This window comes from Mesorhizobium sp., from assembly GCF_017306585.1.
Classification (GTDB): Bacteria; Pseudomonadota; Alphaproteobacteria; order Rhizobiales; family Rhizobiaceae; genus Mesorhizobium.
This window is the reverse complement of record NZ_JAFKIC010000106.1, coordinates 1-56122: the sequence shown is the minus strand read 5'-3', so window position 1 is coordinate 56122 and position 56122 is coordinate 1. Positions and strand designations below refer to the sequence as shown.

The window sequence follows — 56122 nt, the reverse complement described above, 5'->3', positions numbered from 1 at the left end:
GAACATGCGATCGACCTTGCCGGCGCGCCCGGTCATGGGGCGCCGGATCACCGTCAGATAAAGCTCGTTGACGAACATCGTCCGGTGCTGGAGGCCGTCCATGTAGCGGGCGTTCAGCTCGTCCGCGAAGGGATTGTCGAAATCGCCATCGATGGCAGGTGCGATCTTGCGCCGGATAATGGTGGCATAGAGCGCGAAACGCGACGAGCCGAGCGAACGGACCGTCATGTTGCGATTGGCAAGACGCGCATTGATCTCCGCCTGGTCCATGGTCTGGTAGGGCAGGCCTGACAGCCGGATCACCTGCAGCAGCAACCCGGACTTGGTGACGATCGTCTCCTCGTCGACATGGCGAAGGTAGGGAACATGCGTGCCGATCCCCAGATCGCGGGCACGCTCCCGCCCGAACTTCAGATCGTGATTGACGATGTTCATGGGGCATAGCTCCCCGCTTTCCAGAAGCGCCGGTTACGGATCGCCCGGCGCATCGACAGAAAGACCTGCGCCACGCGGACGATGTGGATGTCGCGCTGGCAGAGGTAGAGCCCGATGAAATGAACCGGCAGGACGACCAGTGGCGCGAGAAAGCTCGACGATGCGATGAAGATGACGATCCCGAAGATGCCGTTCACCACGAACACGATGATGTCGACCCCGAAATATGTCGGCGGCCGGGTCAGCGGCTGGATGAGCGGTTCGACATCGGGTGCATCATCACGCATGTCAGACACCCCCTGCCGCCTTCATGGCGTCGACCAGTTCGGCGGCGCCGAAGATGATGGCGATGCCGATGACGATGGAGATCGCGCCCTGCCAGGCCATGCGGCCGGTTAGGAACAGGAAGCCGAGGAAGCAGACGGCTATGATGGCGAGCGAGCGGGCGACACTGCCCTGGAGGACACCGACGAACCATTCGAGGATGCCTTCGACGGGCGCTGCCGACTGCGCATAGGCGAGTTCGGGGACCAGCGCGATCGTGGTCGCGAGCAGCGCCAGCGACAGGACGGCCTTGCCGCGCCGGCGCGGCGTAATCGGGGAAATGCTCATGCGAAGTCCTTCATGTCTTGGGAGGATGATCGGGGGGCCGGCGCTATTCGGCGGTCCAGACGTGCTGGTCGCGCCAGGGCGAGGGCGCCAGCGCAACGGTCTCTTTTCGGGGGAGGCGGTTTCCGGCGCGCTTTTCCTGCGCCACTGACGCCTTGGCGTTCAGCGTCCAGCGGTTCATCACCTTGACGATGTACTGGGCGGTCTCGTTGAATTCGGGAATGCCGCCTTGTCTGTAGACGCGCTCAGGGCCGGCGTTGTAGGCGGCGAGCATCAGCAGCGGATCGTCGAATTCCCCGTAGAGCTTTTTGAGGTAGCGGACACCGGCGCGGATGTTTTCTTCGGGGTCGCAACGGTCCGTGACGCCATAGTCGGAGGCGGTCTCCGGCATCAGCTGCATGATGCCGACGGCACCCGCCTCGGAGACCTGGTGCTGGCCGCCCGCGCTCTCGACGTCAACCACAGCGAGCGCCAGATCGGGATCCAGGTCTTCTTCGGTGGCGATGGTCCGCACCATCTCCAGAACGCGGTTCGTATCGACCGGATCGCAGGCTTGCGCCGCGATCGGCGAGGTCGAGACGAGGAGGAAAAGCAGGGTGGTTTTCAATTCGAATGTCCGGGTTGCCGCGTTTGCGAATAAACTATAGTTAATTCGCGAAGGATTCCTCTGTCAATTCAGAAATGGCTTTTTCTGCAATGCACAAACAACTCAAGGTTCTCGAGATGGCCGCTTGGCTCCTCGTCGGAGGCGCTGGATTCGCCGTTGCGGAGGGTGAAGATCCCTATGGTGAGCCGTCGCCAAACTACCTTCGTCAGTTCCGGGATGAGGGGGCGAAGACGTTCGTACTGGAGCGCTTCGACGCCGAAGGAAGACTTGCGGCGCGGTCTGTGGAAAAGCTCGATGGGGAGGTCGAAATCGGCGGCCCGGTCGAGCGGATGATCGCCGGCCGGCGGTTTACCCTGCGCGGCCTGAACGCCTGCCCGACGGAGAAGGTCGTCTATAACCGGGTGCAGTCCTGGAGCTGCACCGACGCGGCGCGCGACTACGCCGGGGCGGTCTATCACAGGCGCGCCAGCGTCATCCTCTGCAAGACCCTGGTGCTGACGCCGGCCGCTGGCGAGACCACTCCGGCCTCATGTTTCGTCCTCGTCGGCGGCAAGGGCGAACCGTTCAAGACCGTCAACGATGACGACAGCATGGTCTTCCTCGGCCTTGCCGCAATCGGGCGGACAGCTGAGGGCCGATCCCGTCGGCCGGACCTCGAAGCATCGCAATCGCTTTCTCGATCGATGGGGTTCCAGAATGCGGATTGAGCTTTCCATTGCCGTGGCCTTAGTGCTGGCGACGACGGCGCGTGCGCAAGAGGAGACGATCTCGTTTCCTGCGGCCGTGAGTTTTGAAACGGGCGATAGCTGGCAGTACGAAGGCCGGAAATTCAGGCTGTTCGCCGTGCAAGCGTGCATTCGAGGCACGATCTATCGTGCCCCTGACGGCGCGGAAAGCGATTGCGGCATGCAGTCGATTGCGTCTCTTGCGGCACTGTTTTCGACGGGTATGGTCGGGTGCCAGCCGGTCGGCCGGGCGAAGGACGATGCGACCTTCGTCGTCTGTGCCGCCCAGCTCGACAACACCACCGTCGATGTCGGGACCGCGCTGATCTCTTCCGGCGCAGCCTTCGCCGCAGTGTTTCCGTCCGGTGCCCCGGTGTCCGCGGCCTATGCAGTCGCCGAATCATCCGCCAGGGATAAGGCCAGCGGCTTATGGTCGGGGACGTTCGCCCATCCCGTTTCCGTGCTTCTGAACAAGTGACCAGATCGCGGTGAAATCGACATGCAGGCACTCGGCGATCGCGCCGATCTCCTTGACCGTCAGGCGATGCCAGGCGCCGGCCTGAAGGTATTCCAGCCGCTCTTCCGAAATACCCGTCATCTCCGAAAATTCATGGAGCTTCGTCCCGCGCTGTCGAAGCTCCTCCGCGAGGAATTGCACAAGGTCGGCAGCACTCTCAATGGCCATTTGCGGTCATCCTTTCCTTGTCCCGTCGCACGGCGTCCGAGGGGCGGGAACCGCTGGCTCTGATCGCGAAGTATGGCGGAGGATCGTCGATAAGCTGATGGCGGAGCGGGCGGATACGGTACCGCCAGCCTCCAGTTTTGTCGCGCAACCTCTACACGAGCAAAAAGCGGCGTTTTCGCGGCGGCTCGGCTTTTTGGTTGGTCTACAAGTAAAATATAATTACTGTCGTGACTCGCTTCATAAGCAATCGAGCGGTGGAGGTGCCATGCCGTAGACAAAATAAAACCCGCCTCGGAGAGACGGGTCGAGTGACACACGAAGATGTGCGCAAAAGTCTTATAGCCACTGATTTTTTCGCACATTGACGCCGCCGCTGCAAGCTAATTCTTGCCACGGATACGTGTGTCCTGCGCGCCGGTCCCTCCGTTGTCATCATTGAATATGGAGAGATCATGCCTGCCACGATCCGAACGGCCTATGGGCCGAGCCTATTGGCGCGCCTGCTTGCAGCCGGTACGCAGCAACAAGTCGATGAATGCGCGAAAGCTGCCTGGATACTAAACGGCGAAGGACTGATCGCCGACGAGGAGATGGAATATCTTGCTCCTGTGATCGAGCACCGGCGGCTGTCGATCAGCGCAATGATGCGAACGGTTCGGGCGAAGGGATGCACCCGTCATTGCCGTCCGGCGATTCCTTTGCAGAAGCGCGCTGCTTGCTGGCTTCGCCGGCGGGGGCTCGCCAAGGACTGCATCATTCCAACGTGCCTGGCTCAGGCCTTCACCGTCAGCAAGCTGGCGGTGCTCTCCGTCATCGCGCGGGCGGTCATGGAGCGAGGCCAATCGACGATGTCATTGCCCGAAATCGCTGCGCGTGCGGGTGTCGGATGCACGACAGCGCGTTATGCGATTCGCGATGCTGCAAAGATGGGTCTCATCAGCGTGTCTGAAAACCGCATCAATGGATTTTGGAACCGCCCCAACACGATAAGGATCGTCTGCGGCCGCTGGCTACGATGGCTGAAGGTGTGCGCGGCATCCCGCGCACAAAAATCTGCGCGACCGGCGGGTCGGGGCGATCTCAGCACCCCCCTCAGAAATCTGATCCCCACGATTGAAATAGTAAGATTCTCCCTGCGAGGTGCGATAAGGCAAGGGACGAGTAGACCCGTATTGCCGCCCTGCTGGCGAGTTTGCCTTGGATCGAGTGAGGAAGGGTGGCCCTTGTAGCAACGATCCGGCTGGCGGCTCGACCTATATCGCAGGCATATCCGTAGTCGTTCGGCTAATTGCGATGCCGCAACGCGTCGACAATGACCTTGAACGCCGGAAGGTTCTGGCGGCGGCTGGGATAGTAGAGGAAATAGCCGTCGAAAAACGGCGACCAGTCGTCCAGCACCTGCACCAGCGCCCCTGAAGCGATATGCGGCTCGACAATATTCTCCGGCACATAGGCGATGCCGTAGCCACTCACCGCAGCGTCGATCATGGCATAGGAGTTGTTGAAGGTGAGCTGGCCGCTGACGCGTACGCGCAGTTCCTGTCCGTCTTTCTCGAATTCCCATGCGTAAAGGCCGCCGGCAGTCTCGTGGCGCATGTTGATGCAGGCATGCCCGACCAGGTCCTGCGGATGGTCCGGCAAGCCATGTTCGTCGAGATAGCCGGGCGAAGCGACCGCGACCAGCCGCCAGTCCGGCCCGATGCGCATCGCGATCATATCCTTCTCGACGCTTTCGCCGAGCCGCACGCCCGCGTCGAAACCGTCCTCGACGATATTGCGGAAGGTGCTGTCGAGGATCAGTTCGACGTTGATATCGGGATAGGCCTTGAGCACCGGCTTCAGCTTCGGCCAGACGACGCTTTCGAGCGCGTGGTCGGAGAGCGTCAGCCGGATCGTGCCCGTCGGCGTGTCGCGGAACGTCGATAGTGCAGCAATCTCATCCTCGATCTCCGCCATGCGCGGCGTGATCGTCTGCAGAAGCCGCTCGCCCGCCGGCGTCGTGGCGACGTTGCGCGTCGTGCGCGTCAGAAGGCGAATGCCCATGTTCGTCTCAAGCTGCCGGATGGCGTAGCTGAGGGTGGACTGCGCCACGCCGATCCTCGCCGCCGCCTTGGTGAAGCTCTTCTCCTCGGCGACGATCCGGAACCAGGTGAGTTGGTTGAAGTCCGTCTTCTCCATGTTCCCTCGCGATGTTCGATGAGCGGAGATTAATCGATGACATCGATTGATCCAATCAAATTGCGACGGCTAATCGCCTCAGTGTCGACGAGCTATATCCGCATCGAACCCGATGGACAGGAGAATGCGGACAATGGTTTCCGCCGTGGAAAATGCCGGCAGCAAGCCTGCCGCCTGGGGCGCCGTCCTTTCGATGGCGCTTTGCGTGGCGATGCTGATCGCCTCGGAATTCATGCCAGTCAGCCTGTTGACGCCGATGGCCGAGGGGCTGAACGCGACCGAGGGGCAGACGGGGCAGGCGATCTCGATCAGCGGGCTGTTCGCCGTTGCGGCCAGCATGCTCGTCACCACCGCTGCCGGACGGCTGAACCGGAAATGGGTGCTGATCGCGATGACGGCCTTCATGCTGCTTTCGCTGGCCCTGGTCGCCGCCGCGCCGAACTTCCTCGTGCTGATGGCCGGTCGCGCGTTGCTTGGCATCTGCATCGGCGGTTTCTGGGCACTGGCGACCGCCGTCATCATGCGGCTGGTTCCGGCCGAAGACGTGCCCCGCGCGCTCGCCCTGATGTATGGCGGGCAGGCGATTGCCGCCGCCTTTGCGACTCCCGTCGGCAGCTATCTCGGAGGCCTGTTCGGCTGGCGTGAGGTGTTCTGGGCGCTAACGCCGATCGTCGCCGTCAACCTCGTCTGGCATGCGGTCGCGCTGCCGTCGCTGCCCGCGCACCGGAAGCAGGATTTCCGGGCGATGCTCGGCCTGCTGAGGCGTCCGTACTTCATGCGGGGTCTGATCGCCTGCATGCTGTCCTGGGGTTCGGCCTTCACCATGTTCACCTATCTGCGGCCGTTTCTGGAGCAGGTGACAGGCGTGGATGTGACGACGCTGTCGGTCCTGCTGCTGCTTCTCGGCTGCGCGGGGTTCATCGGCACATGGGCTGCTGGCCGTTTCCTCAAAGGTAACGTCGCTCCCTTCCTGAAGCTGCCGGCGCTCGTCATGGGCGGAGCCACCGTCGGGCTGCTTCTTTTCGGTTTCTCGGTCGCCGCCATTGGCTTCTTCATGATGATCTGGGGTGCGATGAACACCATGTTCTCGGTGATCTGGATGACGTGGATGTCGCAGAACGCCGACGATGCGCCCGAGGCCGCAGGCAGCCTGATGGTCGCGGCGATCCAGGCCTCGATCCTGCTCGGCGCGCTCGTCGGCGGGCTGCTGCTGGACGGCATTTCCATCGAGGCGACATTCATCGGCAGCGTCGTGCTGGCGGTGCTCGCAATCGCCCTGATCGGCGATGGCCAGCGCCTGCTGAAGCCGGAGGCAATCTGACATGGGCTCGTCCGTACCGATCTCCCGGCGTCGATTGCTGGCAACAGGCGTCGCCGGCCTTGCCCTGCCGATCTTTCTGCCCTCGACCACCCAAGCCCAGGAAGGAGCGATCATGCGCCTCAAACTGACCTTCGCTGACCAGGATTTCTCGGCAACGCTGGAAGACAATGCCGCGGCGCGCGAGCTGTTCGCGATGCTGCCGCAGGATCTCACGATCGACGACTATTCGACCAACGAGAAGATCGCCTACCTGCCGCGCAAGCTGAGCGATGACGGTAGCGCACGCTTCGAGAACGAGGCGGTGGGCGACCTCTGCTACTACGCGCCCTGGGGCAATCTCGCGATGTTCCATGGCCCCTACCGCTGGTCGCGCGGGCTGGTTCGGATCGGCCGGCTGGATCAGGGCGCAAAACCTCTGCTGGTGCGCGGCGAATTTCCGCTCCGCATCGAAGCGCTGACCTGACGCGCGGCGCGCGCCCCCTTTCTCACAACTGCAAGGAGAACCTGCCATGAACCGGAACACCGACTCTGGAATCGAACTCCATCATCTGGACGCGCCCAATGCCGGCCGCCGCAACCTGCTCAAGCTGACCGGCGCGGGTGTTGCTGCCTTCGGTGCAGCGTCATTTCTCAAAACTCCCAACGCAAAGGCTCAGAACATGTCACAGGAATGGGACAAAGTTTTCCCCAAAAGCGAAAAGGTCGACCATCAGAAAGTCACCTTCAGGAACCGCTACGGCATCACCCTTGCGGGCGATCTCTACCTGCCGAAGGACCGGGCGAATGACCGCCTGCCCGCCATCGTCGTCAGCGGTCCGTTCGGCGCCGTCAAGGAACAGTCGTCGGGTCTCTATGCGCAGACCATGGCGGAGCGCGGCTTCGTCACGCTGGCGTTCGATCCGTCCTATACCGGCGAAAGCGGCGGCGAGCCGCGCAACGTCGCCTCGCCCGACATCAACACAGAGGATTTCATGGCAGGGGTGGATTATCTCGGCCTGCACGCCTCCGTCGACCGCGAACGCATCGGCGTCATCGGCATCTGCGGCTGGGGCGGCATGGCGTTGAATGCCGTCGCCGCCGACAAGCGTGTCAAGGCCGTCGTCGCCAGCACCATGTACGACATGACCCGCGTCATGTCGAAGGGCTACAACGACAGCGTAACCCCCGAACAGCGCACGCAGGCGCTGGAGCAGATGAGCCGGCAGCGCTGGGACGATGCCGAGAAGGGCACTCCGGCCTACCAGCCGCCGTACAATGAGCTGAAGGGCGGCGAGGCGCAGTTCCTGGTCGATTACCACGACTATTACATGACGCCGCGCGGCTACCATAAGCGTGCGGTCAACTCAGGCAACGCCTGGACGATCACGACGCCGATGGCGTTCATGAACATGCCGATCCTCAGCTACATCAAGGAAATCTCGCCGCGACCGCTGCTGCTGATCCATGGTGAAAAGGCGCATTCGCGCTACTTCAGCGAAACCGCCTATGCAAATGCCGCTGAGCCGAAAGAACTGATGATCATCCCCGGTGCCAGCCACGTCGATCTCTACGACAAGGTGGACGTAATCCCGTTCGACAAGATCGCCAGCTTCTTCGAACAGCATCTCGCTGCCTGACGCGCTGGCGGCACCCGTGTGAAAGGACATGGGTGCCGCCCTAAGCCGCCAACATTGCTCGCTTCCTTGTTGTTGGCCATGGCTAGTGAAAATTCCGGGCTTTCACCTTCAGCGTATCGATATGCAAGTCTTTTACGATCATGTCGCGTGGGCGCACGGCCGGCGCCTGGCGATCGCGCGGGTCCGGCCCGCCACCATGGGCGAACTCGTCGCCGCGCCCGGCCGGTAGCCGAAATTCGGTATCGCGCTCCGACAGGCTCGACAGATCGACGGAGAGATCGAACAGCTGCTGGGCGATGAGATGCACGACCTCGCCTTCGCGCTGAATCCTGCCGTTGATCGCCATCATGGATGAGCCGAGCACGACGCGCCGGCGCCGCTCGAACAACTTTGGCCACACCACGACATTCGCGGGGCCGGTCTCGTCCTCGATGGTGATGAACATCACCCCCTTGGCGCTGCCCGGCTTTTGCCGGACCAGCACCAGGCCGGCGGTCATCAGCCATCGCCCGTCTCGCGCCGCCATCGCCTCCTGGCAGGTCACAATGCGCCGCTCGGCAAGATCTCGGCGGAGGAAGGAAAGGGGGTGCTCGCGCAGCGTCAATCCCGTGTGGCTGTAGTCCTCGATGACATTGTGGCCCTCGGTCATCTGGCGCAATTCGACATCCGGCTCCTGCTGCTCGGCAATGGTGCGCGCTTCGCGCTCGGCCGCGGCGGCAAAGAGGGGGAGGGGCTCGTCGCGCAGGGCCTTGATTGCCCAGATCGCGTCGCGCCGTTCAAGCCCAAGGGAAGGCAGAAAGGCGTCGGCCTCGGCGAGCTCCACGAGCGAAGCGGCCGGCACGCCGGAGCGACGCCACATATCGTCGACGCTGTCGAACGGCTGGTCGGCGCGCGCCGCAGTGATTTTGGCGGCATCGGCGGTCGCCAGCCCGCGCACCATGCGCATTCCAAGACGCACGGCGTGCCGCTCGCCATCCCCGACCGGCTCGAGCGTGCAGTCCCAGCGGGAGCGGTTGATGCAGACCGGACGCACCTCGACACCATGCCGGCGGCAATCGCCAACGATCTGGGCGGGAGCGTAAAAACCCATGGGCTGGGAATTCAAGAGGGCGGCGCAGAAAGCATCCGGATAGTGGCATTTGATGAAGCTGCTCGCATAGGCGATCAATGCGAATGACGCGGCGTGCGACTCGGGGAAACCATAGGATCCAAAACCTTCGAGCTGGCCGAAGGTCTTGTCGGCGAATTCCGCCGAATAGCCGTTGTCGATCATTCCGTTCACAAGCTTGTCCTTGAAACGCGAGACGCCGCCAGTGAACTTGAAGGTCGCCATGCTTTTCCGGAGCTGGTCCGCCTCTCCCCCCGAAAATCCGGCGCAGACCATTGCCACCCGCATCGCGGATTCCTGAAACAGCGGCACGCCGAGCGTCTTGCTCAGCACCGCCTCGAGCTCCGGCGTCGGATATTCCGGCTGTTCCTTGCCTTCGCGCCGCCTGAGATACGGATGGACCATATCCCCCTGGATTGGACCCGGCCGCACGATAGCCACCTGAATGACGAGATCGTAAAATGTCCTGGGTTTCATGCGGGGCAGCATCGACATCTGCGCGCGGCTCTCGATCTGGAAGGTGCCCAGCGTGTCGGCCCGACGGATCATCTCATAGGTCCGCGCGTCCTCCGGCTCGATCTTCGCCAGATCGAGATCGCGGCCCTTGTGCTCGCGGATCAGGTCGAAGGCTTTGCTCATGCAGGTCAACATGCCGAGGGCGAGCACATCGACCTTCATGATCTTGAGCGCCTCGACGTCGTCCTTGTCCCATTCGACAATCCGCCGATCCTTCATCGTCGCCGGCTCGATGGGAACGAGATCGTCGAGGCGGTCGTTGGTCAAGACGAAGCCGCCGGGATGCTGACCGAGATGGCGAGGCGCCCCCATCAGCTGTTGGGCAAGCTTCAGCGTCAGGACGAGACGCCGATCCTCCGGGTTTAGGTTGAGTTCGCGGACGTTGCGATCGCTGACTTCTTCCGACCACGACCACATGCCCGACGACAGCGCCTTGATCACGTCCTCCGGCAAGCCGAGCGCCTTGCCCACATCCCGGATGGCGCCTTTGGCGCGGTAACGGGTGACGGTCGCGCACAGGGCCGCCTTGTCATGCCCGTAGGTTTTGTAAATCCACTGGATGACCTCTTCGCGCCTGGCATGTTCAAAATCCACATCGATGTCCGGCGGCTCGTCGCGCTCGCGAGAAACAAACCGCTCGAACAGCAGGTCGTTGGTCTCGGGATCGATGGAGGTGATGCCGAGAATATAGCATACGGCGGAATTGGCGGCCGATCCGCGCCCCTGGCAAAGGATGCCTTGCGAGCGCGCGAACCGCACGATGGAGAACACCGTCAGGAAATAGGGCGCGTACTTCATCGCCTTGATCAGGTCGAGTTCGTGCCGGACGATCTGCAGCGTCTTGGGCGGCAGGCCCTCCGGATATCGGTCGGGAACGCATTGCCAGACATAATGCTCGAGCGAAGCCTGCGCGTCCTTGCCGGGAACGATAGCCTCCTCGGGATACTGATAGGTCAGCTCTTCGAGGCTGAACTTGCAACGCGCGACGATCTCCATCGTCCGCGCCAGCGCTTCCCTGTATCGGGGAAAGAGCCGTTCCATTTCCTCCGGCGGTTTCAGATAGCGGTCGGCATGGCGCTCGCGTTCGAAGCCGACATCGTCGATGGTGGTGTTGGTCCGGATGCAGCTGACGACATCCTGCAGCTGGCGGCGCTCCGGATCATGAAACAGCACGTCGTTCGTCACCACCGGGCGGACCCCGACGCGGGTGGCGAGGTTCGACAGATTGTGCAGCCGCAACTGGTCGCGCGGCCGGCGGCGCAAGGTCAGAGCCATATAGGCGCGGCCCCCGAAAATCTCCGCCATCTTGCGGAGCTGCACCGCGCAGGTCTCGTCCGCCAGATCTGGGACGAGAACGCCGATCAGCCCTTCCGCATACTGGGCGACGTCATCGAGGTGCAGGATGCAATTAGCCTTGCCGCCTCTAGATTTGCCGAGCGTCAGTAGCCGGGTCAGCCGGGAATAGGCGGCGCGATCGGTCGGATAGACGAGGATCGACATGCCGCCCTGAAGGTCGAGCCGACAGCCGACGACCAGCCGGATCTTCATCTCGCGTGACGCTTCCAGCGCCCGGACGATGCCGGCGAGCGAATTGCGGTCGACCACGCCGAGCGCCGAGATGCCGAGCGCCTTGGCCGTCTGGAATAGCTCGTGCGCCGACGATGCCCCGCGCAGAAACGAGAAATGGGTGGTCACCTGAAGCTCGGCGTAGCTCATGCGAAAATCCCATGCACGAACCAGCGATGCGAGCCGGTCGCCGGATCGACGCCGTCGCCGCTGCGGAAGATCCACAGGCGCTCGCCGGTTTCGTCCTCGACGACGAAATAGTCGCGCACCGCCTCATATTCCGCGTCGCGTGTCCACCATTCCCCGAATATACGCTCCGGGCCGTCGGCGCGCTTGACGCGCCGGCGCTTGCCCCGCCAGGTGACGGATACGGGAGGGTGGTCGGGCATGAGCGCGATCACCTCGATCAGCTCCGGCCGGGAAAGCAGGCGGACCGGCCGCGGCCAATGCTGGGTCCACGTCGCGCCGGCGGCGACCGCCGCAGGATCGATCCGCCGCACGCTGCGCTCCGGAACGTCGCTTGCCACCGGCATCACGCGATAGACCCGCTGGCCGCGATTGGCGAAGACGTCGATGAGGGGGACGACGTCCGTCATCTGGTCTTCGACCAGCGAGGACGCCCTCTGAACTTCTTCCAGCGGCTCGGTCATGACGGCGACCAGCGTCAGCCGCTCGATGCCGAAGCCGGGCTCGATCTTCTCCGTCCTATCTCGAAACAGCTTGGTGAGCCATGTGACGTCGCGCGAGGGCTTGGCCGTGCCGGCGCGAATGGCCTGTCGTGTGCCGTCGACCTTTTCGACGATGAGGTCGGTGCGGCGAACGCCGTGCCCCCGGCGCTGCAGCTTTTCGACGAGCTGCGTCACCAGGCCGGCGACATAGCGGTTGATGGTCTCGGCCGCGCCGATGGGCTCGGCGAAGGCCTTGCTGACCTCGACAATATCCGGGGTGCGGATGGGATCGATGGGCTCGGCCATGCGCCCATACATCTGATCGAGCCGACGGCCGATTTCCGGCCCGAAGCGGAGGGCGAGGGGCGCGCGCGGCGTCGCGGAAAGCTGGCCGATCGTTCGGAAGCCAAGAGTTCTGAGATCGCCGACGATTTGCTCGGGCAGGCGCAGCAGGGAAATTGGAAGACGCTCGACCGCGCGCGCCGTTTCGCCCGGCGGCACGATGACGGTTTCGCGGGCGATGACACGGGCGCAGGCATGCGCCGCGCCCCAGGTGTCGGCGATGGCGACGCGGGCCGTCAGGGATTTGCCCCGGAACCGGTTGGCGGTCGCGGTCAACATGAGCTGCTCGCCGCCCTGCAGATGGTCGGCGCCTTCGGTGTCCATCACGATCCCGTCTGGCGCATCCATCGCGACGATCGGCGAATATTGCGTCAGCGCCCAGAGCGTGATGCGTTCCAATGCAGCGGCGTCGGCCGCCGGATCGGCATCGATCAGCATAAGATCGCGAAACAGCGCCTGCGCTTTTGCCGCCGGCATCCCGACCGTCACGCCGACCTTCCGCGCGGCGGCGTCGGCCGCGGCCACCCAGCGCCGGGAACCGCTGCGCGCGATGACGGCGATGGGCTGCTCAGCCGGCAGCGAAGGATCGGCCCGCCTGATCCTGTCGGTGGGCAGGTCCGGTAGATAGATCGATACGACCCGAGGCATCACAGGCTCCAACGATAAACTCAGCGCACTCGCCCGCTTTCACGCGCATAATTTCCACAAGCCAGTTCGGCCGTCCGACGCAAGGGACCGGTAACTCCTCGGATGGAAGTACGCTCACCCGCCATCGTGTGGTCGAGGCGGTCGGCTGGCCGTAGTCCGATGCCTCCGTCGGCCGCCGCCAGCGCCGGACAACCAGCGCCATCGCCCCGGTCTTTTCGGCGGCAAGCTGCAGCCGCCGGCTCGCCACCATCGGCAGACGCACCAGCTCGGCGACGACGGCGCCGAGCCCGCCATAGGCAAGCGCCTCCTCGGCATTGGCCAGGACATCTTCCTCCTTGTCGCTCTCGACGAAATAGACGCGGTCGGGATGCAGTCCCACCTGAGCCAGCGCCGGAAAAAACAGGTCCGGCCGTGTCAGGCACCAGACAATCGGTCCCGTCGTTCGAGCCGCGATGCCGGCGGCGAACAGCGCGGCCGCCGCGCCATCGACCGCGCCGGCCCCGCCACCCGAGACCTCATGAAGCGCGCCGTAGGCAAGACCGCCGCCGGGCAGGGCGGCATCGACCTCCGCCACTTGAAACGGCAACGCACCGGCTTTGCGCGAGGCAGGGCTCTCCATCGAGGCGATGCGCTCTCTCAGCTCGGTTATCACCCTGTTTCGGGCAGCATTCATCGTTCACGGACTCCAGCGGGTTCGTGTTGGCAGGCGACATCATGTCGTACAGGTCTATTTGTTCTGTATCTGTTCCTCACGGCAAAAAGAGTCAAGCCACCCGAAAATAGGAAAATTGTCTCACATTTTTGCCCGCGCGGGATTCTTGCTTGCGAATCATTGACATGAGGTCGGAGGCGACGCGCTTGCCGACTTCAAAAAAACTTATGCGGTTCGCCGTCGCGAGGGCCGACAATTGTTCCTCGTATGTTCCCATGATAGTTTGGGGAACCAAACTGGATCGGAGGCCGAAATTGTCGCGCCTGTTTTCTATATCTCGGCCGATTGAGGAAATCGTCGAGCATTTCGGCGTCAATCTTTCCTCGGTAGCGAGCGTTCCTTCCGAGACCGTCGAGGGCACCCCTGGCCTGATCGTGCTCGAAAAGGATGGCCTGCGCCTCCTGAAATCCCCAACCTGGGGCTTTCCCCGGCAGACCAGCGAGATGCGCCATAAAGGCGAGCCGCCGGGGCGCATTGGCCTCGTTGCCGACCTCACCAATCCGCTGTGGGATCGGCTTGTCGTCGACGCCAAGTATCGATGCCTGATAGCGCTAACACACTTTGCCAATCCTGACGGGTCAAAGGGTCGAAGACGAGGACGTGGTTCTCGCTTCATCGCCAGCCGCTGGTCGCCTGGGCCGGCTTCTGCCGCAACACGCCGGAGTTCGGACCCGTCTTCGCAGGCATGACGATGAAGGCGAACGAGAAGATCAGGCCCCTGAACGATCGGATGCCGGTCCTGCTGAAGCCGGACGAATACGAGCGTTGGCTTCATGGATCGATCGAGGATGTCATTGCGTTCCAATACCGCGAGCCGCCGCCGTCCGAAAAGTTCGAGGTCCTGCGAACACGGGATCGATGGCAAAGCGGCACACCGCCGTCCAAGGCTTCACGGCGCCGGGATGACGTGCTTAAGAAAGGCAAGATGACGAGAACCTGGTTCAGTGTTCGCGAGGAACCGATCTTCGCTTGGCGGGCCTCTGGCGCGTCAGCGATGAGTGGGGGCCGGTCTATTCCGGCGTCGTGACCGATGCCAACGAGGCGGTCGCGCCGGTTCACGAGCGTATGCCGGTGCTGCTCCATCGCGACGAATACCGGCAGTGGCTTCAGGGCAGCTTTGATGACCTGCTGGCATTTCAGAAGCGGGTCTTCCCGGCCGACCGCGTCTTGGTGGAGAGGACCTCGGAACTTTGGCTAAAAAGATGAGTGCCGGTTCCGCAGATGCAGCGCCTGTTTTCTGAGGCTCGAGTGCTATATCTGTCGGCTTGTAGGTCAAACCGCGAATCCTGACATTTAGAAAGTTTGGCGTTCCTGCTCTCCTGATCGGAGATGGCTATGCCGAGCGAAACGCCATTTCGTGGGGGAGTTCGAACAGGTGGGGCTACACCTCTGGCTTGTGTCGTTGGGGCGGGCACTGTAATGAGCATACTCTCCGGAGGACTTTTTTGACAGACCAACTCAAGCCCGTTGACATTCCGACCAAGTGGCCCGGCGCGAATGCTAGGCTTCTGGGTGTCGGCGTCGGATACGGACTACCGGTGAAACCCTTAGATCGCTTGGGTTTGTTCAGCGCCGATGACTTCGAGCGGTTCGTTCTCGAATGGGCTCATGGCTACCTCAAGGAGAAGCTGCCCGGCGTGACCGATGTCCAGCAACGTGGAGGGGCGGGGGACAAAGGACGTGACATCGTCGTTTGGTTTGGTAAGCCCGGGGCTCCCGACCGATTTTGGCATCTCTACCAGTGCAAGCGCTACGCCAACAAAATCGGTAAAGGGGTCGCGTTCGAGGAGATAGGGAAGGTACTCTATTTCGCATCCATCGGAAAATACACGCTGCCGAAAGAATACTGGTTTGTGACGCGGAAGGGCGTAACCGGTGACTTGCAGGACCTAGTCGATGATCCCAAGAAGTTGAAAGATGAGCTGATCGCGAATTGGGACGAATATTGTGCAGAAGGAATCGCCAAGAAAACCAAGATCAAGCTTGAAGGCAAGTTGCTGGATTTCGTAAAGAAGGCAGACCTCTCGATTGTCAAGGTGAAGCAACCCCTGGATATACTCGAAGAGCATGCTCAGACCAATTTTCATGACATCGTGTTCGGCAAGCCATTGATCGAGCGACCGCCCGCTCCCGCACCGCCGTCGTCCATAACAGAAGAGGAGCGGACCTACGTTCAGCAGCTCTTCGAAGTGATCAGCGAAATGATCTCCGCTCCCGTGAGGGCAGAGGCAGATTTCGCGGGCCATTCAAAATCGGCCACGTTGTTCGAGCGGTCGCGCATCACGTTCTATAGCGCTGAGGGCCTAAAGCGTCTCGCCCACGATCAAATGCAGCAAGTCGAGTTTTTCCACGATCTGGTGTCGCAATTTGGCGACGGCCTCTATCATACCTATAACGGTCCCGCTTCCAGCGGACACGAACGCCTTCGTTTGACGATCAATGCCGCGCAGGCGCAGGTTGTTAGCGGTCATGTCCTCGACCCTCACCTCAAGCCATTGGATCGCGAAGGTATATGCCATCATCTTGCCAATGACGGCATCGCCAAGTGGTGCCAGAATGAGTGAGGCGGCAAAGCTTGCGCCGAGACCGCAACCGCCGCGCTTGTTCAATACGCCAGTCGAATGTGGTTTCAGGCTCCTGTTCATTCTATCGGCGTCTCGCCCGGCCTTATTCGACGTGCAAAGGCTGATAAGTTACGACTATCTGCTCGTCCACTCAGGCGACGTCGACACGTCCTACCCAAGCCTTCATCCCGCGGTGCCTAACCGCGGGGCGGAATGGGTGATCAAGCGCCAGGTCGTCGACACGGGTCTGTCGCTCATGTGCGCTCGCGAGCTGGTAATCAGAAACATGACCGATCTGGGAATCTACTATTCGGGCTCGGACCTCACGTCTGCTTTTGTAGGCCTTCTCAAAACGTCATACGCCGAAGGACTTCGCGATCGGGCAAAATGGCTCGCCGAGCGGTTCGATTCCTATACCGACGAACGCTTGCAGTCGTACATGGCCGCACAAGTTGGAGAATGGGGCGCAGAATTCGACACACTCTCAGCATTGAAGGACGTTGATCTGTAATGTCTCGTATTGCCGAGATAAGGATGACTGGGCGAGGACAGATTGACGCGGTGATCCGCTTTGATCCTGGCCCCAACGTTGTGTCCGGCGATTCCGACACCGGAAAGAGCTATCTCCTGAGACTGGTCGACTATGTCTTGGGTGCCGATCAGCTGACCAAGACGATAGACGAAGCCGCCGCATACGAGACTGTATGGCTCGAGTTCAGGAACGAAGCGGACGATGTCCTTACCTTGGAGCGGAGCCTTCAGGGTGGCGAAGTCATTGCCTACTCCCAGCCCATTGGCGACTTGATCAGCGACGACTATTTCGAACTCCCCCGATCTCCAGATGACCATATCCGGAATGGCAACAATCAGGGCGAGACCTTGGCGTCGAAACGTCAAGGGCGATCTGTTGATCCAGATGTCACCGCGAGGGTGTTTCCCTTTTTTGGTCTGCCAGAGACGGTGAAGCTGAGGAAGAATAGTGACGGCGAGATTCAACGCCTGTCAATCCGCACTTTGTTGCCGATCTTCCTCGTCGATGAAGAGGCCATTATAACCGAAAGTTCCCCGATTTTAAGGGGTGGGTTCAGTGACACCGCTGAAAAACGAATGTTTTCCTATCTCCTGACCGGAAAGGACGACGCGAGCATCGTTGCCCAAGAGAAGCGCGAGATCATATCCGCCAAGCTGAAGGCGCAGCGCGATCTCCTCGCCGACCTTCTTGCTCCCTTGCATGCCCGGTTGAAGGATCATGTGGAAGCTGAAGAGGAAGAGAGCATAGAGCGTCTCGAAGGTACCATAGCAAGATTGTCGGACACCTTGGAGCAGAACGCCACCGAACGGACGCGATTGCATTCGGAGCGCGTGGCCGTCTACCAGTCTCTTGTGAAGTCAGAGACCCAAGTCGTCGCCCTCGACGCGATGCTCACCCGCTACCGTTTGTTAGACGACAGGTACTCATCAGACCTTCAGCGCCTCGATTTCATTGCCGAGGGTTCCTATTACCTGGACGGCTTGCAGACTAGCGCATGTCCTCTCTGCGGACAGGCGCTCGAAGGCGCTGAACACGATCACCCGGATCAGCCGGGACCTAAGTTCAGTTCCGATGAGGTTTACGCTTCGGCGTCGGCCGAAGCGGCTAAAATACGCGGCTTGCAGGCCGATCTCAAGAACGCCATATCGGACTTACAAAAACGGCGTGACGGTTGGCACAAAGGTGCTCGCGAGGACGCGGACCGGCTAAGGGAGATCGACAGGCTCCAGGACGTCGTTTTGGCTCCAGCACGACAACAAACCAAGGCCTCGCTTGACCAGTTGGTCAAGCGGCGGCTTGAACTACAGTCGACCCGTGCCGACCGGACTGAAGCGGCCCGGCTAGAGGGGCTGAAGGCAGAGCTTGAACGGGCCATCGAGGAACCGCCGAAAAAACTGAAATGGGCTCCTCTCGACCCGATGGCGACGACGGAACTCTGCAAGGAGATCGAAGCTGTCCTGAGAGATTGGTCTTGGAAGGACGATGTCAGGGTAGAGTTCGAGGAAAGCCAGTACGACATCAAGGTCAATGGCAAGTTCCGCCGCGCACATGGGAAGGGATTCCGCGCTGTGCTCCACGCTGCCCTTTCGGTCGCGTTGTTGAGGTATTGTCACAGCCGCGGGAGGCCTCATCCGGGGTTTCTCGTCCTTGACTCTCCTTTGACGACCGTGAAACAGCGTGGTGGGCAATCTGTCGTTGAAGCGGAAAGTGACCGCATTGAGCCAACAATCGAGCCGAAATTCTGGGAGAGCCTAGCGGCTCTCAATCCTTCTATGCAGATAATAGTCCTCGACAACAAGGAGCCGCCTCTGGAGTTTGCCAAAGCGGTAAACCTCCAAATCTTCGCAGGTCCGGGTGCTAACCCTGGCGAGCGGAAGGGTTTCATTCCTGCTCAGGTCAGGAGCTAAAGCCCATCTTTTTAGGTAAAAGATAGGTATGTAATGGTGTTTCTGCGGTTTATTGTTTAGAAATTCCAAGAACGGATCTCCAATCCATTTTCTAGACCCTCTATACCCCATCAATGACATTCCCAATGACGAGATCGCCCTTCTCGGTGAGATGATGGCCTGGACAGCTTACATCGAGGTCGATCTCTTCACTCTGTATATTCTTGGAAAACCTGGAAGCGAGGTGAAGCGCCGGAAAGAATTTTACAAGCAGACGGCCGGTCTAAAGCAACGGGTCCGCCTTGTCCGCGAGACGCTCCATGCCAAATTGCATGCGGAACTCGCCGGCCCTTTCAATGCGCTCATGACGGAGGTTGAGATCCTCGCAGACGTGCGCAATACCTGGGCACACAATCCAATTATCCGCTTTGGCCCAGAGCGTACCCTCGTGCGCTGGGAAATCGGTTCAGGCGAGTTCGCCGGTCGACTTGTTCGAGTTGACGCGAAGGTCTTGCGTCCGCTCATGCCTCGCGTCGAGCAACTTCACCTTAACCTTCGCAATCTGGCTGCACTTGTAAACAGCCCAACTGGAGAGCAATTCGCGATCACCTTCGGGGAGCGCGATGCTCGAATGGATGCGCAGCTTAAACGATTACTAGCGGCATCCCGGCCCAAAGACCCATGAACGAAATCGCAATTTTGAAGAACTTCTATTGTTGTGCCTTTAAATCACTCTCGATGAGATGGAGCTACCTTTGTCATTGCCTCCCATTCCTAAGAGGCTAGCTGCCCGCATCCGGGCTGCGCAAATGAAAGTCCAGGAGGCGAGAGGTTGGATCGACGCGACGGAGTTCAACGCCCTGCAATATGAAGCGCGTTGGAACGAGTTTGCGCGCGACCCTGCGGCATTCGCTCAAAAATATTATCCGGGCCACGGCGTGGATTCGTATCCAGTGCAAACGAACATGGCTCGCATCCGGGAGAGGCTAGAGAAACTGCCAGCGCAGCGGGACCGAAATTATCGTGATCTCGAAGAGGCCGATGCCCAACTATCGAAGGTCGAGGCCGACGTTCTGAAAGAGGTAGGCCACATGCGAGCGTCTCCTGGTCGCACCCCATGGCCAGCACCTCTAGAGCAATACAAAACGTTCCATACCAGAGCGATGGCGCAGGCTTATCACCAGCGCGACACTGCCGATGCGCAGCGTGAGGGGTATCTTGCCCGAGTCCAGAAAGACTACGATGAAGAGATCGCCGCAAGCGAAATCGAGCGTCAAGCCGAGCTTGACGAACTGGCCGAAGACATGAAGTCTTAGACGCCAGCACAACGAGCGAAATTCAAAGAAATCGTGGGGCGATCGCAGAAGGACTCCGAAACCGGACGTTGACGCCGAGTCATATCGGCGATTTCATAAAGGAGGAGCTCAAGCGGTAGTTTAAATTTTTAAGGATCGATGAGGTGCACGTATAACGGAACGAATTGTCTCATGGTTGTAGCGAAAGTCCTAAGTTCTGCTGTAAATAATCAAGACGTGACGGAGGGGCAAATATGGGGATGAGTGCACATGAGCGCGCCGCTTTCGAGCGACTGCTGAAGATCGGTCGCGGCGACACCGGCCAATCTCGCAAGGTGGCCAACTTCATCCTGGCATGGTGGAACGCAGACACTCATGGCGGGTTCGACCTCACGGAGCTATTCGGCGTGGACGAGGTAATCGCCGCCGATATGGCGACCGTCTTTGTTTGCCTGTCCCGCAACCCCGTCACATTCTACCCGGAAGAATGTCGATCGCAAATCGAGCAGATTATCAAGGGCAGGCGTCCAGAGGCATGGGCGCGCGCCAATTCCCCCGAAGCATGAGGACGCGGGCGCGCTGCGGCGGTCTCCGACTGCGAACTTCTATGGAATTTCCTCTATCGCGGAGGCCTGCTACTATCTCCGGCATCCCGTGCTGGCCAACAGATTGGCGCGAGCGGTCGATGCGGTGCTCGGGGTAGCCGGCCGTTCCGCCCATGAGATTTTCGGCTCGCCTGATGACCTAAAATTCCGCTCGTCGATGACGCCGTTCAGCAAAGCTGCCGGCGAGGAGGGCGAGAGGTTTCGTCTGGCCCTCGAGCGCTTCTTTGCCGGCGAGCCAGATCCCGTTACCCCTGAATTGCTCGGCGGGGGCATCGACTAGCCGCCGCCCTTGCCGCGTCGATCAGAGCGCGCGAACGTTTTCCGCTTTCGACTTGCCGGTCTTGCGGTCCTGGCCGAGGTCATAACTGACCTTCGAACCGTCGCGCAGGGGCCCGCCGGCGATCACGCCGGAGACATGGACAAAGACATCCTGTCCGCCGTCGTCGGGCGTGATGAACCCGAAACCCTTGTCCTGATTGAAAAACTTGACCGTACCAATCGCCATGAAGATCCTCGTAAGCTGAGCGGCGTTTCGCCGACCGCGAGCATATTCGCCACGCGAGATACTCGCAACCTGACATGCGCGGCGCGGCGGGAACAAGAATCCTTCGCGGGGGGTTTTCGTCTCGACGTGGCCTGACCTTCTGTCGGGATCGGCAATGCGAAATCGAACGAGGTCGATGATGGTGGCTGACAAGCTCTCAACCTACAAGAAGAAGCGGGATTTCAGGCAGACGCAGGAACCGAGCGGATCGACCGAGGTCAAACCGTCGAACCGGCTACGTTTCATCATCCAGAAGCACGATGCCACCCGGCTCCATTACGATCTCCGCCTCGAACTCGACGGCGTGTTCAAATCCTGGGCGGTAACCAAGGGGCCGTCGCTCGATCCGAGCGACAAGCGGCTCGCGGTCGAGGTCGAGGACCACCCGCTCGACTATGGTGATTTCGAAGGCACGATCCCGAAGGGCCAATATGGTGGCGGCACGGTCATGCTCTGGGATCGGGGCTACTGGGAGCCGGAGGGCGGCAAGTCGCCGGAAGAGGCGATGAAGAAGGGCGACTTCAAGTTCGTGCTGCACGGCAAGCGGCTGCACGGAAGCTTCGTGCTCGTTCGGATGCGTCACGACCGCGACGGTGGCAAGCGCACCAATTGGCTGCTGATCAAGCACCATGACGACCATTCGGTGGGAGAGAACGGCGCGGCAATCCTCGATGAGAACATGACCTCCGTCGCATCCGGGCGCACGATGGATCAGATCGCCGCCGGCAAGGGCCGCAAGCCGAAGCCGTTCATCATGGCGAGCGGCGATGTCGAGGCAGATGCCGTCTGGGATAGCAAGCACGGCCTCGCCGCTGATGAGCGGAAGAAGAAGACCCTCAAAGATGTTGCGACTTCCACGGCCGCCGACCTGCCCGACTTCATCCCGCCGCAGCTTTGCGAGACGCTGGACCGCCCGCCCGCCGGCGACAGCTGGCTGCACGAGATCAAGTTCGACGGCTATCGCATCCAGATGCGGGTCTCCGACGGGAAGGTGACGCTGAAGACCCGCAAGGGCCTGGACTGGACCGCCAGATATCCCGAGATCGCCGAGGTTGCCACGTCGCTTCCCGACTGCATCATCGATGGCGAGATCTGTGCCCTCGACGACAATGGTGCCCCTGACTTCGCCGCGCTACAGGCGGCATTGTCGGAGAAGAACACAGGTAACCTCGTTTATTTCGCCTTTGACCTGCTGTTCGACGGCGGCGAGGATTTACGGGAAAAACCGCTGACCGAGCGGAAATCGCGGCTGCGAGATCTTCTCGGAGATGCCACCGACGACCCGCATCTGCGCTTCGTGGAGCATTTCGAAACCGGGGGCGATGCGGTGCTGCGGTCCGCGTGCAAGCTCTCGCTGGAGGGCATCGTCTCCAAGCAGGCGGACGCGCCCTACCGATCCGGCCGCACCGACACCTGGGCGAAATCAAAATGCCGGGCGGGCCACGAGGTCGTGATCGGCGGCTACGCCAAGACAAACGGCAAATTCCGCTCGCTGCTGGTCGGCGTTAACCGCGGGAACCATTTCGTCTATGTCGGCCGGGTGGGAACGGGCTATGGCGCCAAGACCGTCGGGACGCTGCTGCCCATGCTGAAAGCCGTGGAGACGGACACATCTCCCTTCACCGGGATCGGTGCGCCAAAGAAGGAAAAAGAAGTCGTCTGGCTGAAACCCGAACTCGTCGCCGAGATCGAGTTCGCCGGCTGGACTGCGGACGGCCTTGTGCGCCAGGCAGCCTTCAAGGGCCTGCGGGAAGATAAACCGGCGGCGGAGGTCGAGGCCGAGAAACCTTCTTCGCCTATCAAGGCCGAGACACCAGACCCGGCGGCCGTCGCAAAGGAAAAGCCCAGCCGCCGCAAGGGCGCAAAAGCCGAGGTCATGGGCGTGCTCATCTCCAATCCCGACAAGCCGCTCTGGCCGGACGCCGGCGATGGCGAGCCGGTCACCAAGGAAGATCTCGCCCGTTATCACGAGGCCGTCGGTTCCTGGCTCATCGACCATGTGAAGGGCCGGCCATGTTCGATCATTCGCGCGCCCGACGGGATCGGCGGCGAGCAGTTCTTCCAGCGGCACGCCATGCCCGGCACGTCGAACCTGCTGGAACTGGTCAAGGTCTTCGGCGACAAGAAGCCGTATTTGCAGGTCGATCGCGTCGAAGGGCTGGTCGCCATCGCCCAGATCGGCGGCATCGAACTGCATCCCTGGAACTGCGAGCCCGGCCAGCCGGAGGTGCCGGGCCGCCTCGTCTTCGATCTGGATCCCGGTCCTGACGTGGATTTCTCCACGGTCGTCGCTGCCGCGCGCGAGATGCGCGACCGGCTGGACAATCTCGGTCTCATCAGCTTCTGCAAGACCACCGGCGGCAAGGGGCTCCATGTCGTCACACCGCTCGCCATCAACAAACGCAAGCCGCTGTCCTGGGCGGAGGCCAAGGGTTTTGCGCATGACGTCTGCCAGGAGATGGCCCGCGACAATCCGGACCTATATCTGATCAAGATGACCAAGAGCCTGCGCGGTGGGCGGATCTTCCTCGACTACCTGCGCAACGATCGCATGGCGACCGCCGTGGCGCCGCTTTCACCGCGCGCGCGGCCGGGCGCCACCGTCTCGATGCCGCTCACTTGGACGCAGGTCAAATCCGACCTCGATCCGAAGCGCTTCACGATCCGCACGGTCCCGGCGCTTCTGAAGAAAACGGCAGCCTGGGAGGATTATTGCGATGGACAGCGTCCGTTGGATCAAGCCATCAAGCGGCTCGGCAAGCAAAAGGCCGCTGCATGAGCGCGGGACAGGGCAGGGGGATCGCGATCCGGCATGAAGCATGACATCCCGATCGATCACTTGATGCGTCTTCGCCGGATACGGGGCTTGGCCAGGTTGATGGATACCGCCTTGAGAATTCCGGGCACGGGCGTCTCGCTTGGCGCCGACTCCGTTCTTGGCCTGATCCCCGGCATCGGCGACTTCGGCGCTGCCGCTGTCAGCCTCTTCATCGTCAACGAGGCACGCCGTCTCGGCGTGCCGAAGGAGACGCTCTTCAGGATGCTGGTCAATGTGGGCTTCGATACGGTTGCCGGAAGCGTGCCGGTGCTCGGCGACGTCTTCGACGTCTACTTCAAATCCAATCGGCGCAATCTGCAACTGGTGCTCGATCACTTCGGACTCGATCACGCCGATCTGGATCGGCAGCGATGATCAGCGGCGGCCGCCCGCCGCGGCCCTATCGAACACCGCGGCATTGTCCTGGATTTCGCGCAGCCCCTTGTAGGAGGCGTGGCGTAGATTGCCGTCGTCGGTCCAGCCTCTAAACTCGATCTCGGCGATGAGCGTCGGCCGGGCGAAGACGTAGTTCTTTCCCTTCAGAGGCACGACCGGCTTTTTGGTCTTGAGCTTGTCGAGCGTCTTGCGCAGATATTCGGCGTCGGCGGTCTTGAAGCCCGTCCCGACCGAGCCGACCGACACCCAGCCGTCGCCCTTGCGAGCCGCCAGCAACAGGCTCCCGATGCCGCCGCGTGCCGCTTCCGACTGCTCGTAGCCGACGATCATGAAGCTCTCGCTCTGGATGCACTTGATCTTGATCCAGTCGCCGGTGCGGCCGGACCGATAAGGACGATCGCGATGCTTGGCGATGATGCCCTCAAGACCCATTCTGCAGGCGTTTGCCAGAAGCTCCGTTCCGCCGCCATGAGCTTCCTCCGAGAGCTGCACCGCGCCAACCGTTCCGTCGAGGAAGTCTTCGAGCAGATGCCGGCGGACGGCGAGCTCGGTCCTGGCCAGATCGTGGCCGTCGAAATAGAGGAGGTCGAAGGCGAAGAACACTGCTTCGGTCGAGGCGCGCTTTCCGCCGCGCCCACCAAGCGAGCGCTGCAGCGCTCCGAAATCCGAATGACCCGCCTTGTTGAGGACAACGGCTTCGCCATCGAGGATGGCGGTCCCCACGCCAAGTTTCCTGGCGTCCGCGGCGATCACGGGAAAGCGGTGGGTCCAGTCATGGCCGCCGCGTGTGATGATCCGCACGCCCTTCGGCTCGATATGAATGGCCAGGCGATAGCCGTCCCATTTGAGTTCGTACAGCCAGTCAGGGCCTTCCGGCGGCGTCGACCGGAGCAGGGCGAGGCATGGCTCAACGCGGTCGGGCATCGGATCGAACGGCAGGCTCGGCTGCTCGGGGTGGCGCTTGCGCACCGGACGCGACTGCAGCGTCTCGCGGGACTCGTCGTAAAGGGGGATGGCGGATTGGCGCTTTCGTTTCATCGGTGTCCATCACATGCGGAGAGTCCGAACATAGGTGCCTTGCGCGAAGAATTCAGGATGCACGCTTGCCTTTCTCGCCTGCGGCGAGACTCTTGCGCAGCGCATCCATGATGTCGATGACATTCCCGCCCGACGGGCGGTCGTCGCCCTTGGCCTTGCCCTTTCGCGATGGTCTCAGCGCCTTCTTCTTTTTGGCGATGATATCGAGCAGGGCGTCCTGCACCGGGTCGGATACCATGTCGGGCGACCATTCCTTCGTGTGCTGCTTGATGAACTTCTGCACCAACGGAATAAGCTCGGGGTCGGCCTTATCGTCGATATCCTCGAAATAGGATTCCTCCGGCCGAACCTCGTCGCCGAAACGCAGCGTCCAGAGCACGATGCCCTCGCCGCGCGGTTCGAGCACGACGGCGCGCTCGCGCCGGCCAATCACCAGCTTGGAGACGCCGAACACCTTGTCGGCCGCCATCGCGTCGCGAATGACGGCGAACGCCTCATGACCGACCGGATCCTCCGGCACCAGATAATGCGGCTTTTCCAGATAAATCCATTCGATGCTGTCGCGTGGCACGAATTTCTCGATGTCGATGGTCTTGACCGTATCAAGGGCGACGGCGTCGAGATCGTCGTCGGTGAGGAGCACGTAGTCGTTCTCGCCGCGGGCATAACCCTTCACCTCGTCGTCGTATTTGACGGGCTTCCTGGTGACGGCATCGACATATTGTGAGGCGACACGGTTGCCGGTCGCCTTGTTCAAGGTGTGGAAGCGGACCTTCTCGCTCTCCGACGTCGCCGGCGACATGGACACAGGGCAGGTGACGAGAGAGAGCTTCAGATAGCCTTTCCAATAAGGGCGCGGTGCCATGAGTTCTCTCCTCAACCAGCTTTACGCTGCGCGGCGGCCGGGCTGCGCGCCTTCGAGGCCGCCGACCGGGCTGCCGGCTTGCGACCGGTGCCCTTGTTGGCATTGGCGGCGGCGCGCTTCGGCTTGTCGTCGCCGGCCTTGAGCATCTTCGCGCTCTCGCGCAACGCGGCCAGCAGGTCGTCGGGTTTCGAGACCTTGACCTCCTTGCGCTTCGGCAACGCCTTGCCTTCGATCTTCGCTTTCACCAGCTCGGCAACTGCCGCTTCGTAACGATCGTCGAATTCGGCCGGATCGAAGGTCCCTTTCTTCGTCGCGATGATATGCTTCGCAAGATCCAGCATCTCGCCCTTGATCTTCAGTTTTGGCATCTCTTCGAACGCCTTATCCGACGAGCGAACCTCGTAGTCGTATTGCATGGTCGTGGCGATCATCCCCTTGCCATGCGCACGGATCAGCACCGTCCGTATTCGGCGGAACAGGACAGTGCGCCCCACCGCAGCGACTTTGGATTTCTCCATAGCGTCGCGCAGCGCAGTGAAGGCATCGGAGGAGACCCGATCGGTCGGCACGAGATAATACGGCTTGTCGAAATAGACGTCGTCGACGCCGGCGCAGGGAATGAAGGCTTCGACCGTCAGCGTCTTGTTGCTTTCCGGGATCGTCGCAGCGACCTCCTCGGGATCGATCATGATGTATTGGCCATTCTCGATCTCGAAGCCCTTGGTCTGGTCCTCGCGGTCGACTTCCTTGCCGGTATCGCTGTCGATAAAGATGCGGTTGACGCGGTTGCCGGTCTTTTTGTTGATCGTGTGGAAGGAGATGCGCTCGGAGGTGCTCGCCGCCGTGTATAGACCGACGCCACAGCTCACCTCGCCGAATTTGATGAAGCCTTTCCACTGAGCACGCTGGGCCATCTCGAAACTCCCGACTCGACGCAACCAACGCGAGTCAAGCGAATCACTTGCGAATTTGTTCCGATTCAAAAATGAATCGGAAATCAATGACTTAGGGGCGGCGCGCCTCCCTCATTGCGAGTCTGCAATATGTCCTTGATTCGCTGCATCTTTCTTGCCGTTCCGTGCGTTCTTCCCGGACCACCACCGGAAAGGAATATTGTAATGACGAAGCGTGAGACCATCGATACCGGAACCGACAGGCGCTATGTCCGTCGTGACGAGAAGGGCCAGTTCAAGGAAAGCGTCAATGTCGGACGATCCCTGTCCGCCGACCGCCGCCACAAGGCGAAAACCGAGGCCAAGCCCGGTGAAGGCGACCGGGGCGATCGGCATACAAAGCACTGAGTGCCTGCTATCCTGAGCACGGTGACGCCATGGACGAGGAACGCGAGATCGGCCATAAGGCCGAAGAGGACGGCGAGCATGCCGCCGTCGCGTTCCCGTTCGACCGGATGACGGTGCAGCGGTTTCGCGAGACGTTCCCGCGGGCTCGCTGGAGTGACCGGCGAAAGGCGTGGATCCTCCCTGGCAAGACGGCCCGCCGACGCATCGATCGCTGGATGGCGAGAGAGCAATCCCGCCTCGACCCCTATGCCGAAGCGAAGGGGAGGGACGCCTATGCCTTCGAACCAATCCTCAGCCCCTATCTCAGCGTCGACAGGGACGGGTTTCGCGTTAGGACGCCCTATTCGCGCAAACTCGTCGAGGAAATCCGGCAAGTTCCCTTCGCCCGGTGGGACGGCGCCGAAAAGGCCTGGCGCGTGCCCTTTTCTTCCTATGACGATCTTGTCGATCACTGGCAGGCCATTGAAGCGGAGGCGCAGCGCTGCGAGCCAGAGGAAAGGCGCAAGCGCGCCGAAGCGCGCAAGGGCACCGATGAAGAAAGAATAGCCCGCCGTCGCACAGCCGAGCGAAAGCGGAGACGCATCCCGCTTCCGGCCGAGGATCTGCCGCCACTGGATCGTCCGGTCGCGACCGCGCTCTATGGTATCATCGTCGTGGACGACGTCACCGGTGAGCTCGTCGACCCAGGTGAGATCAGCGATCTCTATCCGGACTTTCACGGTGATCGCGTCTGGGGAGCCTGGCGCGTTCCCTCGCTCGAAGAGCTTATCCACACGTGGGCGTCAAAGGTCGAGCCGACGGAAAGGGAGCGTCAACGAGGTTGGTGGCTCCCCACCATCGAGGAACTGCGTGAGGCAAGGCGGACAGCACGGTCACGCGAGAGACGGATGGTTTCTCAGCCGCCCGCCTAATCCGCATCCGCCGGCAGATCGATCTCGATCATGACGGGGGCGTGATCGCTGGTGTGCTCCCAGCTTCGCGGCGTGCGTCGGACACTGGCCGACCTCAGCCACGGTGCGATGGTCGGGCTGAGCAGGAAATGATCGATCCGCAGCCCTGCATCGCGCTCGAAGGAATGTCTCCAATATTTCCAGAATGTGTAGATGCGCTCATCGGGATGGAGATGACGGATCGCATCCATCCACCCTTGCGCGACGAGATCGCCATAGGCCTCGCGAACCTCCGGGCGAAACAATGCGTCATCGCGCCAGCGCTCCGGTGCATAAACGTCGAGATCGGTCGGCATCACATTGTAGTCGCCGACCAGCAGGGCCGGAATATCGAGGTCGATTAGCTCGGCGGCATAGGCATGCAGGCGCTCGAACCAGCGCAGCTTGTAGTCGAACTTCGGGCCGGGCGCGGGATTGCCGTTCGGGAGATAGAGGCAGCCGACAAGGATCCCGTTGATGGCTGCTTCGATATAGCGGCTGTGCGTATCGTCGGGATCGCCCGGGAGTTCGCGGCGTGTCAAAACCGGAAGCGTGCCCTTGGCAAGTATCGCTACGCCGTTCGAGCTTTTCTGGCCGTGCGATATGCCCTCGTAACCGAGGTTCTGCAGCTCGCGCCGCGGAAAAGTCTCGTCCGTTGCCTTGAGTTCCTGAAGGCAGACCACATCCGGCGCGTCCTCCTTCAGCCATCGAAGCAGCACCGGTAGCCGGCCAATCACGCCGTTGACATTGTAGGTGGCAATCTTCACGCAGTCTCCTTACGACGATCGATGATCGTTCCGGGAAACAGGTGGTGGAAATTAAAAGGTCCGCTCGCGGCGATCGCCGAGACGAGCCCTCAGGGATCGCGACGACCGTAGTGCTCACGGGCGATGGATTCGAGGAGCGGTCGATCAAGGCCCGGTCGATAGGTCCCGCCTGGATAGGCGTCGAGCAGATATCGCGCAAACGCCCTTCTCGCCTCGGGATCTCGGCTGAACCATGGTTGCGAAGTGATCTCCTCGTAAACGTCCTTCATTGTCGAAAGCTCGTCGGGTGCAAAGATACCGTTGCTCATTTTCTTACCCCCCAAATCACAGTTCGTCTGGGAACAAGCGGCCGTGCGACGGGTTTGCAGCCACGTTTACAGTTGAGCACGCCGGGGACCGCGACGGATGATTTCATGCCGCCCGCCTCGGCGCTCTCTCGTGCCGAACGACCACCGGGATATGATATCGTGAAATACGAAGATGGCATGCAGATTCTGTACGACGTCCTCAGCAAGGGCGTGTTCATCCAGTTGCGCGGCAAATCAGGGTTCCTCAAAGCCCCTTTCCAAACCAGCGGGAGGCGATACGCGCTGCGGAGGACTACTGCCGAGAGCTCGGGATGGGGCGATTCCCGCCCGCAATAGGGGCCCGAGAGAAGATGGGAAGCGCCCGGCGTATGTTGCCGTCTCAGGCTGAACGGCCTTGTTTTCCGATCGGACCGATCTACCCCACCTGCTCCACCGATAAGGAGCCTTTCGGAAGCGGTTTGATCAACGCCTTTGCGGAAACCGAACTATCGAGCCAATCGGCCCAACTCTCCTGTTCGAGAATGACGATCTGACGGTCATGGTAGGGAGCGATATCCGGCCCCGGTTCCATCGTCAGCATGGTGAACGCCTCGCCGACGTCCTCGGTCTCGCGCCAGATGCCGGCAATGGCAAAGATGGGCTCGCCGGTCTTGCGGAACAGCCACTTGTCCTTCCGCTTCTTCTTCGGGTCGGCCGGCGCGGTGAACTCGTAGAAGCCATCGGCGACGATGAGGCAGCGGTTGGAGGCGAACTCGCGGCCCTCAGAGCGAAAGTTATAGACCGGTTTTCTCGTCGGGCTCGGCCAGCTCCACCGGCGCTGAACCAGTTCCCCGGCTCCGCGCTCGCCTTCGATAGTCCGGACAATCGGCGCAGTATCGGTGATCTTGATATCCTCGCGCGCCTCGATATTGGGACGCCCCTCGGGAAAGCGGATCTTGATCTTGCGATGCTCGAACTCCTCGATGACCGAGGCCAGTTCGACCATTAGCCGGTAATCGTTGCACATGGCTCCTCCGAATGATCAGCATCTACAGCACCTCGCGGCGCGCTGCATTTGCAATGTAAGGCGCTGCGTCCGGATTTCGACTGCAGACTGGAGGCGCGGCTAGATCTGCAACTCCAATTGGTCCGCCGCGGTTTCCTCGTCATCCATGAAAGACGATAGCGTGATGCCGAGCAGGCGTATGCCTTTTGGCGTAGGGAACAACGGCTCAAGGAGCGATTGCGCGATTGCTTCGAGATCATCAAGCCGGCCGATCGACGTCGACGTCGTCCTGCTGCGGGTGATAATCTGGAAGTCGGCATATTTGACTTTCAGCGTCACGGTCCGCCCATGGAGGCCCTTGGCACCGCAATGACGCCAGACCTTGGCGGCAAGCGGTGGGATTTCGGCGCGGGCGGCGGCGAGATCGACAATGTCGACAATGAAGGTGTCCTCGGCGCCAACGGACTTGCGCGGCCGATCCGGTTGCACGGCCCGGTTATCGATGCCGCGGGAGATATTGTAGTACCAAGCACCCGACTTACCGAAATGCTCCTGTAGCCAGGAAAGCGATTTTGCCTTGAGATCCGCACCGGTCAGGATGCCAAGCCGCTCCATCTTGGCGGCTGTCGCCGGCCCGACGCCGTGGAATTTCTTGACCGCGAGCGCTTCAACAAACCCCGGACCATTCTTCGGTAAAATTACTGCTTGGCCATTGGGCTTGTTGAGGTCCGAGGCCATTTTCGCCAAGAATTTGCAATAGGAGATGCCGGCGGATGCGTTGAGGCCAGTGACCTCCTTGATGCGCGCCCGGATGATTGTCGCGATCTCGGTGGCGATTGGAATTCCCTGCTTGTTTTCGGTCACGTCCAGATAGGCTTCGTCCAAGGAGAGCGGTTCAATCAAGTCTGTGTGTTCGGCAAAGATCTCGCGAATTTAAGCGGAGACCGCGCGATAGGTGTCGAAGCGCGGCGGCACAAAAATCAGGTCCGGGCAGCGCCTTTTCGCCGTTACCGATGGCAGGGCCGATCGAACGCCGAAGGCGCGCGCCTCGTAGCTCGCCGCGGCAACGACGCCGCGCGCTGCTGAGCCACCGACGGCGACTGGCATTCCGCGAAGCTCTGGATTGTCGCGCTGTTCGACCGACGCATAGAAGGCATCCATATCGACATGGATGATCTTCCTTATCGGGTTGTCGCCGTCCGCGCTCATGTCATTTCCACATCGATCGCATGCGCGCGGTGACATCGATGCGGATCTGCTTGGCGCTGCGCTCGCTGGCGGCCGCCGAGACCTTTGGCCAACTCGTCCCCTCGAAGAACTGCAGGAGCGTGGCCGGGATGAAGCGCGTCCGCGACGCATAGACATGACGGTCGCCTTGGGCGTTCTGTCCGTGCGTGAAGAACCGTTGCGGCGTGAGAAGGGTGAGTTTGTCGCGCGCCCGCGTCATCCCGACATAGAGCAGCCGGCGCTCCTCCTCGAGTTCCGCGGTCGTGCCTGTGCCGAGATCCGAGGGAATGCAGCCGTCGACGACGTTAAGCATGTAAACGGCGCGCCATTCCTGCCCCTTTGCGGAATGGATTGTCGAGAGGATCAGATAGTCCTCGTCGAGCAGGGGCACGCCGGCCTGGCCACTGGTGGCATCCGGCGGGTCAAGCGTCAGTTCGGTGAGGAAGCGTTCGCGGTTGGGATATCCACCGGCGATCTGCTCGAGCTGGATGAGGTCGGCCTTGCGGGTATCGGCATCCTCGTGAATGCGATCGAGATGCGGTTCGTACCAGAGACGTGCGAGGCCGATTTCTCCAGGCCATCCGCCCTCGACTTTGCGGAGGGCTGTGAGCAAGGTGACAAAGGCGGGCCAATCCTCACCCGTCTTGGGCGGCGGCGGGATCTCCGCAAGCGATTGGAGTGGTTCGGGATCGGCCGCGATCGTGTCGAGGATCTTGCCGGCCGTCTGCGGACCAATGCCCGGCAGCATCTGCAGGAGGCGGAAGCCGGCGACGCGGTCTCGCGGGTTCTGCGCAAAGCGCAACGTTGCCAGGAGGTCTTTCACATGCGCGCTGTCGAGGAACTTCAGGCCGCCGAACTTCACGAACGGGATATTCTGACGCGTGAGCTCCACCTCCAGCGCACCGCTATGGCTCGATGTCCGGAAGAGCACCGCCTGCTGCTTTAAGGTCATGCCGACTTCGCGGTTCGCCAGCACCTGCTCGACAATGTAGTTGGCCTGGTCGGTCTCGTCCTTGACGGTGACGAGCATCGGCTTTTGTTCGGATTTCCGATCCGTCCAGAGGTTCTTCGTGAAACGCTCGCGGGCAAGATCGATCACGCCGTTGGCCGCCGCGAGGATCGGCTGCGTTGAGCGATAATTGCGATCGAGCGTGATCACGTCGGCCGGTTTTGGTGAGAACTTCTTCGGGAAATCGAGGATATTGCGCACCGTCGCCGCTCGAAACGAATAGATCGACTGGGCATCGTCGCCGACGACTGTCAGGCCGCGGCCGCCGGGCTTGAGACCCATCAAAATTGACGCCTGCAGGCGGTTGGTGTCCTGGTATTCGTCGACAAGGACGTGATCGAACCGGCCGCCGATGTCGTCGGCAAGCTCGGGGTCGGACATGACCTGCGCCCAGTAGAGCAGCAGGTCGTCGTAATCGAGCACGTTCTGCGCCTGTTTCGCCTCGACATAGCCGGCGAAAAGTTGCTTCACCTGCTCCTCCCAGCCCATCACATAGGGATAGGACGATTTCAGAACCTCGTTGATCGAGCTTTCCGAATTGACTACGCGCGAATAGATAGCAAGGCATGTGCCCTTGGTTGGAAACCGGGTTTCCATCTTCGAGAAGCCAAGCTCGTGGCGGACGAGGTTCATAAGGTCCGCGCTGTCCTCACGGTCATGAATCGTGAAGTCGACGTTGAGGCCGATCTGCTCAGCATACATCCGCAAGAGCCGCGCACCGATGCCGTGGAAGGTGCCGGCCCAGGCCATGGCGTCCGCCATGACGGCCGAATTGTCGCCGAGCACTTGCCGGCAGATCCGCTGCACGCGGCGCCCCATCTCCGCCGCCGCGCGTCGCGAAAAGGTCATCAGGAGGATGCGACGCGGATCGGCGCCATTGACGATCAGATGTGCGACGCGGTGGGCCAGCGTATTGGTTTTGCCGCTCCCGGCGCCGGCGATGATGAGCAGTGGCCCGCCAACTGAACCGTCGGCCAGGCCTATGCCATGCTCGATCGCCTCGCGCTGGCGATCATTTAGTTTTTCCAGATATGTCGCTGCCATCTGTCTATAGCTCGAAAAAAGAGGATACATCCCAAGATCGAAGCGCAAAGGATGACCGGAACATATAATGAACGTAGCAGCGTCACGGGCGAAAGAAAACCCTGGAGAGTGACCTCGCCTGCCCGCCATTGAGCGGTAGGTTCCATAATAGAACTTATGCGATATATTATAACATAACGAATCGTGCGATGAAAGACTTTCTGTGTTTGCAGGGTCCCCAGCCGTTTCCTTGACAACCTACATTTCAACCAGCAAGTGCCACAGCTCAATTGGCGGGCGCCCAACACGGTTATGTGATGATCTACCCAAAATGGTACGGGCCACTGCATCGTGGTGCTCGATTGCTATGGAATCCGCGGTTGTCCATGGTTTTACGGTGCAAGCGACAAAGGCCTTCACCCAATGGTTCAAGGTTTCCATCCAAGCGTCAGAAGTTCGCGATTGAACATAGCCAATTATAGCCGCGGTTTCGTAATTTCCGCCGTGAAGGCCAGCCATAAATCGCTGAACGCCACCGGTTGTCGACCTTCTGGTGTGAAGATACTCGCGCCGTTCTCGCTTTTTAAGGTCTGGAGTTGGAAGCCTTTTACATTCGATAGGAATTAGGGGATCATAATATGTATGCTGGCGGCCGTTGATCCAAATAGAGCAGCCTTTCGGGGAAGCTATCAGATCAATTGTCCTCCCCCCTTTTGCTGTATCCGGATCCTCAGGTTGAAAATTGATATGGTCGAGTTTGGCGCGCCGGGTATGGTTGTTTAGAAATTTGCACAACTGGCTCGTCAACGTCGTTTCGCTCGTTACATTTTTTCGGCGAATGGGGTCGTCCCGCCATAGTGGAAGGCAAGATAGTACGAATTGCATCATCTCACGCAGGAACGTTCCAGGTAGATGCATATCGGTGTCGAATGCGCCAGTTGCAGCGCCTGAAGGATCGTCAGCGAGCATCAAAAACCCTGGCCGCGAAGATCAAAGAGAAGGTCATCTGCATCTCGCAGTGCGATTGATTTTAACCAGTAACGTTCCCTGTCGGGTTTGATCAGATAGACAAACTTTCGATCGTAAATTCGCGCAATGCGGGTCATCGCTAGACTTGTGCCTCGCTTTTCATGCAGAAGTGCTTCGACGTGCTCCTTCAGATCTGACATTCCGCCCAGATCGACGTTGGCCTTTCCGAATGCAAAGAGTTCGCACCTCATCCCCGGCCAAGTTTGCGATTCGAGTGGGACTAGTTGATTGTCGCGATAAATTGCATTGATCTGAGAGCAAAGGAGCGAGCGAAACGCATCGATTCCGGTCGGCGGCTTGCCAGCTGGCGAGGCGAAGCCATGACGCATGAACTCTCTATAGTAGAGCGCTATGTCGTCTAGGACGATTGACTCGTTTTCGCTTAGGTCCAAATCGCCATTGGATGGGAATGGAAGCTCATAGATATCCTTGCAGGAGATCGCTGTCGCCTTTTTCGTGAAAAGCTTCGTACTATTTGCCGCGACGAACCCCTGTAGTTTAAGTTTGTTTTTGTTAAGCCATTTCGAGGCAGCTTTAAGCGGGCGTGGATCCTTACCAGAGAATCCAACGATCTGGTCTTTATAGGTAAGGTCGCCTTTGTCCCAAAAGCTATGATGTAGGTCCATTTGTTCGCGAACGAGAAGAAGTGGAGGTCGGAAAATTTCCGCCCTACGCGGCACTTCGATCGGAACTCGTGGCATCACCTTAATCTGGTCCGTCTCGACGCCATTCCCCGTCAAGCCTTCCGATGGCAGAAACTGCTTTCCGGTAATGTAGTCGACAATACTGCCTCGGCCCTTGTCTCCTTGGATGAACCCTTCACCGTGCTCCCAGCGATGCTTGGCTGCAAAGTCGCCAAGCGTCGAACACATTCGCAGCCGCGTGACAACAGCTTGAACGCGCACCCCGCCTAAGAGACCCGCACGCCAGACGACGACGCCACTGTCCTTCAGTAGATCACCACGGCGATGCCATTGAAGATCATAGTAATCGACTTCGAAACGAAGATCTGCTCGCGCGCGAGGTGTTCGTCGGAAAATTGCATGAAGAACCTTACGATCGTCAGTAGGTTCGCTTGCTTCAGCCACGACTGCGATTGCTTTTGTGTCCGCTGCATCAAACAAGCCGCGGATCGATACAAAGTCGAGGATCTCTCGGAGATCCCACTTCGCGATGAACTCCCTTCGAAAATCATCGGCACCCGGGTTATAGAGGAAATTATATTGCTGCAGCATGCAGAGGACACCACCCGGAGCCAGTAGTGACATGCTGTCATGGAGGAAAAGGAAGGCTATCTGCTTATCGGGCAGAGACTGATGGGCCTCATCATACCGCTTGCAGCTCTCGATCGCGCCGGGAGTGTCGAGTTCGGACGCGAACGGCGGATTCCCAACGACCACACCAAACCTATCCTTGAAACCGTCTTTTTGAAGATGCTCAAAAAAGCAACTTGTAATAATTGTCCTATCGATCAGGGGAGGAAATAGCTTTTTGCTGCGTCCAAGCTCATCAGAGGTAAGCTCGTCGCACATTGCAAGCGATAGACTGAAGGCAGCAAGCTCCACTGCACCATGCTCTAGATCGGTCCCGCGAAGGCGATGAACCAAGTCCTTTAAGACGGCGACAGAGGGACGACCCCAGTTATTTTTGCTACGCCAATGAAGAATGATCCTTTTATAAGCTTCTACGAGAAATATCCCTGAACCGCATGCTGGATCAAGAAGCAGCTCGCCATCGTTGACAATCTTATCGAGGCGCGCGGGGTCGAGTACTTCGTCCAAAAGCAGCCGTACGAGAGCAGGCGGTGTATATACGCTACTCTTCGTATTCTTCACAAACATTTGGTAGATATGGCTTATCAGCTCGACGGGCAAATCTTTGAAGGAATATCTTTTCCAAAAATCAAGCTGACCGTCTTTATCTTCCTTAGCATCGATCAGGCGCTGGAAGCCGGAAAGATCGAGGCCGTCCTTCAGGGCAAGCTTATGTTCGTCATCCAGCGAGAAAACACCGCCGTTGAATTTTAATTCAAGATCTTCAAGAAGAGCAACGAGCGCACTTCCTTGCGTCAAAATATCCGCGAAACCAGATGCGCCTGGTAGGAAACTACCGAAATAACCTTCACCAAGTGCGCCCCTCTCATCGAGGTAGGCAATAAGCAGTGAAAGGATCAGAAGACGACGGACCAACTCTGGCGCAATGTTGAGTTCGCCTCTCTTCAGTTTGGCATTGAGCAGGCCTATAGCGGTGATGAGCGCCCGGTGCGCGGCCTTCTCCCTGGATAAAAGTTTCTCCGATACTTCAGGATCATCCCAGATCGTGCCGTTGCGCAAAAGCTCCGCGTTCCAGTAGGCTTCTGCGCGCGCAATTTTTCCGGCTAGCCTGATGAAGTCGACCGGCCGACAAACGAGCGCACCATTTTTGTCGAGGAAATCTGCATCATGCCGGCAACGAAACAGTTGAACGAGACCCGGCGTGTGTCGATAGACCACAGGCACACCACCCCAGTTCCATAAACGCTTATGGAGGCGAGCGAACTCGGGGTCCTTCGCAGAACCTTTGGAGATATAGATGAAAGCTTGGGCCGGGCCGGGATGCCTTGCGCTTCCCGCTTCAAAGAAGACTGCGGTCGCGCCGTACTCGGCTGCCTTTTCCATGACGACGACTTCGGCTGGTGGGCGCCCTGCTGGCGAGTAGCCTTCCACGACCATAAAGCCGTCGATTAGCTTACCGTTCTGGGCAAGCGCATCGATCGCCGTCGCCAACGAGGGCTCGACGCGCAACGTCTCCTCAACGGCTGCCTTCGCTTTTCTCACGATTTGCGCTGCTTTTTGCTGAGTTCGAAGCCTTCGCGGAGAAGGTCGACCATGCTGATTCCATGCTCGACCGCATAGATTTTGAAGGCCTTTTTGAACGAGCGAGGCACCTTAAAATTTAAAGTCTGCAGGTCGTCGGCATTCGCCTCCGTCTGTGACGCTGTTCCGGTTTGAGTTTCGATCATGTGCCCCGCCTCGCCGAATCGAAATTTTAACGACGAGAAGTTGCATTCGCAACAAATATTTCAGTATTGCCGTAAAGGGAGAAAAACGGAAATACGGCTTGCTGGCTTTCTGTGTTTCGTGCCTCATATGATAGACCCATAGCTTCCCCTGCGGCGCAGAAGCATCCTCACCTCTGCCTGCCGACTGGACCTCTTCCGATTCGGCCCAAGTAAATCGAACCTAGGGATGAGGCAAGCGACGGCAGGAAATCCGCCGTAACCGGAAGCGGCTTCCCACCAAGCCTTATTTCACTGGTCGACAAACCAATGGTCGAAGCTCTTGGACGATGACGCCCGCTTTCGGCGAGAGCAGTACTCCGATCCAGTTGTCCGAAAACACCCCCGCCCCGTCGGCCGGCGAAAGCCAGATCACGTCATTCGTTTCGAGCTCGATCTTCACCTCGCTCCCGATCGGGCTGCCGACCACCGTCTGGACGTAATGGCGCTTGATCGGATGAACCGCGCCCTTCTGATCCGTCAGGCGGTTTTCGCGATAGTCCAGGGCGAGTTCCCCCTCCTCCGCAACCGCGGCGCAATCGACGGAACGCTCACACCGGATGACCGAGGAAAACCGGCACGTCCAGGCCAGGCTCGTTGGCCACATCGGGTTCTCACCGGCATATGCAGCGGTGGCGATCGCGAGGAGACCTGAAGCTAAGAGATAACGCATGGCCGATATGCCCCGAATCCTGCGCCGGAAACCTTGCGGTTCATCCAGCGATCATACAGAGGCGGAAAATTAAATATAGTTTATGTTTTCGGCAAGCCGTTTTTGGCAGGAAGTCGGGTTCAGTCCGCGCGAGCAGCGACATTCCCGGCATTTTCGATCAAAGAGGCGCGGACCCGCTCATGAGTTCTTGCAGGGGCACATCGAGGTTGATGCTGATGCGGGTAATCGTCTGCAAAGAGGGGTTCGCTATTCCTTCAAGGATTTGAAAATAAAAGGGATAAGTCACTTCGCACAGCTCGGCCATTTCTTTCTTGTTGAGGCCGCGTTTTTCCCGCTCGCGCTCCATGACCCGTGCCATGTTTCGCAGGATCCTCGTACCAAGCTCGGTGTCTGCCTTCTTGCGCTTGCTCGTCATCGTCGTATAAACTATAATTTACTCGTAGTGTGTTTGATGAGAAGAGTACGATGATCGCCAAAGCCAAGCCTCACCATGTCGTCCTCGGACTGTTTCTGACGGCCGCGGCCCTTCCCGCTCCCGCCACTGCCAGCGAATGGGGCTGCGAAGTGCTGCTGTGCGCCTCGTCTTCCAATCCGTCCTGGCGGGGCGTGTCCGCCTGCCATCCGCCGATGAACCGGCTTATCTCCGCGATGAAAAAGCCGGGCTTCGACTGGCCAACCTGCCCCGAGGCGGGAACGGGTTCGCCGGGTCACGAGCGATATGCGGATTGCCCGGAGGGCTATCAGGTCGGAAGCAGGGGGGACCGCAATGGATTCGCCCGAGAGGGCGATCTCTGCGTCAAGACAGTCAACATTTGCCAGGGCAGAACGCACGGTCTCTACAGTTCTGATCGGCAGCGGAGCTGCATACAAACGGTCTCCATATCCCGACCGCTCAGGTCAGAGCCATACTATTTCGATATCAAGAATGACACTTCCGGGCAAACCGAGCGGCATTGGTTCGGGCTCAACAGATAGACGGTTTTCCTCGATTAAGAAAGGTTTAATCCATGCGTACGGTTAACCGGCATACCTTGCTTGGTCACGTCGGAAACATCATGCCGCTGAAGGGCGTGTTGAAGGTGAATGTGGCGACCAATCGCGAGTGGCAGTCGGACGGAGAGCGCAAAAGTGCCACCGACTGGGTTCAGATCACGGTCCTGGACAAGAAGCAGGCGGAATGGATCGAAGGGCACGTCGAAGAGGGCGATCTCGTCTACGTGGAATCCCGCGTGTCCAACAGCAGCTATGAACGCGCCGGCGAAAAGGTCTATGCCACCGACGTCATTGCGCAGCTCTTCAATCTCGTATCGAAAAAGACCTCATGATGCTCACTCGGGCCGTCATGGCCGTGGGGATTTCGCAATTGTTGATGCTCGCCGTCGCCTCGGCTTCAACGAATCGTCACACGATTGTCGGTGCAGCGGTCTGTGATCGTGACGCCTGCCAGGATGTTACGCTCTGGATCTGGGATGGCGATACCTTCACAGTCCACGACGGGACCGGCAGGCGCGAGAAGATCCGCATCGAGAACATCGATGCGCCGGAGATTGACGGAGCGTGCGCCGCGGAACGCGTTGCAGCGCTGCAAGCGAAGGACGAACTGGCAAACCAGGTGTCGGGTCACCGGATCGAATTGGTCCGTGGCAAACTTGACCGCTACGGACGCCAGTTGGCGCGCGTTGCCGTGGAAAGACGCGATGTCGGAGAAACTCTGATCGAGCTTGGCCTCGTGCGCCGGTGGGATGGCTGGCGAAAGCCATGGTGCCATAGCTGACCTCGCCGCTCTCGCGGGGAAGGCAGGCATATTCCAGCCGAGAGCAGATCCCGGCCTCGGGATGAACAACCCGAGCAATATCGGGTGAGAGGAGATGTGTTCTGCCGCGACGCCTGTGCAGCAACCGACGCCTCCATAGGGAACGGACCAATCCCGCTCTTCTGGAATGGCGACCTGGTCCAGCGCGGGGCTATGACGATCAACCCGCAAGGGGTCCGTTAGCAAGCTACGGCCGCTGCGGCATGCGCCTTCGCGGTGATCGCGCCCCGCCCCGGACCAAACATGGCGCCATCGAGCGGGAATTGGCCCGCTCCCGGATGGAGCCTCACCATGTCGCACGATCTCTCGCTCGCCCAATCACATGCCTTTCACCTCGCCCGTACGCTCATGGTCCCGGTGACCTTGTTCCGATCGGCTGGAGAGTACGGCGTCCTGCCGAGCGAGGAGCTCGACGACGCCGACGTGGACGTGATCCACGAGATCGATCCCTTCGACTTCGGGCCGGCTCACTGAGACCGCCCTGCCCTCCTCTGAGGTGCCGCATCCATGCGGCGTCCGCAAGGGAAGCGGCGCCGCGGCGGGGCGCGGGTTCCCCTCGCCCCGATTTCCGCGCCCTTGCAGCCGCCGCTTGGCGCGGCGGGTGTCGGTCTGCTGCGCAAATGTGTGGACGGGAAATGAAGGGGGTGGCCGCTGGCGCGGCCGGATCGGCATGAAAAGAGAGAAAATCAGAGAGTTGAAGGAGAAGGTGAATTGCGGTGCGCTTCTGGAGCGGGCCGGATTTGCCGTCGACGTCAAGGAGAGTACGCGCCGGGCCGTCAAGTTTCGCCGGGGCGGCGAAATCGTCATCGTGACGCATGAGGGGAAGGGCTGGTTCGATCCGCTCAGCGACGACAAGGGCGATATCTTCGCGCTCGTGCAACGCCTTGATCATGTCGACTTTGTCGAGGGTGTCGAAAGCGTCGCGTCTCTGGTCGGTTTCCAGACCAGCGATCCGGTCTGGGCGAAGGCACCCCGCGAACGGCCCGCAGCGACGAGCCTTGCGGATCGATGGTCGGCGCGACGCGTTCCATGGCGCGGGTCCGCAACTTGGCGCTATCTCTTCGGCTCGCGCTTCCTTCCGACGAGCGTGCTGCGAATGGCAATCATGAGCAACCAGCTTCGCGAAGGTCCATATGGCAGCATGTGGGCGGCCCACACGGACGATGGCGGCATTGTCTGCGGCTGGGAGGAGCGCGGCCCGGAATGGCGCGGGTTTTCGACGGGCGGCTCGAAAACCTTGTTCCGTCTTGGCGCGCGGGATGCCTTGCGCCTGTGCGTCACGGAGGCGGCGATCGACGCGATGAGCCTTGCGGCCTTCGAAGGTCTCCGCGAGGGTTCGCTCTACCTCAGCACCGGCGGGGGGTGGTCTCCCCTCACCGATGCGGCCCTGCGGATCTTGGCGTCGCGTCCCGGCGCCACGCTGGTCGCGGCGACTGACGCAAATGATCAGGGCGAGACATTTGCCGAGCGTCTGCGCGTCCTCGCCGACAGCACCGGTTGCGCCTGGCAGCGGTTGCGGCCCACGGCGGACGACTGGAACGAGGCGCTCCAGGAAAAGGCGAAGATGGAAAAGGAGAGAAGGGAGGAATGGAAAAAGGCGAGGCGTGCCGGATGCGCGCCGCCCGCGTCAAGGGAAGCTTCGCCCGGCGGAGCCGGCCCTTGACCCGGCCGGTCGCGATGCCGGCGGTCGAGGAGGGGTAACAGAGGACTGAGGAAGAAGGCAGGGTCGAGAAGGCTGTGCCGCACTTCGGTCCGATAACCCCGAAGGAGCCGCATATGACCACCGCACCCACAATCCGCAAGGTATTCCAGGGCATCGCCGACCGCCACCAGATGTATCGCATGTTCGACCGCCATGCCGGGCGCGTTCACCGCCGCGCTGACGACGCAACGGCGCTCTATGCAGGGGAATGGTTCGAGATCGGCGAGGCCGAGCACGACTATATGTTCGCGGTGGAAGCGCCGCTCTGGATCCGTGGTTCGATGTTCGCGCTCCGGCAATTCCTGACCGGCTCGGTGACGTCAGTATTTTTCGCGCTGCGCATCGACGACGCCATCCGTTACTTTCATGGCTACTGCGATCTTTCCGACGATATGTCCGTCGAGCGCATGCGTCTCGCCATCATCGAACGCGAGAGCCGGCCGGTGCGGGCGATGACGCGGGAAGAACGTCTCGAGCACATCTGGAGCTGCACCGCCGAGCCCTATCGCGGCTACGCCGAACATCGATGGCCCCATGCGTCCCGCGGCCGGCGCACCGTGCTCTTCTTCGGCGGAAAACTGGGCAGCGTCCCGAAACTGCTCGAAGCCATGACCGACGTGGAGATCGCCGCCAAGCTGCCGGTGCATCTGCGCTATCTGCCGGATGCGGCTGCGGCGTGATGGGGGCGGACATGACCTATCGGGTTTCATGGGACATCGACATCGATGACGCCAAATCGCCAATGGACGCCGCCAGCAAGGCGCACGAAATTATTCGCCGGCCGGGCACATCCGCGAACGTCTACAATGTCGAGGCGCCGGACGGCGTCGTCACCGTCGTGGGTCTGCAAGCGGGGGGCCTGCGTATCGCAAAGTCCTCCCCTGCTCTTCTACACACCCTCGATCGCGCCGAACGCTTTATCTCGGGTTTCGAGGGTGACGATCGCCAGGAGGGCGTCGATCAACTCCTGACTGATATTCGCGCCGCGCTGCAGGGGCGGATGAGAAACGGGAAGAAGAAGGGGTCGAAAAAGACCTCCCGCATGCGCGCCCGGCACGTCAAGGGCAGGCGTTGCCGCTGAAGCGGCCCCTGACCGGCCGTCCGCGACGCGGGCTCCGGACCGTGCAAGACAAGGTCTGAAGAAGGAAGGACATCGCTCCGCTTCGGACCGCATCACCCTCTCATCCCATCGCAAGCGCCCTCACCTGCTGGAACCCCTTCCCGCGGGCGATGGCGCACGCCTGCTCACAAGGAGATTTCGATGAGCAACGATCCTTTCACGCTCGATATGTTCGGCAACACCGCGCTGACATCCGGTCTGGGCCTCGGTATGTCCGCCTTCAGCGGCCACGATCCCTTCGGCGCCAATGACGACGATCCGGACCCGACGCCACCCGCCCCTGCCCCGGCTCTGCCGATCACCGCGGCGCGCAAGCCGGCCCCGCGCAAGCAGGGCGCGCGCAGCAATTTCTACCTCGACGACGAGGGCCGCGGTCTCGCCGCCGGCTGGAAGGAGCGAGCGAAGGCGAACGTCGCCGCCATCCTGATCGCCGGCGAAATCGAAAAGCAGGACCGCCCGGCGACATCAGAGGAACAGCGGAAACTCATACGCTTCACCGGCTTCGGCGCATCGGAGCTGGCGAACGGCATGTTCCGCCGGCCGGGCGAGGTGGAGTTCCGCGAGGGTTGGGACGATCTCGGCAGTTCGCTGGAGGCGGCCGTCAACGATGCCGACTATGCCTCGCTCGCCCGCTGCACCCAATATGCGCATTTCACGCCCGAATTCATCGTCAAGGCGATGTGGGCCGGGCTCCAGCGTCTCGGCTGGCGCGGTGGCCGCGTGCTGGAGCCGGGCATCGGCACGGGGCTGTTCCCCGCGCTGATGCCGCCGGCCTATCGCGCCAACAGTTGTGTCACAGGCATCGAGCTCGATCCGGTCACGGCGCGCATCGTCCGGCTGCTGCAGCCGAAGGCGCGCATCGTCAACGGCGACTTCGCTCGCACCGATCTCGGCGTCGTCTATGACCTTGCCATCGGCAACCCACCCTTCTCCGACCGGACCGTCCGCTCGGACCATCACTATCGACCGCTTGCGCTGCGTCTGCACGACTACTTCATCGCCCGCTCAATCGACCTCTTGAAGCCCGGCGGGCTGGCAGCCTTCTTGACGAGCAGCGGCACCATGGACAAGGCAGACGCGACGGCGCGCACGCATATCGCAAAATCGGCCAATCTCGTCGCCGCCATCCGACTGCCCGAGGGCAGCTTCCGCCGTGACGCCGGTACGGACACCGTCGTCGACATCCTCTTCTTCCGCAAGCGCAAGATCGCCGAGGCGCAGGACGACGTTTCGTGGCTTGAGATCGACGAAATCCGCCCGGCTACGGATGACGAAGGCGCCATCCGCGTCAACCGCTGGTTCGCCGACAACCCCGACATGGTTCTCGGCACCCACGCGCTGACCTCCGGTCCATTCGGCGAAACCTATACCTGCCGTCCCCGCGTCGGCGAGGATCTTGCCGCGTCGCTGAACGCTGCCGTCGGCCTCCTGCCGGAAAACGTCTATGACGGCGAGCCGACCGAGATCGATCTCGATCTCGAGGAGGAGCTGGCCGAGATTGTCGACCTGCGGCCCGGCAACGCCAATGTTCGCGAAGGCAGCTACTTCATCGACAACAGGCAGGGCCTGATGCAGATCGTCGACGGTGCGCCCGTCGTGATCAAGGTCAGGAAGGGCCGTACCGGCGACGGTCTGACGGAAAAGCACGTCCGTACCATCCAGAAGCTGATCCCGGTTCGCGACGCGGTGCGCGAGGTGCTGAAGGCCCAGGAGACCGGCCGGCCATGGCGCGACCTGCAGGTCCGGCTGCGCATCGCCTGGTCGAGCTTCGTCAGGGATTTCGGGCCGATCAATCACACGACCGTCAGCATCACCGAGGACGACGAGACCGGCGAGACCCGCGAGACGCATCGCCAGCCGAACTTGCAGCCCTTCCGGGATGACCCGGATTGCTGGCTGGTCGCCTCCATCGAGGACTACGACCTCGACACGGATACGGCCAAACCCGGTCCGATCTTCACGCAGCGCGTCATCGCGCCCCCTGCCCCACCGTTGGTGACGAATGCCGGCGACGCGCTTGCCGTCGTGCTCAACGAGCGCGGCCGCGTCGACCTCGACCATATCGCCGAGCTTCTCCACTGCGACCGCGACAAGGTGGTCGACCAACTCGGTGACACCGTGTTCCAGGATCCGGCCGACGGCGCGTGGCAGACCGCCGACGCCTATCTCTCCGGCCCGGTCCGCACCAAGCTTGCCGCAGCTGAAGCCGCCGCGGCGCTCGATCCGATCTTCGAGCGCAATGTCCGCGCGCTTCAGGCGGTGCAACCCGCCCCTCTCCGTCCCTCGGATATCACCGCGCGGCTCGGTGCGCCCTGGGTTCCGCCCGCCGATGTCGTCGCCTTCGTCAAGGAGAAGATGGAAGCCGATATCAAGATCCACCATATGCCGGAACTCGGTTCCTGGACTGTCGAAGCGCGCCAGCTCGGCTATCGCGCCGCCGGCACGTCGGAATGGGGAACGAGCCGCCGGCACGCCGGCGAACTGCTCGCCGATGCGCTCAATAACCGCGTGCCGCAGATCTTCGACACCATCAAGGACGTCGGCGGCGAACGGCGGGTGCTGAACGTCGTCGATACCGAAGCTGCCCGCGAGAAGCTGCAGAAGATCAAGACGGAATTCGAGCGCTGGGTCTGGACCGACCCGGAGCGGACCGACCGGCTAGCCGGCGTCTATAACGAGCGCTTTAACAACCTCGCGCCGCGCAAGTTCGACGGCTCGCATCTCCAGCTGCCAGGCGCCTCCGCCGCATTCCAACTCTACGCGCACCAGAAGCGCGGCATCTGGCGCATCATCGCCGATGGCGCGACCTATCTCGCCCACGCCGTCGGCGCCGGCAAGACGATGACCATGGCCGCGGCGATCATGGAACAGCGCCGTCTCGGCCTGATCGCCAAGGCGATGCTGGTCGTACCAGGCCATTGCCTTGCCCAGGCCGCCCGCGAGTTCCTGGCGCTCTATCCTTCCGCCCGCATTCTCGTCGCCGACGAGAGCAACTTTACGAAAGACAAGCGGGCGCGCTTCCTGTCACGCGCGGCGACGGCAACCTGGGACGCGATCATCATCACCCATTCAGCCTTCAGGTTCATCGCTGTCCCCTCCGCCTTCGAACAGAGCATGATCCAGGACGAGCTGCAGCTCTACGAGGATCTGCTGACCCGGGTCGAGCCCGACGACCGTGTCTCGCGCAAGCGTCTCGAACGGCTGAAGGAGGGTCTGGAGGAGCGGCTGACAGCGCTGGCTACCCGCAAGGATGATCTGCTGACCATCTCGGAAATCGGCGTCGACCAGATTGTCGTCGACGAGGCGCAGGAATTCCGCAAGCTATCCTTCGCCACCAATATGTCGACGCTGAAGGGCATCGATCCGAACGGCTCGCAACGCGCATGGGACTTGTTTGTAAAGTCTCGGTTCCTCGAAACCAAGAACCCCGGCCGCGCGCTCGTACTCGCCTCCGGCACGCCGATCACCAACACGCTTGGCGAGATGTTCTCCGTCCAGCGCCTGCTCGGCTACGACGCTCTCCATGAACGCGGCCTGCATGAATTTGATGCCTGGGCATCGTGCTTCGGCGACACGACCACGGAACTGGAAATCCAACCGTCCGGCAAATACAAGCCGGTCAGTCGCTTCGCCTCCTTCGTCAATGTTCCGGAACTCATCGCCATGTTCCGGGCATTCGCGGACGTGGTGATGCCCGCCGATCTCCGTGAATATGTGCGTGTTCCGGCCATCTCCACCGGCGGGCGCCAGATCGTCACCGCGACGCCCACCGCGGCATTCAAGATGTACCAGCAGATCCTCGACAGCCGCATCAAGGCGATCGAGATGCGCGAGGGGCCGGCGCAGCCCGGCGACGATATCCTGCTTTCCGTCATCACCGACGGTCGCCATGCCGCGATCGACCTGCGCCTCGTCATGCCCGCCAACGACAATGAGCCCGACAACAAGCTCAACCTGCTTGTCCAGAACGCCTTCCGCATCTGGCAGGAAACGGCGGACCAGGTGTTCGTGCGGTCGGACGGCAAGCCCTATGACCTGCCGGGCGCCGCGCAGATGATCTTTTCCGACCTCGGTACGATCAACGTGGAAAAGACGCGGGGGTTTTCGGCCTATCGCTGGATCCGCGACGAGCTGGTCCGGCTCGGCGCGCCCGCCAGCGAGATCGCCTATATGCAGGACTATAAGAAGTCCGAGGCCAAGCAACGCCTGTTCGGGGATGTCCGCGCGGGCAGGGTGCGCTTCCTGATCGGCTCCTCCGAGACGATGGGCACTGGCGTCAATGCCCAGCTCAGGCTGAAGGCACTCCATCACCTCGATGTGCCGTGGCTGCCGTCGCAGATCGAGCAGCGCGAGGGCCGCATCGTCCGGCAGGGCAACCAGCATGATGTCGTCGACATCTTCGCCTATGCGACGCAGGGTAGCCTGGATGCCAGTATGTGGCAGAACAACGAGCGCAAGGCCCGGTTTATCGCCGCGGCCCTCTCCGGCGACACGTCGATCCGTCGGCTGGAAGATCTCGGTGAGGGTGCCGCCAATCAGTTTGCGATGGCGAAGGCCATTGCCAGCGGCGACGAGCGCCTGATGAAAAAGGCGGGTCTGGAAGCCGACATCGCCCGCCTCGAGCGCCTGCGCGCCGCCCATGACGACGATCTCTTCTCGGTGCGCCGGCGGCTGCGGGAGGCCGAACGCGATATCGAGGTCGCGACGCGCCGGATCGACGAGATCGGCAAGGATATCGCGCGGCTGGTACCGACAGCAGGCGAGGCTTTCACGATGACCGTCCTCGGGGAGCGACACGTTGAGCGCAAGGACGCCGGGCGCGCGATGATGAAGGAAATCCTCACGCTGGTCCAGCTTCAGCAGGAGGGCGAGGCCCAGCTCGGCTCGATCGGCGGCTTCGACGTCATCTACGAGGGCGAGCGCTTCGGCAAGGACGGGTATCACTACCGCACCGTCCTGCAACGCACCGGCGCCGACTACGAGGTCGATCTGCCAGTGACGGTCACACCGCTCGGTGCAATCTCCCGTCTCGAACATGCGCTCGATGATTTCGAGGGCGAGCGTTACCGCCAGCGCCAGCATCTGGAAGACGCCAACCGCCGGCTCGCCTCCTACCGCGCGCACGAAACCGGCACTTTCGCCTTCGCCGACGAACTCGCCGCCAAGCGCCGGGAATTGGAGGAGGTCGAGGAGGTGCTGGCCGCTGAAGCCCGCGCCACCGCCGAGCCTGTCGCGCAAGCGGCGTAATGCCGGCGACGATCATGGCGGGAGCAACGCAGCCGCCGCATAGCTGCGTTGCACAATAAATGTTTTCCAGACGGTCAAGAAACGGGCATTATGCTCGCAGTTGATGCACATGGCGGTTTTCTCCTCCCAGTGCCCGCCGCGTCAGCTGTTCCCCTCTGGAGGTTTCGACCTTCACACTTCAATGGGCCGCGTTTTCGCAGGCCCATTTTTTTTGCTCAGGTTTCGGCCGGTCACATGCGCGATGCTGCCAACCGCGCGATCTCGACCGTCGCATCGTATCCGATCCCGTTCGTCGTGATCGTGACGTCGTCTTTCCCCTTGAACAGATAGACGGCATAATAATCCGTCTCGTTCTGATCGAGCTTTAGCCCCCAGGCGCTGTCGCCGACATCCGGTACCTCGACGATTTCTCCCGGCTTAGCTTGCGCCTTCTGGCCTGCGATCATCTGGTCGAAATACGCCCGCTCGCTGCCGGCCGGCACGCCCTGGCTTTCTCCTGCAAAATACATCACCTGCGCGTAGGCATCGGCCCTCCCGCCCTGCCAGGAGCAGAGATTGGCGCTTGTCTCGCGTATCGTCGCCGGTGCGCCGATGAACCGCTCCATCTCGGCGCCCGTCACCTTCTGGCAAGCAATCACGTCAGGGTTGACGCCCGCCGGTGGCTGTGCCGCGCCATCTGCGGCCAAGGCAGGCGCTACCGTTGCCAGCGCAAATATCATTCCCGTGGTGGTCCGCACGCTCTCTCCTTCAATTCGACTGGCGACGATGCTCGCCGTCAATCCGGGCGAGAACATGGTCGATGGCGAAAGGACGGAAAGGGGAAGAAAAGGGAGAAAAAGGAGGGAAGGAATCCGATCGCAGATCGGTCCTCCCGCCGGCGCTTCGCTCAACCGCCGCCTGCGCATCCCGGCAACTCGTCCTTCGCAGGGCCGTCGGCCCCGCTTGTCCTTCGTCGCAGGGACGCTCGGCGGCAGTTGCGCCGGTCCGGCCGCCCCGCGGTCCGGGAGGTGTCTTCGGAAAAAAGAAGACACGAGAAGGACCGGCAAGAGGGCCGCGTCCGTACCCCGGAAAGGAATATCCCATGCGTGTTGCTGTCGTCGATCCCCGATTGCTCAAGGACAACCCCGACAAGGCTCGCCAGTCGAAATCGTCGCCCCAGGCCGATGCCTTGATGGTCGCCACGATAAAGGCGGTCGGCATCATCAATCCTCCGATCGTTTTCGCCGAACCCGGTGGTGGAAACGGCCTCATCATCGACAACGGCCATCGCCGCCGGGACGGGGCGATCGCCGCCAACCTCGACGAAATCAAGGTGCTGGTCATCGAGGCGGCGAACGACAATGGGGCGATGCGCAACATGGTCGAAAACATCGCACGCGAGAATCTCAATCCCGTCGACCAATGGCGCGGGGTCGAACGCCTCGTCGCGCTCGGCTGGACCGAGGAAGCCATCGCACTGGCGCTTGCCCTCCCCGTCCGCCAGATCAAGAAGCTCCGCCTGCTTGCCAATCTCTTCCCCAGTATGCTGGAGCAGATCGCGCTGGGCGACATGCCGAGCGAGCAGCAACTTCGCATCATCGCCGCCGCCAGCGTCGAAGACCAGGAGTCGGTCTGGAAGGCGAGCAAGCCGAAGAAGGGCGATACGGCGCAATGGTGGTCGATCGCCAACGCTTTGAACAAGAAGCGCATGTATGCGCGCGATGCCAGCTTCGGCGATGACCTTGCCGCATCCTATGGCATCGAATGGTTGGAGGACCTCTTCGCTCCTGCGAACGAGGATAATCGCTACACGACAAATGTCGAAGGCTTCCTTGGCGCACAGCACGAGTGGATGACATCGAACCTTCCGAAGCGCGGCGCGATTGTCGAAGTCAACAGCTATGGCCAGCCGGAGTTGCCAAAGAAGGCCGAGCGCGTCCATGGCAAGGCGCTGAAGTCAGACCGCACGGCAATGTATCTCGACCGTGAGGGCAAGGTCCAGTCGATTGTCTACCGGCTGCCCGACGAAAAGAAATCGACGGTCAAGGGCGGCACGGCAACGATTGGTGGCACCGGCGGCGACGAGCCCATCGTGGCGTCCAAGCCGCGTCCGGACGTGACGCAGCGTGGTCACGACGTGATCGGCGATTACCGCACCGACGCGTTGCACGAGGCACTCGGCCGCGCGCCGATCGAGGATGACACGCTGATGGCGTTGCTGGTCCTCGGCTATGCCGGCACCAACGTCCGCGTCGATTCCGGCGCCGGTGGCGCGATGTTCGGCGGAACCCGCTTCAACCGGCACGCGGCGATGCTGTTCGACGACGACGGGAAGTTCCTGTTCGACCTGGACACCCTGCGGATTGCCGCGCGCAAGACGCTCATCGACGTCCTGTCATGCCGTCGCGGCATGTCGAACAGCGGTGTCCTGTCCCGCGTTGCCGGCGGGGCCATCGGGGCGGATGCCTTCCTTCCGAACATGGGCACCGTCGATTTCCTCGAATGCCTTTCTCGTCAGGCACTCGAAACTTCCTGTAGCGAAGCGTCGGTCTCGCCGCGTCAGCGCGTTCGCGAAACCCGCGCGGCGCTGGTCGAGCATTTCAAGGAGGGGCACTTCGTCTACCCCGCTGCCCGGTTCGCGCCGGAGCTGTCCGAGCTTTCCGAGATCCTCAAGGCCCGCGGCATTGCTGCGGAGGACGACGAACAAACCGAGGACGATCAGGCTGAGAGCGATGGCGAAGAGGCCTCCACCACCGAAGCTACCCCGGAGGTGATCGACGACGCCGCGCAGGCGGACGGCGACACCCAGACGGAGGAGACCGTCATCGAGGACGACACCGCCTATTCGGTCGCCGCTGAATAGGCCGCCGCACTTCCCTTTCCCGCTCGACACCTCCGCCGGCACCACCGGCGGCGGAGGTGTGTCCGGCAACCCGATCCTGCAGGAGAACGCTATGAATGCGGACCTGATCATCTCGCTCGCGCCCATCGGTTCCGTCGTCGAATGGTCCGACGGAGCCCCCCGTCCCCCAGAGCACCACGTCGCGACGCTCTATCACTGGAATCACAACAACGGCGCCGGTCTTCTCGTCCGCAAATGCGGCGAGACTGGTCCGGATCATCCCGGCGCCCAGCCCTTTTTTATGCTCCGCTGTGAGGACGACCTTCGCACGTTTTCCGTCGGCCTTACCTATCGTTTCCGAATTGCCTCCCGCCCGAAGATCGGATCGATCCGGATCTTCGAGCGGGACGATCCCGCCGCCCTGATGCTTCATCTTGCCGATGACTGGGACGCCGCCCGCGCCTGGCTCACCGACAACACCGCCTTGTCCGACGCATTCACGGTTGAAGTCACGGCCGACGAGCTGGCGGCTGATCATGTCGAGGGGAGGACGGCGGCATGAACCCGATCGATCTTCCCGACGATTCTGCTTCGGCCCTTGAGGATACAGGGGTCGAGTTCGGCTCCAGCAGTGAGGGCTTTCCGGTCGCCCGACTGGGCGATCTCCTGCTCGCCATGCTGCCACGCTCGACCGGCGGCGGGTTCCTCGCCAGCGCATGGCGCCTGGCACGACCGCTATCGACGTTGCGGCGCGAGGATTTCTACGAACACGACGGCGAACTTGCCAATCCGGCCGCATTCCGGGCGCGTGTTCTGGAAACCGCGCAGCATAGGCGCGAATTGTCGAGGCTTCAGCGTCTCCAGACCAGGATGGTCTGCAGCACGCCATGGGGGTCTTCACAGCTTGCGACGATCTATGCCGAGGGCATCGCCGCGCACATGACCGCCGGACATGGCGGCTTTCGCCTCTCGGCCGAGCGAAACAAGCGGATCATTCCGTCTCTTCGGATCGGTTCGGGTTGGTACGAGGAGGATGAAGCCTGGGCGATTGTCGCCCTCACCTTCCCCGAGCTGTTTACGAGCTACGAGCGCGCGCTCGCGGATCGCACGATCCGGGACAAATGGCCGGACGAATGGGAGGCGATCTTCGGACGTCCGCTTCAGCCAGGAGAATCGAGCGGCAAGGACCGCCGAGACTTCGAGCACCGTCATGACGGCGACTGGATCGTCGCGTTGGCGATCACCTCCGGCCATCATCCTGGCATGGTCGAAGTGGTGGCCATCCTCGGCGGTCGACGTGGCGCCAATACCATGGAGCGGCGGTTCCTGGTGCCGAAGCCTGAATACGAAGGACGCGGACCGTTCGGCTTCGTCATCGATGAGGGGCGTCATGCCGCCTATGATGGCCCGTCGTCCTTCGTCGGATGGGAGCGGAGGAAAGCGTCATGAACTTGCTTTCCGATTGCCGCTCGCTCCTGTCCCGCATGGAAGAGGCACGCCGGCAGACACAGCACCAGCTCGACCTGATCGACCGGCAGATTATCCGTCGGATGACAGCGGTCATTCCGCACCCGCATCCGCGCCGGCGCTCCTATCGGCGAGGCCAGCCGCCGGAGCCCGGAGCCTTCCTCGCCCGGTATCGCGCCAACCTCGCCGCGATCACGGCCGAGCGGCAGCAGGAGATCGATGCGCTATCGCGCAAGCTCGCCCGGCAGGACCGGGCAATCGCGGCACTGCGCGAGCGACCCGGCGGGCGGACATCGCCATGATTTTCTCCCGCGACCGCTGCGGCGAAACCCGGCCGGACCATCCGGTCACCCGCGTCCCCTGCCCTACCTGCATGGTTGGCGTCGGAAGGTGGTGTTGCCGGCCGTCCGAGCATCGCGCCGCCGGCCCTCGCACTGCGTTCCGGCCCGATCGTCGTCAGGTATCTGGTTCGACCGGACCGGACACGACCATGCGTGGCTGATCGGCGCATGAGGGTGTGAGTGTGCGGACGCTCTTGACCGTCGATTACCTTTCGGTTCCAGCGATGAGCCAACCCCTTGCCGGAGCACCCTTCGGTTCAGCACGGTCGTAATCCGGCGGCCGGTCGTTTCAAGGCCGCTGCGCGCCGCGTTGCGGCCGGTTCACCCTCCCTTCGCAAGGCGAGCCCGCGTCCCGCGCAGGGGCTGTGCCCCCGCTTGTCCGCAAGCCCGCCTTTCGCGCTCAGGCGCCCCGGACCTATGAAAGCGACCGTCTGACCGCCGGCTTTTCTCGACCGCACCGAAGGGCGCTCCGGCAAGGGGTCGGCGCAAGCCTTCGGAAGAAACCGAAAAGGAAATCGAAAATGGCCAAGTCAGCAACCTCCCGCCCGTCCGCCCGCGTCGTCCAGCTCCGCAAGGGTGCAACCCTCGAAATGGTCCGGCTCACCTGCCCGGATGCCGCCCAGGCGATGCGGATCGCCGAAAGCTTCGGGACCGCCGTCGTCGACGGCGACGGCGTGCGCGACACGCATGAACGCCTGATCCTCGAAACCGTCGATGCTCTATCCGAAGGCCTCGGTGAGCGCGCGATGCAGATCCACCTGCAACGCATCGTCGGAGCCTTCGTCGGATCCGCCCATGGCGCTGGCCAGTTCTACTCGCGCGCCGTGACCGAAGCCCGCGATGCCACGGCCAAGGCCGCCAGCGATGCCCGTGACGACGACCGCGATGGCATTGTCGGTTACGACAGTTCCGCCCAGCGCAAGCGGGAATTTGCCGCCGACATGGGTATCCAGGCATTCTCGCTCCGCATGGCCGCCGAAGGCGCGGTTGCGGCCTACGAACACGCTGTCGGGGAAGCCTGGAAGCCCTTCGATCGCCCGATCGACAATCCTGGTCAGACCCTCGACCGCAAAGCGGCCGAAGCGCAGATGGACGCGCTCGGTTGAGCGATCAGGTGGGGCCGCGGCCCCACCATTTCCGTTGCTACCGGGGCCTATTGGCCCTTGGACTCAGCGGAAACTTGGCCGGGTCATCGGTCCATGGATCGAAAATTGCCGCGCCCGAGTGGCGCGTGTCTTTCACGTTGCGCGTGACGAGATAGAGCTCGTATTCGATCGCGGTCGCTGCCAGCATCGTATCGATCACGGGCGGTGGATGCCCAGTGTCCTTTTTGACTTCTCCCGAAATGCGTCCCCACAACCGCACGGCCTCGTCGCGCAGGGAAAGCACACGATCGCCAAACCGATCCGCAAGAGCGTCCCGCGACGCGATATAGCGCGAGCGGTCGGGATGGTCGTTTGGCAGGTTATGAATTCCCTTGTCATACTCGGCGAGTGTCAGGATGCTGAGATAGAAAGTCTCTTCGTCTTGACCAGTCGCCCATGCTTTTACGGAGGGAGCGCCCTGCGGGTTGGTCAGCGCGGCCACCACATTGGTATCGAGCAGCCATCCCCTCACAGCTCGACATCCCGGCCAAGGTCGTCGTCGCGTTCAAGATCCAGGCCCCCGAGATGCAACGCCTCCATGAAGTTGACGAACGGTACGCGTGGCGTAGCCGGTGTCAGGCGCTCGAATTCTTCGACGCTCATGATGACAACCGCATCATGTCCCCGAACGGTTACGCGTTGGGGACCGTCCTCACGGGCATGCCGGACAACCTCGCTGAAGCGCGCTTTCGCGTCCTCGAGTTTCCACCGCCCGCTCATTGTCGGGTTCACTGATCTGTTCGTACCTGAAAGTTGTGTTTGCTTGCCCATTCGTTCCACCTAGTCAGATGGTCAGATATATAGCATGTCCTTCGTTCCGACACCAGATCGAACCTGAAAAGGAAAGAAGAAAGGCGAGCGCCAGGCGACCCGTCCGGCTTCGGTCCTGCCGGAGCCGGGAACCCGCGCAAGGGCTTCGCCCTCCTCCACTTCGTTCCGGCGCTTAGCGTGCGCCGTGCCCCTATGGCTCCGGCTTCCGGACCGCCGTGACGGGGTCGCGATAGGCGCGACCTCTCGAACGGAGGTAAGGAAAATGAGGAAAAAGACCGAAGCGCAGCGCGTCGACATCTACACGCGCATCACCGACAGGATCGTCGAAGATCTCTCGAAGGGGGTCCGCCCATGGGTGCAGCCGTGGTGCGCGTCCAACATGGAAGGCAGGATCACCCGTCCCTTGCGGCACAACGGCCTTCCTTATAGCGGCATGAACGTCCTGCTCTTGTGGTCGGAGGGCATCGCGCGAGGGTTCTCCTCGCCGATGTGGATGACGTTCAAACAGGCGTTGGAGCTTGGCGCAGCCGTGCGCAAGGGCGAGTCCGGCGCGACCGTGGTCTTCGCCAGTCGCTTCAGCAAGTCCGAATCCGATGGTCATGGCGGTGAGATCGAGCGCGAAATCCCCTTCCTCAAGGCGTATACCGTCTTCAACGTTGCGCAAATTGACGGCTTGCCCGACCGGTACCACCACGCCGCAGCGCCAATTACCGATCCCGTCGAGCGGATCGAGCATGCCGATCGGTTCTTCCGCAACACCGGCGCGCATATCCGCCATGGCGGCGACCGGGCCTTCTTCAGCCCTGCGTCCGACCACATACAGATGCCAGTTGTCGAAAGTTTCAAGGATGCGGCCTCCTACGTGGCAACCGTGAGCCATGAGGCCACCCACTGGACGGCGCCGGCGCATCGCGTCGGCCGCGATCTCAGCCGCTACAGCAAGGATCGCAGCGAACGCGCCCGCGAAGAACTGATCGCTTTATCCTGACTCTGTGATCCTGTCTCAGAATCAGGCATGGGGAGGCATCATCGGCGGCCCGGTGAGGCTCTTCAGACGTCCGGGTCAAGCGTTCCCGCAGCGTAAGCGAGGACAACGCTTGACGCGGCGGCGACTCCACAAGCTTGTTC

At 61.3% G+C, this 56122-nt stretch carries 57 protein-coding genes and 2 pseudogenes (1 of these 59 cut by a window edge); 34 read left to right on the top strand and 25 right to left on the bottom strand.

Features of this window, described 5'->3' with window-relative positions; genetic code table 11:
* The 4 genes in view from J0I79_RS03920 to J0I79_RS03905 are tightly spaced (at most 43 nt apart) and all read right to left on the bottom strand, a layout consistent with a single transcriptional unit that may run on beyond the window.
* Window positions 1–435, bottom strand: partial view of a VirB4 family type IV secretion/conjugal transfer ATPase gene (locus tag J0I79_RS03920; RefSeq protein ID WP_137934774.1) — the beginning only. 1977 nt of this gene lie to the left of the window's left edge; 435 of the gene's 2412 nt are visible here — the first part of the coding sequence; the start codon lies at window positions 433–435; its stop codon lies off the left edge, out of view.
* Window positions 432–722, bottom strand: coding sequence for a VirB3 family type IV secretion system protein (locus tag J0I79_RS03915; protein ID WP_137934773.1), 291 nt, complete (start codon window positions 720–722; stop codon window positions 432–434). Before J0I79_RS03915 ends, J0I79_RS03920 begins: the two co-directional genes overlap by 4 nt.
* 1 nt (window position 723) lies before the next feature.
* The gene (locus J0I79_RS03910) at window positions 724–1047 is read right to left on the bottom strand and encodes a TrbC/VirB2 family protein (RefSeq protein WP_137934772.1); all 324 of its coding nucleotides are present in this window, start codon (window positions 1045–1047) and stop codon (window positions 724–726) included.
* Window positions 1048–1090: 43 nt separating this feature from the next.
* Entirely contained in the window at window positions 1091–1651 is a 561-nt protein-coding gene (locus tag J0I79_RS03905) for a lytic transglycosylase domain-containing protein (RefSeq protein ID WP_137934771.1), read from the bottom strand.
* 89 nt (window positions 1652–1740) lie between these two features.
* Here J0I79_RS03905 and J0I79_RS03900 point away from each other — a divergent pair, with 89 nt between their 5' ends.
* Window positions 1741–2358, top strand: a complete 618-nt coding sequence (locus J0I79_RS03900; RefSeq protein ID WP_137934770.1) for a hypothetical protein — start codon at window positions 1741–1743, stop codon at window positions 2356–2358.
* A complete protein-coding gene (locus J0I79_RS03895) occupies window positions 2348–2854 on the top strand; it encodes a thermonuclease family protein (protein WP_137934769.1) in 507 nt (168 codons plus the stop codon). The genes J0I79_RS03900 and J0I79_RS03895 overlap by 11 nt, the downstream gene beginning before the upstream one ends.
* On the opposite strand, the gene J0I79_RS03890 is transcribed toward J0I79_RS03895, so the two are convergent.
* Entirely contained in the window at window positions 2804–3061 is a 258-nt protein-coding gene (locus J0I79_RS03890) for a helix-turn-helix domain-containing protein (RefSeq protein ID WP_137934768.1), read from the bottom strand. The two genes, J0I79_RS03895 and J0I79_RS03890, sit on opposite strands and share 51 nt — an antisense overlap.
* 452 nt (window positions 3062–3513) lie before the next feature.
* Between J0I79_RS03890 and J0I79_RS03885 the strand changes: the two genes are divergently transcribed.
* On the top strand, window positions 3514–4290 hold the full coding sequence (locus J0I79_RS03885; protein WP_137934767.1) for a hypothetical protein: 777 nt from the start codon (window positions 3514–3516) through the stop codon (window positions 4288–4290).
* Between the two features lie 55 nt (window positions 4291–4345).
* Here J0I79_RS03885 and J0I79_RS03880 read toward each other — a convergent pair whose 3' ends face one another.
* Entirely contained in the window at window positions 4346–5239 is an 894-nt protein-coding gene (locus J0I79_RS03880) for a LysR family transcriptional regulator (protein ID WP_137934766.1), read from the bottom strand.
* A 133-nt stretch (window positions 5240–5372) separates the two neighbouring features.
* Here J0I79_RS03880 and J0I79_RS03875 point away from each other — a divergent pair, with 133 nt between their 5' ends.
* Genes J0I79_RS03875 through J0I79_RS03865 form a run of 3 tightly spaced genes read left to right on the top strand, consistent with a single transcriptional unit; the run spans window position 5373 to window position 8176 of the window.
* Entirely contained in the window at window positions 5373–6560 is a 1188-nt protein-coding gene (locus J0I79_RS03875) for an MFS transporter (RefSeq protein ID WP_137934765.1), read from the top strand.
* Window position 6561: 1 nt separating this feature from the next.
* Window positions 6562–7023, top strand: a complete 462-nt coding sequence (locus tag J0I79_RS03870) for a cyclophilin-like fold protein (protein ID WP_232375840.1) — start codon at window positions 6562–6564, stop codon at window positions 7021–7023.
* A gap of 46 nt (window positions 7024–7069) precedes the next feature.
* Window positions 7070–8176: an alpha/beta hydrolase gene (locus J0I79_RS03865; protein ID WP_137934764.1), complete on the top strand. Its 1107-nt coding sequence runs from the start codon at window positions 7070–7072 to the stop codon at window positions 8174–8176.
* Between the two features lie 82 nt (window positions 8177–8258).
* Here the strand turns inward: J0I79_RS03865 and J0I79_RS03860 are convergent, their stop codons facing one another.
* Genes J0I79_RS03860 through J0I79_RS03850 form a run of 3 tightly spaced genes read right to left on the bottom strand, consistent with a single transcriptional unit; the run spans window position 8259 to window position 13697 of the window.
* Window positions 8259–11516, bottom strand: coding sequence for an error-prone DNA polymerase (locus J0I79_RS03860; protein WP_292855360.1), 3258 nt, complete (start codon window positions 11514–11516; stop codon window positions 8259–8261).
* Entirely contained in the window at window positions 11513–13024 is a 1512-nt protein-coding gene (locus J0I79_RS03855; protein WP_171026490.1) for a DNA polymerase Y family protein, read from the bottom strand. Before J0I79_RS03855 ends, J0I79_RS03860 begins: the two co-directional genes overlap by 4 nt.
* Window positions 12945–13697, bottom strand: a complete 753-nt coding sequence (locus J0I79_RS03850; protein ID WP_137934762.1) for an ImuA family protein — start codon at window positions 13695–13697, stop codon at window positions 12945–12947. The genes J0I79_RS03855 and J0I79_RS03850 overlap by 80 nt, the downstream gene beginning before the upstream one ends.
* Before the next feature lie 293 nt (window positions 13698–13990).
* Between J0I79_RS03850 and J0I79_RS03845 the strand changes: the two genes are divergently transcribed.
* The 10 genes from J0I79_RS03845 to J0I79_RS03805 all read left to right on the top strand — a co-directional run bounded on the left by J0I79_RS03845 (window position 13991) and on the right by J0I79_RS03805 (window position 20898).
* Window positions 13991–14425 carry a hypothetical protein gene (locus tag J0I79_RS03845; RefSeq protein ID WP_232375839.1) on the top strand — a complete coding sequence of 145 codons (435 nt, stop codon included), beginning with the start codon at window positions 13991–13993 and terminating at the stop codon, window positions 14423–14425.
* The gene (locus J0I79_RS35100; protein ID WP_332313068.1) at window positions 14362–14763 is read left to right on the top strand and encodes an SOS response-associated peptidase family protein; all 402 of its coding nucleotides are present in this window, start codon (window positions 14362–14364) and stop codon (window positions 14761–14763) included. Before J0I79_RS03845 ends, J0I79_RS35100 begins: the two co-directional genes overlap by 64 nt.
* On the top strand, window positions 14706–14942 hold the full coding sequence (locus tag J0I79_RS03840) for an SOS response-associated peptidase family protein (protein ID WP_232375838.1): 237 nt from the start codon (window positions 14706–14708) through the stop codon (window positions 14940–14942). Before J0I79_RS35100 ends, J0I79_RS03840 begins: the two co-directional genes overlap by 58 nt.
* A 239-nt stretch (window positions 14943–15181) precedes the next feature.
* On the top strand, window positions 15182–16300 hold the full coding sequence (locus J0I79_RS03835; protein WP_210240495.1) for an ABC-three component system protein: 1119 nt from the start codon (window positions 15182–15184) through the stop codon (window positions 16298–16300).
* On the top strand, window positions 16293–16811 hold the full coding sequence (locus J0I79_RS03830; RefSeq protein WP_137934761.1) for an ABC-three component system middle component 2: 519 nt from the start codon (window positions 16293–16295) through the stop codon (window positions 16809–16811). Before J0I79_RS03835 ends, J0I79_RS03830 begins: the two co-directional genes overlap by 8 nt.
* Window positions 16811–18739, top strand: coding sequence for a hypothetical protein (locus J0I79_RS03825; protein WP_137934760.1), 1929 nt, complete (start codon window positions 16811–16813; stop codon window positions 18737–18739). The genes J0I79_RS03830 and J0I79_RS03825 overlap by 1 nt, the downstream gene beginning before the upstream one ends.
* A 154-nt stretch (window positions 18740–18893) precedes the next feature.
* Window positions 18894–19403, top strand: coding sequence for a hypothetical protein (locus J0I79_RS03820; RefSeq protein WP_137934759.1), 510 nt, complete (start codon window positions 18894–18896; stop codon window positions 19401–19403).
* Window positions 19404–19527: 124 nt separating this feature from the next.
* A complete protein-coding gene (locus J0I79_RS03815; protein ID WP_137934758.1) occupies window positions 19528–20034 on the top strand; it encodes a hypothetical protein in 507 nt (168 codons plus the stop codon).
* A 233-nt stretch (window positions 20035–20267) separates the two neighbouring features.
* On the top strand, window positions 20268–20579 hold the full coding sequence (locus J0I79_RS03810) for a hypothetical protein (protein ID WP_332313042.1): 312 nt from the start codon (window positions 20268–20270) through the stop codon (window positions 20577–20579).
* Window positions 20563–20898, top strand: a complete 336-nt coding sequence (locus J0I79_RS03805) for a DUF1810 family protein (protein ID WP_210240496.1) — start codon at window positions 20563–20565, stop codon at window positions 20896–20898. Before J0I79_RS03810 ends, J0I79_RS03805 begins: the two co-directional genes overlap by 17 nt.
* 21 nt (window positions 20899–20919) lie before the next feature.
* Here J0I79_RS03805 and J0I79_RS03800 read toward each other — a convergent pair whose 3' ends face one another.
* Window positions 20920–21123 carry a cold-shock protein gene (locus J0I79_RS03800; RefSeq protein ID WP_137934796.1) on the bottom strand — a complete coding sequence of 68 codons (204 nt, stop codon included), beginning with the start codon at window positions 21121–21123 and terminating at the stop codon, window positions 20920–20922.
* A gap of 178 nt (window positions 21124–21301) precedes the next feature.
* Between J0I79_RS03800 and ligD (J0I79_RS03795) the strand changes: the two genes are divergently transcribed.
* A complete protein-coding gene (gene ligD, locus J0I79_RS03795; RefSeq protein WP_137934756.1) occupies window positions 21302–23941 on the top strand; it encodes a DNA ligase D in 2640 nt (879 codons plus the stop codon).
* 33 nt (window positions 23942–23974) lie between these two features.
* Entirely contained in the window at window positions 23975–24355 is a 381-nt protein-coding gene (locus J0I79_RS03790) for a DUF4112 domain-containing protein (protein ID WP_137934755.1), read from the top strand.
* Here the strand turns inward: J0I79_RS03790 and ligD (J0I79_RS03785) are convergent, their stop codons facing one another.
* The 3 genes from ligD (J0I79_RS03785) to J0I79_RS03775 are packed head-to-tail and all read right to left on the bottom strand — an operon-like array spanning window position 24356 to window position 27193.
* Window positions 24356–25414: a non-homologous end-joining DNA ligase gene (ligD, locus tag J0I79_RS03785; RefSeq protein ID WP_292855359.1), complete on the bottom strand. Its 1059-nt coding sequence runs from the start codon at window positions 25412–25414 to the stop codon at window positions 24356–24358. It abuts the gene before it with no gap.
* A gap of 52 nt (window positions 25415–25466) precedes the next feature.
* On the bottom strand, window positions 25467–26279 hold the full coding sequence (locus J0I79_RS03780; protein ID WP_137934753.1) for a Ku protein: 813 nt from the start codon (window positions 26277–26279) through the stop codon (window positions 25467–25469).
* 11 nt (window positions 26280–26290) lie between these two features.
* On the bottom strand, window positions 26291–27193 hold the full coding sequence (locus tag J0I79_RS03775; protein WP_137934795.1) for a Ku protein: 903 nt from the start codon (window positions 27191–27193) through the stop codon (window positions 26291–26293).
* A 204-nt stretch (window positions 27194–27397) separates the two neighbouring features.
* On the opposite strand from J0I79_RS03775, the gene J0I79_RS03770 reads away from it, so the two are divergent.
* Window positions 27398–27580, top strand: a complete 183-nt coding sequence (locus J0I79_RS03770; protein WP_137934752.1) for a hypothetical protein — start codon at window positions 27398–27400, stop codon at window positions 27578–27580.
* Window positions 27581–27609: 29 nt separating this feature from the next.
* Entirely contained in the window at window positions 27610–28491 is an 882-nt protein-coding gene (locus J0I79_RS03765; protein ID WP_137934751.1) for a hypothetical protein, read from the top strand.
* Here the strand turns inward: J0I79_RS03765 and xth are convergent.
* From xth to J0I79_RS03720, 9 genes and pseudogenes are all read right to left on the bottom strand, one after another.
* Window positions 28488–29276, bottom strand: a complete 789-nt coding sequence (gene xth, locus J0I79_RS03760; protein WP_137934750.1) for an exodeoxyribonuclease III — start codon at window positions 29274–29276, stop codon at window positions 28488–28490. The genes J0I79_RS03765 and xth overlap by 4 nt on opposite strands.
* Window positions 29277–29365: 89 nt before the next feature.
* A complete protein-coding gene (locus J0I79_RS03755) occupies window positions 29366–29584 on the bottom strand; it encodes a hypothetical protein (RefSeq protein ID WP_137934749.1) in 219 nt (72 codons plus the stop codon).
* A 415-nt stretch (window positions 29585–29999) separates the two neighbouring features.
* A complete protein-coding gene (locus J0I79_RS03750) occupies window positions 30000–30590 on the bottom strand; it encodes an SOS response-associated peptidase (RefSeq protein WP_137934748.1) in 591 nt (196 codons plus the stop codon).
* Window positions 30591–30689: 99 nt separating this feature from the next.
* Window positions 30690–31778: pseudogene (gene dinB / locus J0I79_RS03745) on the bottom strand (DNA polymerase IV).
* 1 nt (window position 31779) lies between these two features.
* Window positions 31780–33849 (bottom strand): ATP-dependent helicase, encoded by a 2070-nt coding sequence (locus tag J0I79_RS03740; RefSeq protein WP_137934747.1) that lies wholly within the window; start codon window positions 33847–33849, stop codon window positions 31780–31782.
* 947 nt (window positions 33850–34796) lie between these two features.
* Complete coding sequence (locus tag J0I79_RS03735; RefSeq protein ID WP_137934746.1) at window positions 34797–37673, bottom strand: N-6 DNA methylase; 2877 nt, start codon at window positions 37671–37673, stop codon at window positions 34797–34799.
* Complete coding sequence (locus tag J0I79_RS03730; RefSeq protein WP_137934745.1) at window positions 37670–37858, bottom strand: hypothetical protein; 189 nt, start codon at window positions 37856–37858, stop codon at window positions 37670–37672. Before J0I79_RS03730 ends, J0I79_RS03735 begins: the two co-directional genes overlap by 4 nt.
* A gap of 283 nt (window positions 37859–38141) precedes the next feature.
* Window positions 38142–38567: a hypothetical protein gene (locus J0I79_RS03725; RefSeq protein ID WP_137934744.1), complete on the bottom strand. Its 426-nt coding sequence runs from the start codon at window positions 38565–38567 to the stop codon at window positions 38142–38144.
* Window positions 38568–38724: 157 nt separating this feature from the next.
* A complete protein-coding gene (locus tag J0I79_RS03720; RefSeq protein ID WP_232375837.1) occupies window positions 38725–38925 on the bottom strand; it encodes a helix-turn-helix transcriptional regulator in 201 nt (66 codons plus the stop codon).
* Window positions 38926–39032: 107 nt separating this feature from the next.
* On the opposite strand from J0I79_RS03720, the gene J0I79_RS03715 reads away from it, so the two are divergent.
* From J0I79_RS03715 to J0I79_RS03680, 8 genes are all read left to right on the top strand, one after another.
* A complete protein-coding gene (locus J0I79_RS03715; RefSeq protein ID WP_137934742.1) occupies window positions 39033–39542 on the top strand; it encodes a hypothetical protein in 510 nt (169 codons plus the stop codon).
* A gap of 80 nt (window positions 39543–39622) precedes the next feature.
* Entirely contained in the window at window positions 39623–39892 is a 270-nt protein-coding gene (locus tag J0I79_RS03710) for a single-stranded DNA-binding protein (protein WP_171026489.1), read from the top strand.
* Complete coding sequence (locus tag J0I79_RS03705) at window positions 39889–40341, top strand: thermonuclease family protein (protein ID WP_210240494.1); 453 nt, start codon at window positions 39889–39891, stop codon at window positions 40339–40341. The genes J0I79_RS03710 and J0I79_RS03705 overlap by 4 nt, the downstream gene beginning before the upstream one ends.
* 330 nt (window positions 40342–40671) lie before the next feature.
* The gene (locus tag J0I79_RS03700) at window positions 40672–40854 is read left to right on the top strand and encodes a hypothetical protein (RefSeq protein WP_137934740.1); all 183 of its coding nucleotides are present in this window, start codon (window positions 40672–40674) and stop codon (window positions 40852–40854) included.
* A gap of 115 nt (window positions 40855–40969) precedes the next feature.
* Window positions 40970–42043 carry a DUF3991 and toprim domain-containing protein gene (locus tag J0I79_RS03695; protein ID WP_332313029.1) on the top strand — a complete coding sequence of 358 codons (1074 nt, stop codon included), beginning with the start codon at window positions 40970–40972 and terminating at the stop codon, window positions 42041–42043.
* A gap of 113 nt (window positions 42044–42156) precedes the next feature.
* On the top strand, window positions 42157–42762 hold the full coding sequence (locus tag J0I79_RS03690; protein WP_292855358.1) for a DUF1419 domain-containing protein: 606 nt from the start codon (window positions 42157–42159) through the stop codon (window positions 42760–42762).
* Between the two features lie 11 nt (window positions 42763–42773).
* Window positions 42774–43163 carry a hypothetical protein gene (locus tag J0I79_RS03685; RefSeq protein ID WP_137935195.1) on the top strand — a complete coding sequence of 130 codons (390 nt, stop codon included), beginning with the start codon at window positions 42774–42776 and terminating at the stop codon, window positions 43161–43163.
* 180 nt (window positions 43164–43343) lie between these two features.
* The gene (locus J0I79_RS03680) at window positions 43344–48449 is read left to right on the top strand and encodes a DEAD/DEAH box helicase family protein (RefSeq protein ID WP_137935196.1); all 5106 of its coding nucleotides are present in this window, start codon (window positions 43344–43346) and stop codon (window positions 48447–48449) included.
* A gap of 230 nt (window positions 48450–48679) precedes the next feature.
* Here J0I79_RS03680 and J0I79_RS03675 read toward each other — a convergent pair whose 3' ends face one another.
* Window positions 48680–49339, bottom strand: coding sequence for a hypothetical protein (locus J0I79_RS03675; protein ID WP_137935198.1), 660 nt, complete (start codon window positions 49337–49339; stop codon window positions 48680–48682).
* 191 nt (window positions 49340–49530) lie between these two features.
* Between J0I79_RS03675 and J0I79_RS03670 the strand changes: the two genes are divergently transcribed.
* From J0I79_RS03670 to J0I79_RS03650, 5 genes are all read left to right on the top strand, one after another.
* Window positions 49531–51291, top strand: a complete 1761-nt coding sequence (locus tag J0I79_RS03670; protein WP_137935199.1) for a ParB N-terminal domain-containing protein — start codon at window positions 49531–49533, stop codon at window positions 51289–51291.
* Window positions 51292–51382: 91 nt separating this feature from the next.
* Window positions 51383–51832, top strand: a complete 450-nt coding sequence (locus J0I79_RS03665; protein ID WP_137935200.1) for a hypothetical protein — start codon at window positions 51383–51385, stop codon at window positions 51830–51832.
* Entirely contained in the window at window positions 51829–52719 is an 891-nt protein-coding gene (locus tag J0I79_RS03660) for a hypothetical protein (RefSeq protein WP_137935201.1), read from the top strand. Before J0I79_RS03665 ends, J0I79_RS03660 begins: the two co-directional genes overlap by 4 nt.
* On the top strand, window positions 52716–53039 hold the full coding sequence (locus J0I79_RS03655) for a hypothetical protein (RefSeq protein ID WP_137935202.1): 324 nt from the start codon (window positions 52716–52718) through the stop codon (window positions 53037–53039). Before J0I79_RS03660 ends, J0I79_RS03655 begins: the two co-directional genes overlap by 4 nt.
* A gap of 560 nt (window positions 53040–53599) precedes the next feature.
* Window positions 53600–54184 (top strand): hypothetical protein, encoded by a 585-nt coding sequence (locus J0I79_RS03650; protein ID WP_137935203.1) that lies wholly within the window; start codon window positions 53600–53602, stop codon window positions 54182–54184.
* A gap of 37 nt (window positions 54185–54221) precedes the next feature.
* Here J0I79_RS03650 and J0I79_RS03645 read toward each other — a convergent pair whose 3' ends face one another.
* Together J0I79_RS03645 and J0I79_RS03640 are read right to left on the bottom strand one after the other, a co-directional pair.
* A complete protein-coding gene (locus J0I79_RS03645; protein WP_137935204.1) occupies window positions 54222–54695 on the bottom strand; it encodes a type II toxin-antitoxin system VapC family toxin in 474 nt (157 codons plus the stop codon).
* On the bottom strand, window positions 54692–54994 hold the full coding sequence (locus tag J0I79_RS03640; protein ID WP_137935205.1) for a type II toxin-antitoxin system Phd/YefM family antitoxin: 303 nt from the start codon (window positions 54992–54994) through the stop codon (window positions 54692–54694). The genes J0I79_RS03645 and J0I79_RS03640 overlap by 4 nt, the downstream gene beginning before the upstream one ends.
* A 262-nt stretch (window positions 54995–55256) precedes the next feature.
* Here J0I79_RS03640 and J0I79_RS03635 point away from each other — a divergent pair.
* Window positions 55257–55973, top strand: a pseudogene (locus tag J0I79_RS03635) (ArdC-like ssDNA-binding domain-containing protein); the annotation flags it as partial.
* Between the last annotated feature and the right edge of the window lie 149 nt (window positions 55974–56122).

Excerpts from the sequence above, each read along its gene's own strand:
- J0I79_RS03915 (WP_137934773.1), bottom strand. The coding sequence starts at position 722 with ATGCGTGATGATGCACCCGATGTCGAACCGCTCATCCAGCCGCTGACC.
- J0I79_RS03910 (WP_137934772.1), bottom strand. The coding sequence starts at position 1,047 with ATGAGCATTTCCCCGATTACGCCGCGCCGGCGCGGCAAGGCCGTCCTG.
- J0I79_RS03900 (WP_137934770.1), top strand. The coding sequence starts at position 1,741 with ATGCACAAACAACTCAAGGTTCTCGAGATGGCCGCTTGGCTCCTCGTC.
- J0I79_RS03895 (WP_137934769.1), top strand. The coding sequence starts at position 2,348 with ATGCGGATTGAGCTTTCCATTGCCGTGGCCTTAGTGCTGGCGACGACG.
- J0I79_RS03890 (WP_137934768.1), bottom strand. The coding sequence starts at position 3,061 with ATGGCCATTGAGAGTGCTGCCGACCTTGTGCAATTCCTCGCGGAGGAG.
- J0I79_RS03885 (WP_137934767.1), top strand. The coding sequence starts at position 3,514 with ATGCCTGCCACGATCCGAACGGCCTATGGGCCGAGCCTATTGGCGCGC.
- J0I79_RS03880 (WP_137934766.1), bottom strand. The coding sequence starts at position 5,239 with ATGGAGAAGACGGACTTCAACCAACTCACCTGGTTCCGGATCGTCGCC.
- J0I79_RS03875 (WP_137934765.1), top strand. The coding sequence starts at position 5,373 with ATGGTTTCCGCCGTGGAAAATGCCGGCAGCAAGCCTGCCGCCTGGGGC.
- J0I79_RS03870 (WP_232375840.1), top strand. The coding sequence starts at position 6,562 with ATGGGCTCGTCCGTACCGATCTCCCGGCGTCGATTGCTGGCAACAGGC.
- J0I79_RS03865 (WP_137934764.1), top strand. The coding sequence starts at position 7,070 with ATGAACCGGAACACCGACTCTGGAATCGAACTCCATCATCTGGACGCG.
- J0I79_RS03860 (WP_292855360.1), bottom strand. The coding sequence starts at position 11,516 with ATGAGCTACGCCGAGCTTCAGGTGACCACCCATTTCTCGTTTCTGCGC.
- J0I79_RS03855 (WP_171026490.1), bottom strand. The coding sequence starts at position 13,024 with ATGCCTCGGGTCGTATCGATCTATCTACCGGACCTGCCCACCGACAGG.
- J0I79_RS03850 (WP_137934762.1), bottom strand. The coding sequence starts at position 13,697 with ATGAATGCTGCCCGAAACAGGGTGATAACCGAGCTGAGAGAGCGCATC.
- J0I79_RS03830 (WP_137934761.1), top strand. The coding sequence starts at position 16,293 with ATGAGTGAGGCGGCAAAGCTTGCGCCGAGACCGCAACCGCCGCGCTTG.
- J0I79_RS03825 (WP_137934760.1), top strand. The coding sequence starts at position 16,811 with ATGTCTCGTATTGCCGAGATAAGGATGACTGGGCGAGGACAGATTGAC.
- J0I79_RS03820 (WP_137934759.1), top strand. The coding sequence starts at position 18,894 with ATGGCCTGGACAGCTTACATCGAGGTCGATCTCTTCACTCTGTATATT.
- J0I79_RS03815 (WP_137934758.1), top strand. The coding sequence starts at position 19,528 with ATGAAAGTCCAGGAGGCGAGAGGTTGGATCGACGCGACGGAGTTCAAC.
- J0I79_RS03810 (WP_332313042.1), top strand. The coding sequence starts at position 20,268 with ATGGGGATGAGTGCACATGAGCGCGCCGCTTTCGAGCGACTGCTGAAG.
- J0I79_RS03800 (WP_137934796.1), bottom strand. The coding sequence starts at position 21,123 with ATGGCGATTGGTACGGTCAAGTTTTTCAATCAGGACAAGGGTTTCGGG.
- ligD (WP_137934756.1), top strand. The coding sequence starts at position 21,302 with ATGGTGGCTGACAAGCTCTCAACCTACAAGAAGAAGCGGGATTTCAGG.
- J0I79_RS03790 (WP_137934755.1), top strand. The coding sequence starts at position 23,975 with ATGAAGCATGACATCCCGATCGATCACTTGATGCGTCTTCGCCGGATA.
- ligD (WP_292855359.1), bottom strand. The coding sequence starts at position 25,414 with ATGAAACGAAAGCGCCAATCCGCCATCCCCCTTTACGACGAGTCCCGC.
- J0I79_RS03780 (WP_137934753.1), bottom strand. The coding sequence starts at position 26,279 with ATGGCACCGCGCCCTTATTGGAAAGGCTATCTGAAGCTCTCTCTCGTC.
- J0I79_RS03775 (WP_137934795.1), bottom strand. The coding sequence starts at position 27,193 with ATGGCCCAGCGTGCTCAGTGGAAAGGCTTCATCAAATTCGGCGAGGTG.
- J0I79_RS03770 (WP_137934752.1), top strand. The coding sequence starts at position 27,398 with ATGACGAAGCGTGAGACCATCGATACCGGAACCGACAGGCGCTATGTC.
- J0I79_RS03765 (WP_137934751.1), top strand. The coding sequence starts at position 27,610 with ATGGACGAGGAACGCGAGATCGGCCATAAGGCCGAAGAGGACGGCGAG.
- J0I79_RS03755 (WP_137934749.1), bottom strand. The coding sequence starts at position 29,584 with ATGAGCAACGGTATCTTTGCACCCGACGAGCTTTCGACAATGAAGGAC.
- J0I79_RS03750 (WP_137934748.1), bottom strand. The coding sequence starts at position 30,590 with ATGTGCAACGATTACCGGCTAATGGTCGAACTGGCCTCGGTCATCGAG.
- J0I79_RS03740 (WP_137934747.1), bottom strand. The coding sequence starts at position 33,849 with ATGGCAGCGACATATCTGGAAAAACTAAATGATCGCCAGCGCGAGGCG.
- J0I79_RS03730 (WP_137934745.1), bottom strand. The coding sequence starts at position 37,858 with ATGATCGAAACTCAAACCGGAACAGCGTCACAGACGGAGGCGAATGCC.
- J0I79_RS03725 (WP_137934744.1), bottom strand. The coding sequence starts at position 38,567 with ATGCGTTATCTCTTAGCTTCAGGTCTCCTCGCGATCGCCACCGCTGCA.
- J0I79_RS03720 (WP_232375837.1), bottom strand. The coding sequence starts at position 38,925 with ATGGCACGGGTCATGGAGCGCGAGCGGGAAAAACGCGGCCTCAACAAG.
- J0I79_RS03715 (WP_137934742.1), top strand. The coding sequence starts at position 39,033 with ATGATCGCCAAAGCCAAGCCTCACCATGTCGTCCTCGGACTGTTTCTG.
- J0I79_RS03710 (WP_171026489.1), top strand. The coding sequence starts at position 39,623 with ATGCCGCTGAAGGGCGTGTTGAAGGTGAATGTGGCGACCAATCGCGAG.
- J0I79_RS03705 (WP_210240494.1), top strand. The coding sequence starts at position 39,889 with ATGATGCTCACTCGGGCCGTCATGGCCGTGGGGATTTCGCAATTGTTG.
- J0I79_RS03700 (WP_137934740.1), top strand. The coding sequence starts at position 40,672 with ATGTCGCACGATCTCTCGCTCGCCCAATCACATGCCTTTCACCTCGCC.
- J0I79_RS03690 (WP_292855358.1), top strand. The coding sequence starts at position 42,157 with ATGACCACCGCACCCACAATCCGCAAGGTATTCCAGGGCATCGCCGAC.
- J0I79_RS03685 (WP_137935195.1), top strand. The coding sequence starts at position 42,774 with ATGACCTATCGGGTTTCATGGGACATCGACATCGATGACGCCAAATCG.
- J0I79_RS03680 (WP_137935196.1), top strand. The coding sequence starts at position 43,344 with ATGAGCAACGATCCTTTCACGCTCGATATGTTCGGCAACACCGCGCTG.
- J0I79_RS03670 (WP_137935199.1), top strand. The coding sequence starts at position 49,531 with ATGCGTGTTGCTGTCGTCGATCCCCGATTGCTCAAGGACAACCCCGAC.
- J0I79_RS03665 (WP_137935200.1), top strand. The coding sequence starts at position 51,383 with ATGAATGCGGACCTGATCATCTCGCTCGCGCCCATCGGTTCCGTCGTC.
- J0I79_RS03660 (WP_137935201.1), top strand. The coding sequence starts at position 51,829 with ATGAACCCGATCGATCTTCCCGACGATTCTGCTTCGGCCCTTGAGGAT.
- J0I79_RS03655 (WP_137935202.1), top strand. The coding sequence starts at position 52,716 with ATGAACTTGCTTTCCGATTGCCGCTCGCTCCTGTCCCGCATGGAAGAG.
- J0I79_RS03650 (WP_137935203.1), top strand. The coding sequence starts at position 53,600 with ATGGCCAAGTCAGCAACCTCCCGCCCGTCCGCCCGCGTCGTCCAGCTC.
- J0I79_RS03640 (WP_137935205.1), bottom strand. The coding sequence starts at position 54,994 with ATGGGCAAGCAAACACAACTTTCAGGTACGAACAGATCAGTGAACCCG.